Annotated in this window: 59 protein-coding genes, 5 tRNA genes and 1 rRNA gene (1 of these 65 running past the window's edge); 47 read left to right on the top strand and 18 right to left on the bottom strand. The window is 27.5% G+C overall.

Translation table 11 applies throughout. The features are described 5' to 3' along the window. The 12 genes from CHF27_RS07965 to dnaA all read right to left on the bottom strand — a co-directional run. Positions 1-250 (bottom strand): 16S ribosomal RNA (locus tag CHF27_RS07965); the annotation flags it as partial. Positions 251-438: 188 nt separating this feature from the next. Next, positions 439-1,212 carry a SigB/SigF/SigG family RNA polymerase sigma factor gene (locus CHF27_RS07970; protein WP_095405486.1) on the bottom strand — a complete coding sequence of 258 codons (774 nt, stop codon included), beginning with the start codon at positions 1,210-1,212 and terminating at the stop codon, positions 439-441. Beyond that, the gene (locus tag CHF27_RS07975) at positions 1,212-1,598 is read right to left on the bottom strand and encodes an ATP-binding protein (protein WP_199533642.1); all 387 of its coding nucleotides are present in this window, start codon (positions 1,596-1,598) and stop codon (positions 1,212-1,214) included. The genes CHF27_RS07970 and CHF27_RS07975 overlap by 1 nt, the downstream gene beginning before the upstream one ends. Before the next feature lie 24 nt (positions 1,599-1,622). Then, on the bottom strand, positions 1,623-1,940 hold the full coding sequence (locus tag CHF27_RS07980) for an STAS domain-containing protein (protein WP_095405488.1): 318 nt from the start codon (positions 1,938-1,940) through the stop codon (positions 1,623-1,625). 25 nt (positions 1,941-1,965) lie between these two features. Then, positions 1,966-2,223, bottom strand: a complete 258-nt coding sequence (locus CHF27_RS07985) for a hypothetical protein (RefSeq protein ID WP_095405489.1) — start codon at positions 2,221-2,223, stop codon at positions 1,966-1,968. Continuing rightward, a complete protein-coding gene (locus CHF27_RS07990) occupies positions 2,223-2,507 on the bottom strand; it encodes a YtxH domain-containing protein (RefSeq protein ID WP_095405490.1) in 285 nt (94 codons plus the stop codon). The genes CHF27_RS07985 and CHF27_RS07990 overlap by 1 nt, the downstream gene beginning before the upstream one ends. An 81-nt stretch (positions 2,508-2,588) precedes the next feature. After that, a complete protein-coding gene (gene gyrA / locus CHF27_RS07995; protein WP_095405491.1) occupies positions 2,589-5,015 on the bottom strand; it encodes a DNA gyrase subunit A in 2,427 nt (808 codons plus the stop codon). Between the two features lie 19 nt (positions 5,016-5,034). Beyond that, complete coding sequence (gyrB, locus tag CHF27_RS08000; RefSeq protein WP_095405492.1) at positions 5,035-6,936, bottom strand: DNA topoisomerase (ATP-hydrolyzing) subunit B; 1,902 nt, start codon at positions 6,934-6,936, stop codon at positions 5,035-5,037. Then, positions 6,937-8,052, bottom strand: a complete 1,116-nt coding sequence (gene recF / locus CHF27_RS08005; RefSeq protein WP_095405493.1) for a DNA replication/repair protein RecF — start codon at positions 8,050-8,052, stop codon at positions 6,937-6,939. A gap of 15 nt (positions 8,053-8,067) precedes the next feature. Further along, positions 8,068-8,274 carry a S4 domain-containing protein YaaA gene (gene yaaA / locus CHF27_RS08010; protein ID WP_095405494.1) on the bottom strand — a complete coding sequence of 69 codons (207 nt, stop codon included), beginning with the start codon at positions 8,272-8,274 and terminating at the stop codon, positions 8,068-8,070. 119 nt (positions 8,275-8,393) lie between these two features. Beyond that, positions 8,394-9,500, bottom strand: coding sequence for a DNA polymerase III subunit beta (gene dnaN, locus CHF27_RS08015; RefSeq protein ID WP_095405495.1), 1,107 nt, complete (start codon positions 9,498-9,500; stop codon positions 8,394-8,396). Positions 9,501-9,741: 241 nt separating this feature from the next. After that, positions 9,742-11,061, bottom strand: coding sequence for a chromosomal replication initiator protein DnaA (gene dnaA, locus CHF27_RS08020; protein ID WP_095405496.1), 1,320 nt, complete (start codon positions 11,059-11,061; stop codon positions 9,742-9,744). 654 nt (positions 11,062-11,715) lie between these two features. Here dnaA and rpmH point away from each other — a divergent pair. The 33 genes from rpmH (at position 11,716) to CHF27_RS08185 (ending at position 36,286) form a co-directional block, all read left to right on the top strand. After that, positions 11,716-11,850 carry a 50S ribosomal protein L34 gene (gene rpmH, locus CHF27_RS08025; protein WP_042277507.1) on the top strand — a complete coding sequence of 45 codons (135 nt, stop codon included), beginning with the start codon at positions 11,716-11,718 and terminating at the stop codon, positions 11,848-11,850. 79 nt (positions 11,851-11,929) lie between these two features. Continuing rightward, positions 11,930-12,274, top strand: coding sequence for a ribonuclease P protein component (gene rnpA / locus CHF27_RS08030; protein WP_095405497.1), 345 nt, complete (start codon positions 11,930-11,932; stop codon positions 12,272-12,274). Positions 12,275-12,321: 47 nt separating this feature from the next. Beyond that, on the top strand, positions 12,322-12,573 hold the full coding sequence (gene yidD / locus CHF27_RS08035) for a membrane protein insertion efficiency factor YidD (protein ID WP_095405498.1): 252 nt from the start codon (positions 12,322-12,324) through the stop codon (positions 12,571-12,573). Positions 12,574-12,603: 30 nt separating this feature from the next. Then, positions 12,604-13,308, top strand: coding sequence for a YidC/Oxa1 family membrane protein insertase (locus CHF27_RS08040; protein ID WP_095405499.1), 705 nt, complete (start codon positions 12,604-12,606; stop codon positions 13,306-13,308). Beyond that, positions 13,280-13,906, top strand: coding sequence for an RNA-binding cell elongation regulator Jag/EloR (gene jag, locus CHF27_RS08045; RefSeq protein ID WP_095405500.1), 627 nt, complete (start codon positions 13,280-13,282; stop codon positions 13,904-13,906). The genes CHF27_RS08040 and jag overlap by 29 nt, the downstream gene beginning before the upstream one ends. Before the next feature lie 117 nt (positions 13,907-14,023). Then, positions 14,024-15,403 (top strand): tRNA uridine-5-carboxymethylaminomethyl(34) synthesis GTPase MnmE, encoded by a 1,380-nt coding sequence (mnmE, locus tag CHF27_RS08050; RefSeq protein WP_095405501.1) that lies wholly within the window; start codon positions 14,024-14,026, stop codon positions 15,401-15,403. 115 nt (positions 15,404-15,518) lie between these two features. Continuing rightward, positions 15,519-17,414 (top strand): tRNA uridine-5-carboxymethylaminomethyl(34) synthesis enzyme MnmG, encoded by a 1,896-nt coding sequence (mnmG, locus tag CHF27_RS08055; protein WP_095405502.1) that lies wholly within the window; start codon positions 15,519-15,521, stop codon positions 17,412-17,414. Beyond that, the gene (rsmG, locus tag CHF27_RS08060; protein ID WP_095405503.1) at positions 17,407-18,126 is read left to right on the top strand and encodes a 16S rRNA (guanine(527)-N(7))-methyltransferase RsmG; all 720 of its coding nucleotides are present in this window, start codon (positions 17,407-17,409) and stop codon (positions 18,124-18,126) included. The genes mnmG and rsmG overlap by 8 nt, the downstream gene beginning before the upstream one ends. A gap of 187 nt (positions 18,127-18,313) precedes the next feature. Further along, positions 18,314-19,099 (top strand): nucleoid occlusion protein, encoded by a 786-nt coding sequence (noc, locus tag CHF27_RS08065; RefSeq protein WP_095405504.1) that lies wholly within the window; start codon positions 18,314-18,316, stop codon positions 19,097-19,099. A gap of 56 nt (positions 19,100-19,155) precedes the next feature. Next, the gene (locus CHF27_RS08070) at positions 19,156-19,929 is read left to right on the top strand and encodes a ParA family protein (RefSeq protein WP_095405505.1); all 774 of its coding nucleotides are present in this window, start codon (positions 19,156-19,158) and stop codon (positions 19,927-19,929) included. Between the two features lies 1 nt (position 19,930). Beyond that, positions 19,931-20,806 (top strand): ParB/RepB/Spo0J family partition protein, encoded by an 876-nt coding sequence (locus tag CHF27_RS08075; RefSeq protein WP_095405506.1) that lies wholly within the window; start codon positions 19,931-19,933, stop codon positions 20,804-20,806. Between the two features lie 23 nt (positions 20,807-20,829). Then, complete coding sequence (locus CHF27_RS08080; protein WP_095405507.1) at positions 20,830-21,972, top strand: aminotransferase class V-fold PLP-dependent enzyme; 1,143 nt, start codon at positions 20,830-20,832, stop codon at positions 21,970-21,972. 291 nt (positions 21,973-22,263) lie between these two features. Further along, on the top strand, positions 22,264-23,556 hold the full coding sequence (locus CHF27_RS08085) for a helix-turn-helix domain-containing protein (protein ID WP_095405508.1): 1,293 nt from the start codon (positions 22,264-22,266) through the stop codon (positions 23,554-23,556). Between the two features lie 134 nt (positions 23,557-23,690). Further along, complete coding sequence (locus CHF27_RS08090; protein ID WP_095405509.1) at positions 23,691-24,638, top strand: hypothetical protein; 948 nt, start codon at positions 23,691-23,693, stop codon at positions 24,636-24,638. A 105-nt stretch (positions 24,639-24,743) separates the two neighbouring features. Then, positions 24,744-25,334 (top strand): sulfurtransferase-like selenium metabolism protein YedF, encoded by a 591-nt coding sequence (gene yedF / locus CHF27_RS08095; protein ID WP_095405510.1) that lies wholly within the window; start codon positions 24,744-24,746, stop codon positions 25,332-25,334. 115 nt (positions 25,335-25,449) lie between these two features. Continuing rightward, positions 25,450-25,713 (top strand): DUF3343 domain-containing protein, encoded by a 264-nt coding sequence (locus CHF27_RS08100; protein WP_095405511.1) that lies wholly within the window; start codon positions 25,450-25,452, stop codon positions 25,711-25,713. Positions 25,714-25,728: 15 nt separating this feature from the next. After that, the gene (locus CHF27_RS08105; protein ID WP_095405512.1) at positions 25,729-25,929 is read left to right on the top strand and encodes a DUF951 domain-containing protein; all 201 of its coding nucleotides are present in this window, start codon (positions 25,729-25,731) and stop codon (positions 25,927-25,929) included. A gap of 99 nt (positions 25,930-26,028) precedes the next feature. Further along, positions 26,029-27,231: an aminotransferase-like domain-containing protein gene (locus CHF27_RS08110; protein WP_095405513.1), complete on the top strand. Its 1,203-nt coding sequence runs from the start codon at positions 26,029-26,031 to the stop codon at positions 27,229-27,231. Positions 27,232-27,532: 301 nt separating this feature from the next. Beyond that, complete coding sequence (gene rpsF / locus CHF27_RS08115) at positions 27,533-27,811, top strand: 30S ribosomal protein S6 (RefSeq protein WP_095405514.1); 279 nt, start codon at positions 27,533-27,535, stop codon at positions 27,809-27,811. Between the two features lie 40 nt (positions 27,812-27,851). Continuing rightward, positions 27,852-28,298 carry a single-stranded DNA-binding protein gene (locus tag CHF27_RS08120; RefSeq protein WP_095405515.1) on the top strand — a complete coding sequence of 149 codons (447 nt, stop codon included), beginning with the start codon at positions 27,852-27,854 and terminating at the stop codon, positions 28,296-28,298. 18 nt (positions 28,299-28,316) lie between these two features. Beyond that, a complete protein-coding gene (gene rpsR / locus CHF27_RS08125) occupies positions 28,317-28,544 on the top strand; it encodes a 30S ribosomal protein S18 (protein ID WP_095405516.1) in 228 nt (75 codons plus the stop codon). Positions 28,545-28,640: 96 nt separating this feature from the next. Continuing rightward, entirely contained in the window at positions 28,641-28,961 is a 321-nt protein-coding gene (locus CHF27_RS08130; protein ID WP_095405517.1) for a MazG-like family protein, read from the top strand. 7 nt (positions 28,962-28,968) lie between these two features. After that, on the top strand, positions 28,969-29,925 hold the full coding sequence (locus CHF27_RS08135; RefSeq protein WP_095405518.1) for a DUF2232 domain-containing protein: 957 nt from the start codon (positions 28,969-28,971) through the stop codon (positions 29,923-29,925). 10 nt (positions 29,926-29,935) lie between these two features. Beyond that, on the top strand, positions 29,936-31,930 hold the full coding sequence (locus CHF27_RS08140) for a DHH family phosphoesterase (protein WP_095405519.1): 1,995 nt from the start codon (positions 29,936-29,938) through the stop codon (positions 31,928-31,930). A gap of 1 nt (position 31,931) precedes the next feature. Next, positions 31,932-32,381 (top strand): 50S ribosomal protein L9, encoded by a 450-nt coding sequence (gene rplI, locus CHF27_RS08145; RefSeq protein ID WP_095405520.1) that lies wholly within the window; start codon positions 31,932-31,934, stop codon positions 32,379-32,381. Positions 32,382-32,405: 24 nt separating this feature from the next. Further along, on the top strand, positions 32,406-33,734 hold the full coding sequence (dnaB, locus tag CHF27_RS08150) for a replicative DNA helicase (protein WP_095405521.1): 1,329 nt from the start codon (positions 32,406-32,408) through the stop codon (positions 33,732-33,734). A gap of 210 nt (positions 33,735-33,944) precedes the next feature. Further along, positions 33,945-34,250: a hypothetical protein gene (locus CHF27_RS08155; RefSeq protein WP_095405522.1), complete on the top strand. Its 306-nt coding sequence runs from the start codon at positions 33,945-33,947 to the stop codon at positions 34,248-34,250. A gap of 80 nt (positions 34,251-34,330) precedes the next feature. After that, positions 34,331-35,620: an adenylosuccinate synthase gene (locus CHF27_RS08160; protein ID WP_115976058.1), complete on the top strand. Its 1,290-nt coding sequence runs from the start codon at positions 34,331-34,333 to the stop codon at positions 35,618-35,620. Between the two features lie 256 nt (positions 35,621-35,876). After that, positions 35,877-35,952 (top strand) — tRNA-Lys (locus CHF27_RS08165). 4 nt (positions 35,953-35,956) lie between these two features. Continuing rightward, positions 35,957-36,031 (top strand) — tRNA-Glu (locus CHF27_RS08170). Positions 36,032-36,035: 4 nt separating this feature from the next. Then, positions 36,036-36,111 (top strand) — tRNA-Val (locus CHF27_RS08175). 8 nt (positions 36,112-36,119) lie between these two features. After that, a tRNA-Asp gene (locus tag CHF27_RS08180) sits at positions 36,120-36,196 on the top strand. 15 nt (positions 36,197-36,211) lie between these two features. Next, positions 36,212-36,286: transfer RNA gene (locus tag CHF27_RS08185), tRNA-Thr, on the top strand. A 132-nt stretch (positions 36,287-36,418) separates the two neighbouring features. On the opposite strand, the gene CHF27_RS08190 is transcribed toward CHF27_RS08185, so the two are convergent. After that, entirely contained in the window at positions 36,419-37,408 is a 990-nt protein-coding gene (locus CHF27_RS08190) for an ATP-binding protein (protein WP_095404446.1), read from the bottom strand. Between the two features lie 8 nt (positions 37,409-37,416). Then, on the bottom strand, positions 37,417-38,487 hold the full coding sequence (locus CHF27_RS08195) for a DnaD domain protein (protein WP_095404445.1): 1,071 nt from the start codon (positions 38,485-38,487) through the stop codon (positions 37,417-37,419). A gap of 96 nt (positions 38,488-38,583) precedes the next feature. On the opposite strand from CHF27_RS08195, the gene CHF27_RS08200 reads away from it, so the two are divergent. The 5 genes from CHF27_RS08200 (at position 38,584) to CHF27_RS08220 (ending at position 44,757) form a co-directional block, all read left to right on the top strand. Next, positions 38,584-40,053, top strand: coding sequence for a M1 family metallopeptidase (locus CHF27_RS08200; protein ID WP_095404444.1), 1,470 nt, complete (start codon positions 38,584-38,586; stop codon positions 40,051-40,053). 87 nt (positions 40,054-40,140) lie between these two features. After that, positions 40,141-40,938, top strand: a complete 798-nt coding sequence (locus CHF27_RS08205; RefSeq protein WP_095404443.1) for an MBL fold metallo-hydrolase — start codon at positions 40,141-40,143, stop codon at positions 40,936-40,938. A 12-nt stretch (positions 40,939-40,950) separates the two neighbouring features. Beyond that, complete coding sequence (gene rlmH, locus CHF27_RS08210) at positions 40,951-41,430, top strand: 23S rRNA (pseudouridine(1915)-N(3))-methyltransferase RlmH (protein ID WP_095404442.1); 480 nt, start codon at positions 40,951-40,953, stop codon at positions 41,428-41,430. 195 nt (positions 41,431-41,625) lie between these two features. Beyond that, a complete protein-coding gene (locus CHF27_RS08215; RefSeq protein WP_115976060.1) occupies positions 41,626-42,138 on the top strand; it encodes a YcxB family protein in 513 nt (170 codons plus the stop codon). A gap of 261 nt (positions 42,139-42,399) precedes the next feature. Then, the gene (locus CHF27_RS08220) at positions 42,400-44,757 is read left to right on the top strand and encodes an EAL domain-containing protein (protein ID WP_095404440.1); all 2,358 of its coding nucleotides are present in this window, start codon (positions 42,400-42,402) and stop codon (positions 44,755-44,757) included. Between the two features lie 188 nt (positions 44,758-44,945). On the opposite strand, the gene CHF27_RS14215 is transcribed toward CHF27_RS08220, so the two are convergent. Beyond that, complete coding sequence (locus CHF27_RS14215; protein ID WP_158534737.1) at positions 44,946-45,092, bottom strand: hypothetical protein; 147 nt, start codon at positions 45,090-45,092, stop codon at positions 44,946-44,948. A gap of 184 nt (positions 45,093-45,276) precedes the next feature. On the opposite strand from CHF27_RS14215, the gene CHF27_RS14220 reads away from it, so the two are divergent. After that, complete coding sequence (locus tag CHF27_RS14220) at positions 45,277-45,444, top strand: hypothetical protein (protein WP_158534738.1); 168 nt, start codon at positions 45,277-45,279, stop codon at positions 45,442-45,444. A gap of 44 nt (positions 45,445-45,488) precedes the next feature. Here the strand turns inward: CHF27_RS14220 and CHF27_RS08225 are convergent, their stop codons facing one another. After that, positions 45,489-46,409: a permease prefix domain 1-containing protein gene (locus CHF27_RS08225; RefSeq protein WP_095404439.1), complete on the bottom strand. Its 921-nt coding sequence runs from the start codon at positions 46,407-46,409 to the stop codon at positions 45,489-45,491. A 5-nt stretch (positions 46,410-46,414) separates the two neighbouring features. Beyond that, the gene (locus tag CHF27_RS08230) at positions 46,415-46,741 is read right to left on the bottom strand and encodes a PadR family transcriptional regulator (protein WP_095404438.1); all 327 of its coding nucleotides are present in this window, start codon (positions 46,739-46,741) and stop codon (positions 46,415-46,417) included. Positions 46,742-47,051: 310 nt separating this feature from the next. Between CHF27_RS08230 and CHF27_RS08235 the strand changes: the two genes are divergently transcribed. The 7 genes from CHF27_RS08235 (at position 47,052) to CHF27_RS08265 (ending at position 55,683) form a co-directional block, all read left to right on the top strand. Further along, a complete protein-coding gene (locus CHF27_RS08235) occupies positions 47,052-48,038 on the top strand; it encodes a helix-turn-helix domain-containing protein (protein WP_095404437.1) in 987 nt (328 codons plus the stop codon). Positions 48,039-48,107: 69 nt separating this feature from the next. Beyond that, complete coding sequence (locus CHF27_RS08240) at positions 48,108-48,704, top strand: MptD family putative ECF transporter S component (RefSeq protein ID WP_095404436.1); 597 nt, start codon at positions 48,108-48,110, stop codon at positions 48,702-48,704. Positions 48,705-48,708: 4 nt separating this feature from the next. Next, positions 48,709-49,386, top strand: a complete 678-nt coding sequence (locus CHF27_RS08245) for an energy-coupling factor transporter transmembrane component T family protein (protein WP_243444977.1) — start codon at positions 48,709-48,711, stop codon at positions 49,384-49,386. A 2-nt stretch (positions 49,387-49,388) separates the two neighbouring features. After that, entirely contained in the window at positions 49,389-50,861 is a 1,473-nt protein-coding gene (locus CHF27_RS08250) for an ABC transporter ATP-binding protein (RefSeq protein ID WP_095404435.1), read from the top strand. After that, positions 50,854-52,605: an ABC transporter ATP-binding protein gene (locus CHF27_RS08255; RefSeq protein ID WP_095404434.1), complete on the top strand. Its 1,752-nt coding sequence runs from the start codon at positions 50,854-50,856 to the stop codon at positions 52,603-52,605. The genes CHF27_RS08250 and CHF27_RS08255 overlap by 8 nt, the downstream gene beginning before the upstream one ends. Before the next feature lie 14 nt (positions 52,606-52,619). Further along, positions 52,620-54,365 carry an ABC transporter ATP-binding protein gene (locus tag CHF27_RS08260; protein WP_095404433.1) on the top strand — a complete coding sequence of 582 codons (1,746 nt, stop codon included), beginning with the start codon at positions 52,620-52,622 and terminating at the stop codon, positions 54,363-54,365. 454 nt (positions 54,366-54,819) lie between these two features. Continuing rightward, positions 54,820-55,683, top strand: a complete 864-nt coding sequence (locus tag CHF27_RS08265) for a pentapeptide repeat-containing protein (RefSeq protein WP_095404432.1) — start codon at positions 54,820-54,822, stop codon at positions 55,681-55,683. A gap of 105 nt (positions 55,684-55,788) precedes the next feature. Here CHF27_RS08265 and CHF27_RS08270 read toward each other — a convergent pair whose 3' ends face one another. Then, a complete protein-coding gene (locus CHF27_RS08270) occupies positions 55,789-56,439 on the bottom strand; it encodes a glycosyltransferase (protein WP_095404431.1) in 651 nt (216 codons plus the stop codon). 284 nt (positions 56,440-56,723) lie between these two features. Between CHF27_RS08270 and CHF27_RS08275 the strand changes: the two genes are divergently transcribed. Continuing rightward, on the top strand, positions 56,724-57,671 hold the 5' portion of the coding sequence (locus CHF27_RS08275; RefSeq protein ID WP_095404430.1) for a hypothetical protein. Its footprint extends 90 nt past the window's final position; the window shows 948 of its 1,038 coding nt (coding positions 1-948); the start codon lies at positions 56,724-56,726; its stop codon lies beyond the right edge, outside the window.

A 57,671-nucleotide genomic window follows, 5' to 3' on the forward strand; every position in this document is an offset into this window, starting at 1 on the left:
TTACCTTACCAACTAGCTAATCAGACGCGGGTCCATCCTGTACCGCTAAAGCTTTGGTGCTTCGAAGATGTCTTCATAGCACTTTATCTCGTATTAGCATACCTTTCGGTATGTTATCCGTGTGTACAGGGCAGGTTACCCACGCGTTACTCACCCGTCCGCCGCTCTTTCCCGAAGGAAATCGCTCGACTTGCATGTGTTAGGCACGCCGCCAGCGTTCATCCTGAGCCAGGATCAAACTCTCAAATAAAAGTTTTGATGGGCTCAGATACTGTTATATATCTGGCTTTGTTTGGTTGTTTCAAATTCTATAAATTAACCTACTGTTTAATTTTCAAAGTTCATTTTTTCTTGCTGTCCCTTTTCTTAAGGACAAGTAATAATATACTATACATTTAACAGTAGGTCAATAGTTTTTATAAAGTTTTTTCATTTTTTTTAAACATTTTTTTCATATTCTTTTTTTAGCTTTTCTATTATCTTTCTTTCTATTCTAGAAACAGTCATTTGAGATATTTCTAATTCATTTGCTATAGCTGATTGAGTTTTGTCTAAGAAGAATCTTTCTTTAAATATCTTTAATTCTAATTCATTTAAATTTTCCATGAATTTATTTATAAAATCTTTTTGTTCTATATTTCCAAAACTACTTTCTTCTTTTCCTATTTTATCAATTAGAGTTATATCCTTATCTTCAGAATCATCATTACTTGATGCATCCAAAGATATTGGTTGATATCCATATGAAGCTTCCATTGCTTCTAAAACATCTTCTTCTCTACACCCTATATACTCTGCTATCTCTTTAACTTTAGGGTGTTTTTTATTTTTCTGTTCAAGAAATACTCTAGCTTCACTTATTTTCTTACTTAATTCCTGAACTCTTCTAGGAACTCTTAAGGTCCAAACTTTATCTCTAAAATACTTTTTTATTTCTCCCATTATTGTTGGAGTTGCAAAACTAGAAAATTCAAAACCTTTATCTATGTCATATCTGTCAATTGCATATATTAATCCTAATGATGCAACTTGATAAATATCTTCAAATTCAACACCCTTATTCATATATTTCTTAGCTAATATATTTACTAAGTATAAATTTTTCTCAATTAAAATATTTCTAATTTCTCTATCCTTATCCTTGTTATACATCTTGAACAGTTCTTTTGTATCCATATCTAGGTAAGTCGTAGCATTAGCTACTTTTTTCATTAAATATCAACTCCTAAATACTTAGTCATTTTTATTATTGTGCCATCTTTGTCATTAGATTCAATACTTACATCATCCATTAATGATTGTATTATAAATAATCCTAATCCATTTTCTTTAGGATTTTCTAAATCAGGTGCTTTTATCTTACTAATATCGTAGCCTTGTCCATTATCTTGTATTTCAATATTTAATCCATTATCTAATATCTTAAATGTTATATTAAATATATCATCATTACTATGCTTTATGGCATTTGTGCATGCTTCTGATACAGCTACTTTTATATCTTCTATATCATCTATCGGAAATCCAATCTTATTTGCTATACCTGATGTAGTTAATCTTATTATTCCTACATACTGTGGATTGGAAGTTATTTCCATTCTTATAGTTTCACAAGTCAAATTTTATCCCTCCACCTTAAATATTTTATCTAGACCTGTTATAGTAAAAATCTTTCTAACATTATTTCTAGGATTTATTATGTATATTTCTTTATTTACCACTTTTAGCTTTTTTAAAACACCTATCATAACACCTAACCCTGTTGAATCTATATACTCTAAATCTTTAAAATCCATTTTTATGTCTATCATGTCTTGGTCAGCTAATCCATGTAAATATTCTTTCAACTTATCTGCTGTTGAAACATCCAATTCTCCCTTTAAAGCTACTTCCCATAGACACTCTTGATCATTTAATTTAGAATCTATATTTATTGACATAGATATACCTCCTCATCATACACGCTTATCTTTTTATAATCTTAAAAATTTTTGTTAAACTAGCTACTTTACTAAATAAACCTATAATATCATCTGTACTTTTCGTTATTGCTGCAACATTTTCTATCGTTTCGTGTATATATCTTTCATCATAGTCAACTATTTTATATACCTTTTCAACAACTTTATTTGCGCTATTCAATAACTTGCTTATGTATATAGCTATAATTAATGCAGATGCGCCAAATAATACCGCTCCAATTTGCCAACCTAATGCATTCATTATTTATTCTCTCCCTCATCATTAAAGCTCTTACTTATTACTATTTCATCTTCAGAAATTTTTATATTATCATCTTCAGAATTTTCATCTATTATATTTGTTATTTTATCTTTTACTTCTTCAAACGTTCCACGTAGAACTCCTTTTGGATTCTCTTTTACTTCCTCAAATTTATCTTTTGTTTGCTTTCTTAATTCAGAACCTTTTTTAGGGGCAAAAAATAACCCAGCTATAAATCCAAATAAAGCTCCTAAAAATAAATACTTTCCACTTCTTCCTTTCATACTAGCTATTCCTCTCCAATCTTGATATTATTTTTTATTTATATTATATATAAGTATACAGAAGAAGAATAGGATAATATCCTATTCTTCTTCTATATTTATTTTGGCAATAGAAACTACATTAACTTCGCTCTCAGTCTTCATTAGTTTTACTCCGCTTGTTACTCTTCCGAATAATGAAATCTCACCAACTCTAATTCTTATTAATACTCCATCAGAATTTATAATCATAATTTCATCATCTTCATTTACTAACTCAGCTCCAACAATTTCACCTGTTTTTTCTGATATATTGTAAGTTTTTATACCTTTTCCAGCTCTTATTTGACTTCTATACTCTTCAATATCTGTTCTCTTTCCAAATCCATTTTCACTAACTACGAGTACATCTGTACCTTCATCACAAAGTCCCATAGATACTACTTTATCTCCTTTAGATAAAGTTATACCTTTAACACCCATAGCTGTTCTACCCATATGTCTTATATCATTTTCATCAAATCTGATAGACATTCCTTTTCTAGTAACTAAAAGAACTTCTTTTTCTCCATCAGTAATTTTAACATCAATAAGTTCATCATCTTCTCTAAGTCCTATAGCTATAAGACCTGATTTATTTATATTTTTAAATTCTTCTCTCTTAGTCTTTTTCACTATACCCTTTTTAGTAGCTAATAATAAATAACTATTTTCACTTGTTCCATCTATAGGTATTAATGTTGCTATTTTTTCGTCAGGACCTAACTGTAGTAAGTTAACTATAGCAGTTCCTTTTGCTTGTCTCTTTCCTTCAGGTATTTCGTATGCATCTAATCTGAATACTCTACCTTTATTTGTAAAGAATAACAATCTACTGTGTGTTGTAGTTGTAACAAGGTGTTTTACAAAGTCATCTTCTCTTGTTGTAAGAGCTGCAATTCCTTTTCCACCTCTTTTTTGACTTCTATAAGTATCTGATGGTAATCTTTTAATATAACCAAAATGAGTAAGAGTTATCGCTATCTCTTCATCACTTATAAGGTCTCTCATATCTATTTCACCTTCAGCATGTCTTATTTCTGTTCTTCTTTCATCTGCATGATTTTCTTTTATAACAAGCATTTCTTGTTTGATTACATTTAAAAGAATTCTCTTATCTGCTAATATTTCTTTTAATCTATTTATTTTTTTGATTAATTCTTCATATTCAGCATCAATCTTATCTCTTTCTAATCCTGTAAGCCTTTGAAGTTTCATATCAAGTATAGCTTGAGCTTGAAGTTCTGATAAACTAAACTTCTCTATTAATCCAGCCTTAGCTTCTTGAGCATTTTTTGAACTTCTTATTAAACTTATTACTGCATCTATATTATCTAAAGCTATTTTTAATCCCTCTAATATATGAGCTCTAGCTTCAGCTTTATTTAAATCAAATTGTGTTCTTCTAGTAACAACATCTTCTTGATGTTTAACATAATGATATAAAATTTGTTTAAGATTTAATATTTTGGGCTGACCATTAACTAATGCTAGCATTATTATGCTAAAAGTATCTTCCATTTGAGAATGTTTATAAAGATTATTTAATACTATATTAGCATTTGCATCTCTCTTAAGCTCTATAACTATTCTCATACCATTTCTATTACTTTCATCTCTTAAATCAGAGATACCTTCTAACTTTTTATCTTTAACTAATTCAGCTATTCTTTCAACCAATCTAGCTTTATTTACTTGATATGGTATTTCTGTAACAATTATTTGTTGTCTTCCTTTAGCTAGTTCTTCAATGTATGCCTTTGCTCTAACCTTTACTTTACCTCTACCAGTTCTGTATGCGTCAGCTATATTTTCTTTTCCCATTATGATAGCTGATGTTGGGAAATCTGGCCCTTTTACATATTCACTTAATTCTTCAATACTACACTCAGGATTGTCTATTAAGTGTACAGTAGCATCTATTACCTCACCTAAGTTATGAGGAGGTATTGAGGTTGCCATACCAACAGCGATACCATTTGATCCATTTACCAAAAGATTTGGATATCTACATGGTAATACAGACGGTTCTTTTAACGATTCATCAAAGTTTGGTATATAATCTACAGTTTCTTTATCTATATCTCTTAATAGCTCAAGAGATAATTTACTCATTCTAGCTTCTGTATAACGCATTGCGGCAGGTGAATCTCCATCTACAGAACCAAAGTTACCATGACCATCAACTAATAGTCCTCTAGTTGAGAAATCTTGAGCCATTCTGACCATTGCAAGGTATACTGCAGTATCTCCATGTGGGTGATACTTACCTAAAACGTCCCCGACAATACGAGCAGACTTTCTATAAGGTTTATCTGGAGTTAAATTTAATTCACTCATTGAATATAATATTCTTCTATGAACTGGCTTTAATCCATCTCTTACATCTGGAAGAGCACGACCAGCTATAACACTCATCGCATAATCTATATACGATTTTTTCATTTCATCGGCTATTTCAATAGGGAGTATTCTGTTATTTTCTTCCATGGATACTCATCCCCTTTCTCTATATATCTAAATTTCTAACAAATTTTGCATTTTCTTGTATAAATTCTTTTCTTGGAGCAACTTTATCCCCCATAAGCATAGAGAATACTTCATCTGCTATAGCAGCGTCATCTATAGAAACTTGTAATAAAGTTCTAGTTTCTGGATTCATTGTAGTGTCCCATAATTGTTCTGCATTCATCTCTCCAAGACCTTTATATCTTTGAAGCTCTACTCCATTTCTTCCAATCTCTTCTAATAAAATATTTAACTCTTCATCTGAGTAAACATAATGTTCTTTCTTTTGCTTTTTCACTTTATATAAAGGTGGTTGAGCTACATAAACGTAACCATTCTCTATAAGTGGTCTCATATATCTGAAGAAGAATGTTAAAAGTAATGTTCTTATATGAGCTCCATCTACATCGGCATCGGTCATTATAACTATTTTATGGTATCTCGCCTTTTCTAAGTCAAAATCATTTCCTATACCGCAACCATATGCAGTTATCATATTTTTTATCTCTTCTGAAGATAATATTTTATCTAATCTAGATTTTTCAACATTAAGTATTTTACCCCTTAAAGGTAAAATTGCTTGAGAATGTCTATCTCTACCTTGCTTTGCTGAACCTCCAGCAGAATCCCCTTCGACTAAGAATATTTCACTTTTTGAAGGATCTTTTTCAGCACAATCAGCTAGCTTACCTGGTAAAGAAGTACTCTCTAATACACTTTTTCTTCTTGTTAATTCTCTAGCTCTTTTTGCCGCTTCTCTTGCTCTTTGAGCTCTAAGACCTTTTTCAACTATTATTTTAGCTGTTACTGGATTTTCTTCTAAGAATGATCCTAACTCTTCTACTGTTACACTATCAACAATACCTCTCATATCTGTATTTCCTAATTTTGTCTTAGTTTGACCTTCAAATTGAGGTTCTGGTAACTTAACAGAAACTACAGCTGTAAGACCTTCTCTTATATCTTCACCTAATAAATTAGGCTCGCTCTCTTTTAATAATTTATTTCTTTTTGCATAATCATTTATTGTTTTAGTAAGTGCAGCCTTAAATCCACTTAAATGTGACCCACCTTCATGAGTACTTATATTATTAGCAAAAGAATATATGTTCTCTGTATAACCATCAGTATACTGCATTGCTAATTCTACAACACAATCCTTAATTTTCTTATCTATATAAACAGGATCTTCATGTATTGCTGTTTTTGTTTTATTTAAGTATTTAACATACTCTATTAGTCCACCCATGTAATGGAATTCTTTCTTTTTTTCAATATCATGTCTTTTGTCTTCAAATACTATTTTTATCCCTTTGTTTAAGAAAGATAACTCTCTAAGTCTATGCTCTAGAGTTTCGTATTTGAAATCAACTTCATCAAATATAGTAGCATCTGGCATGAATTTTACTACTGTTCCAGTATGAGAAGCTTCTCCAACAACTTCAAGATTTGATGTTGCTACTCCTCTTTCATATGTCTGTCTGTATATTTTTCCATTTCTATATACCTCTGCAACTAACCACTCCGATAAAGCATTAACTACAGAAACACCAACTCCATGAAGACCTCCAGATACCTTGTATCCTCCGCCTCCAAATTTTCCTCCTGCATGAAGAACGGTTAAAACTGTTTCTAAAGTTGACCTTCCTGTTTTTGGGTGAACTTCAACTGGTATACCTCTTCCGTTATCAGTTACTAAAATACTCCCATCTTCGTTTATAGACACGTATATTTCTGAGCAATAACCTTGTAATGCCTCATCTATACTGTTATCTACTACTTCATAAACTAAATGGTGTAAACCTCTAGGTCCTGTTGAACCTATGTACATCCCAGGTCTTTTTCTAACGGCTTCTAATCCTTCTAATACTTGTATCTGACTTGCACCGTATTCTTGTTTCATTTAGTTCCCTCCATTCTCTATGTTTATAACTTGTCCTTGCTCGATATTAAAGATAGTTGTATTGCTCTTATCAAATATATTTTTATGTGAAACTTCAGCAGTTGTTATAAACATCTGAACTTTACTTAAATTATTTACTAACAATTTTTGTCTAGTTTCATCTAATTCACTAAATACGTCATCTAGTATCAAAATAGGAAATTCTCCTACTTCTTTTTTTATTAATTCTATTTCTGACAATTTTAAAGAAATTGAAGCTGTTCTTTGTTGTCCTTGAGAACCATAAAGTCTTACATCCAAATCATTTATAAATATATTTAAATCATCTTTGTGTATTCCATATCTAGTTGTTCTAGTTTCAATATCATGTTCCCTGCTATTTGTAAGCTTATCTAAAAATTTGTCATATACACTTGAAACTGTATCTTCCTCGCAAATACCAAGCTGATTTTTATAAGATATTGATAATTTTTCAATTCCATTTGTTAAATTTTCATGCATTTTCATAGCTATATCTGATATTTTTTTTATAAAATCTCTTCTTAAAATATAGATGTAACTTCCGTATTTTGCTAAATTTTCATCATATACATCTAACAAATTTTTATCAATATAATTAGTTTTTAATAATTTATTTTTTTGAAATAAAATTTTATTATAACTAGTCAAATAATTATAATATTTAGGTATGATTTGGCTAATCTCTTTGTCTATAAACAATCTTCGCTCTTTAGGTCCTTCTTTTACTAATTTTAAATCTTCTGGCGAAAATATTACAACATTTAAATTTCCAAGTAATTCATGTATTTTTTGTATGTGAATTTTATTAACTTTTATGCCTTTTTTATTTTTTCCAATAGCTACTTCTATTAGACGCATACTACCATATTTGAAAAAATTTCCTCCAACATATAAATTTTCACTATTAAATTTTATAATTTCTTTGTCTTTGTTCGTTCTAAATGATTTTCCAAAAGATAGCATATATATAGATTCTACTATATTTGTCTTTCCTTGGCCATTTTTCCCAACTAAAAGATTTATTTTTTCATTGAATTCTATGTGTAAATCATTATAATTTCTAAAATTGACTAATTGTAAATTCTTTAGTCGCATAAAAGGCGCTCCTTTTTATACTACTTTTATTTTATTTCCTTCTACTTCAACTATATCTCCTGATCTTAATTTCTTACCTCTTCTAGTTTCTACTTCTCCATTAACTTTAACGACACCTTCTTGTATTAAGAATTTTGCATGTCCTCCAGTAGAAGCAAGATCAACTAGTTTAAGAAATTGATCTAATTTTATATATTCTGAGTCTATATATTTTTCAATCATGTTGACTCCTCCTATTCAATATTTTTATAATATTTTCTAAATAACGGTTTAAAAGTATATTATATCACAAAATCAGTAACAAAAACCCAACTAATAAAAAGTTGGGTTTTTTGTCTATTCTATAAATTTGATGATATTCTTACTGGTAATAGTAAATATGTATAATTAATTCCATCTACTGGCTTTATAATACAAGGATTAACATTTGTAGTGAATTCAATAAAAATTTCTTCACTATCAATATTTTTTAGTCCCTCTAATAAATATCTTGAATTAAAAGCTATATCTAAATAATCTCCATCTAATTCTAATGAAACTTCTTCATAAACATTTCCCTTGTCAGTATTAGAAGTTATAGCCATTACATTATCTCTTATAGATAATTTTATAAGGTTATTTTTTTCAGATTGAGATAGTAAAGATGCTCTTTCTATACTGTTTAAAAGATCTTTAGTATTCAATTTAATTCTTGAGTTATGTTCTCTTGGAAGTAATTTTTTATAATCTATAAATTCTCCTTCAAGAAGCCTTGTTATTATTTTTGTTTCATTGATGATAAATATAGCATTTTTATCATCAAAACCAAGTTTTACATCTTCTTCTGATGAAAGTAAACTATTAACATCAGTAAGTGTTTTTCCTGGAATTATAACTTTGGCGTTGTTATCTATATTATCTACAAAACAAGTTCTAACCGCAAGTCTATATCCGTCAATTGCAACAAGGCTGATGTTTCCCTCAACAATTTCTAAAAGTTCACCCATTAAAATTGGTTTTGTTTGATCTTGAGATATTGCAAATACAGTTTGTTTGATCATATTTTTTAATAAGTCTTGAGGAATACTATATAAATCATTTTCATTCACTTCTGGTAATCTAGGATATTCTTTTGCAGATTCTCCTTTTATTTTAAATCTAGAGTTTACACAATTTATATATATATTATTTTCAGAATCAACTTCTATTTCTACAAATGAATCTGGTAATTTTCTAATTATATCTCCAAAAAGTCTGGCATTTACTACAATTTCACCTTCTTCTACTACTTCTGCTTGGACATGTGTTTCTATTCCTATTTCTAAATCATATCCAGTCAACGTCAATTGATCTCCTTTAGCAGATAATAAAATCCCTTTTAAAAGTTCTAAAGTAGTTTTTCCATTGATAGCTTTTTGAGCGATACCTATCTTATGAGCTAAGAGTTTTTGATTGCAAATTATTTTCAATGTGGATAACCTCCTTGCGAATTTTATATAAAAAAATAAATAAAAATAATAGTAGTAATAGTAGTAGGTGTTGTTGATAATGTGAATAAGTATATACACCGTAATAAGCGCAAAGATATCAACATGTGTATAAAATGTTAATATCTTTGTTGATTTTCTTATAATATTATGTGTATAAAATATTGACAAAAAAACAATGCACATTCTATTAACAGACTATTAACAGACAAATGTTAATAAATTATCCTTTTAAATCAGATATTATTTTGTCTATTTTGATTTTTATATCTTCATTCTCTAGTATATCTCTAGCTACTTTATCATGAGCATGAATAACAGTTGTATGATCTCTTCCTCCGAACTCTTCACCTATTTTTGGTAGAGATAAATCTGTAAGTTCACGAGATAAATACATAGCTATTTGTCTTGGATACGCTATAGATCGTGTTCTCTTTTTTGAATTGAAATCTTCCATTTTTAAGTTAAAAGCAGAAGATATTTTTTCTTTTATTCTATTTACAGTAATTTCCTCATTTTTAGAGGATGTAATAATATCTTTTAAAGCTTCTGTTGCAAGATCAAATGAAATCATTCTATTAGTAAGAGAAGAATATGCAACAACTCTAGTAAGAGCACCTTCTAATTCTCTAATATTTGATTTTATGTTTTTAGCAATATAAGTCATAACCTCATTTGACACTTCTATATCTTCCATTTGAGCTTTTTTGCGCAAAATAGCAATTCTAGTTTCAAAATCAGGAGCTTGTATATCTGTTATAAGTCCCATCTCAAAACGAGATCTAAGTCTATCTTCTAGTGTAGGAATGTCTTTTGGTGGTCTATCACTAGAAATAATTATTTGTTTATTAGCTTCATGTAAAGTATTAAATGTATGGAAAAACTCTTCTTGAGTTCCTTCTTTACCTGCTATAAATTGAATATCATCAATTAGTAATACATCTACATTTCTATATTTGTTTCTAAATTCTTCATTTCGATCATTTTTTATAGAATTTATAAGTTCATTTGTAAATTTTTCAGATGAAACGTAAACAACTTTAGGATCTTTTTTTTGAGTCATTATATGATGCCCGATAGCATGCATTAAATGTGTTTTTCCTAATCCAACACCTCCATATAAGAAAAGAGGATTGTAAGCTTTAGCTGGAGATTCGGCTACTGCAACACATGCAGCATGAGCAAATCTATTACTACTTCCTATAACAAAAGTATCGAAAGTATATTTAGGATTTAAATTAGGATAATTTTTTTTCACATTAGAAATTTTATTTTCTTCATCTAATCCCTCAACTTCTTTTTCGCTTAATACGAATTTTATATTGTATTTTTTTAGAGATAATTGATTTACTGAACTTTCGATAAGGTTCAAGTATCTATCTTCTAATATACTTTTTGTAAATTCATTTGGAACTAAAAGTATTAAATCATTTAAATATATCTTTAAAGGTATAATTTGCTTAAAAAAAGCATTAAAACTAGGGGGAGATAGTTCTCCTTTTATAAGTTGCAGTGTTTTGTTCCATAAAGAAACTATATCCATAATATAAACCTCCGAACAAAATAATTAACATTTTCCACAAAGTTATTAACAAAAAAAGAAAAAATCTATATAAATTTGACAAAATAACTAAACTAATGGATAAGGATGTGGATAAAGTTATAATAAAAAAATTTATTACATAAATTGAGAAAGATATAAACAATATGTATATAAAGTTATAAATAGTCTAAACATAGAATAAAGGTACTTTATAACTAAAGTATTGTCTTGAAATTTATAAGTTATACACATTTATATCCACAGCTTGTGAATAAACTTGATAAGTTGATAACTTTTATAAACATTATCAACAAGTATATTAATAATATCAGAATATATGTCAAACTTCAATACGATATAGGGAATTTATCCACAATATCAAGAGGCTGTTGATAAGAATCAAATATTATAATAAAATAGTATAAATTAGATTAAATATGTGGATTATATAGAAAAAAATATTATATCCCCTATATACTAATTTTAATAAACGCGTATACTATATATAATAGATAGTAATTTGTGGTTTTGAGAGGTCAAAAACACGTTGACAATGAATATAAAAGCATTTATAATTGTATGTGTTATGTTTACTTTGAGGGTAAAGTTATTATTTTTATAAACGGAAAAACAATCTGAAAGGCGGTGCAATAAATGAAAAGAACTTATCAGCCAAAGAAAAGACAAAGAAAGAAAGAACATGGTTTCAGAAAGAGAATGAAGACGTCTAACGGAAGAAACGTGTTAAGAAGAAGAAGAGCTAAAGGAAGAAATAGATTAACTCATTAATAATTAAAAAAGGCCGCTGTGAAAGTGGCCTTTTTGTGTAGAAAAATAATTATTAGCTGTGTTTATGGAGGAATAGTATATGGACTTTAATAGGACACAAGGGTTAAAGAAGGACTCTGATTTTAGAAAAGTATATAAACACGGTAAATCTTTTGCAAATAAATATTTAGTAATGTATATACTTAAAAATAAATCAGATTGTAGTCGAGTTGGAATATCTGTATCTAAAAAGGTAGGAAAAGCGATTACTCGAAACAAAGTTAGAAGATTAATAAGAGAATCTTATAGATTATATATTGATGAAAAAGTAAAAACTGGATATGACATAGTTTTTATAGCAAGAGTATCTAGTAAAGATGCTAGCTTTAATGATATACAAAAATCATTAAAACATTTAGTGAAAAAATCAGATATGTTTGTTTAGAATAGATAAGACAATTAGGATATATAATAAGCATGGAGGTCTTTACTTTGAATAAAATAAAATATATATTGAAGGAAATTAATATGTATTTATCGAAAATATGTATTTGCTTAGTAAGATTTTATCAAAAATATATATCTCCTTTAAAAGGTCCAACTTGCAGATTTTATCCTACATGTTCACAATATTCAATCGAGGCATTTAAAAAATATGGATTATTTAAAGGTATGTATCTGACAATAAGAAGAATATTGAAATGTCATCCTTTCCACCCAGGGGGTTATGACCCTTTGAAATAAATTGATAAGATACTTTAGGAGGTATAAAAATTGAATATAATAAGCAATGTATTAGGACATGCTTTAAGAATAATATTTGAATTTGTTAATAATTATGGACTATCAATAGTGTTATTTACAATTTTCGTAAAAGTATTATTGTTACCGCTTACAATTAAGCAAACAAAATCTACAAAAGCAATGCAGGACATGCAACCTAGATTAAAAGAAATACAAGAAAAATATAAAGATAAGCCAGAAAAGCAACAACAAGAAATTATGAGTCTTTACAAAGAAACTAATTTCAATCCATTATCAGGATGTTTACCTTTATTAATACAAATGCCTATATTATTTGGATTATTTAGTGTTTTAAGAGATCCTGTAAAATATAGTGTTTTCGCAGATCAAGCAGCTTTTGTAGCATCAGATAACGGATTTTTATGGCTAGCAAGTTTAACAGGAACGAATAATCTGAGTATGGGGATACTTTCAGGGGTGAGTGCATATGTAATGCAATCTGTAATGACGCCAGGTGATCAGCAACAAGCTTCAATGAAGACTATGTCATATGTTATGGCAGCTATGTCTTTTTGGTGGGGATATACTTTTCCAGCAGGGTTAGCAGTATATTGGACAGTAAGTAACTTATTCTCAATAGCTCAATACTACTTAATAATGAATCCTTTAAAAGCTAAGCTAGCTAACTCTAAGGAGGTAGTAATAGATGAGAAGAAGCCTAGAATTAAAAAGTAAAACAAAAGAAGAGGCAATAAATAAAGCTTTACAACAACTAAATGTAAAGTTAGAAGACTTAGAAGTCGAAATTATAGAAAATCCTACAAAAGGATTTCTTGGATTTATAGGTTCAAAAGATGGAACTTATAAATTTACAGTTATAGAAAGAGAAACAGATATAGCTAAAAAATTCATAGAAAATATACTTAAAAATGCTAATATTACAGCTAAGGTTAATGTAACCCAAGAAAACAATTTAATTAAAGTAAACATTGAAGGCAATGATGCTGCAAGTTTAATTGGTAGAAGAGGCGAAACACTAGATTCTATTCAATTTTTAACAGGTCTAGCACTTAACAAAGTAAATAAAGATTCTCATATGAGAGTTCTTGTGGATATCGAGAATTATAGATCTAAAAGAGAAGAATCTTTAGTAAGATATGCAAGTAAAGTAGCTAGAGAAGTAGCTAAAACTAAAAAAACTAAAAAATTAGATTGTATGAATCCTTATGAAAGAAGAATTGTTCATTCAGCTCTTCAAAACGACAAATATGTTATTACGTATAGTGAAGGAACAGACCCTTACAGAAGATTAGTTATAGAGTATAAAAGATAAAACTTAACCTCCTAGATTATAGGGGGTTTTATTTTTGAAATTTATTTTATATAATATTAGGATTAAGGAAAGAATTAAGATAACATAGATAAATTAAGATAACGAGAGGTGAAAAATTTGTTTATAGATGATACAATAGCAGCAATTGCAACAGCTCCTGGCGAAGGAGGAATAGGAATAATAAGAATAAGTGGAGATAGATCACTTTCTGTTGCTCAACAAATATTCAGATCAATGTCAGGAAAATCTATTGAAGATTATAACACAAGAACATTAATATATGGAAAAGTAGTAGATAATGAAAATGTAATAGATGAAGTACTATTAGCATATATGAAAGGCCCTAATTCATACACGTCAGAAGATGTTATTGAGATAAATTGCCATGGTGGATTTATTTCAGTAAAGAAAATATTAGAATTAATATTATCTAAAGATGTAAGGTTAGCTGATAGAGGAGAATTTACAAAAAGAGCATTTTTAAATGGAAGAATAGACTTATCTCAGGCAGAAGCTATTATAGACGTAATAACAGCAAAAACAGATATGGCTCATGAGGTAGCTCAAAATCAATTAGAAGGTTCGCTATCAAACAAAATAAAAGAACTAAGATTTAAAGTAACAGAAGTACTAGCTCATTTAGAAGTTTCAATAGATTTTTCAGAAGAAGATGTTGAAGAAATAACTTATAAGACACTTAGACAAAAATCTGAAGAAATTAGAAATGAAATCAAAAAATTATATGATACAGCTGAAAGCGGAAAAATCCTTAGAGAAGGATTAAAAACAGTAATAGTAGGAAAACCAAATGTAGGTAAATCATCATTATTAAATTCTATTTTAGGAGAAAATAGAGCAATAGTTACGGATATACCGGGTACTACTAGAGATGTAATAGAAGAATTTGTAAATATAAAAGGGATTCCTCTTAAGATAGTAGATACTGCTGGTATAAGAGAAACTGAGGATGTTGTTGAAAAAATTGGAGTAGAGAAATCTAGAGAATCATTTAATACTGCAGATTTAATTATCATGGTTCTAGATGCATCTAATAAATTAAGTGATGATGATATAGAGATATTACAACAAATAGAAAATAAGAGAACTATAGTTTTATTAAATAAAACAGATTTAAATAAACAAATAGAAGAAGACATGCTAAAGCAATATGTTGACAGTAATAGTATAATAAAAATATCAGCATTACAAAATGAAGGAATAGAAGAATTATATGATAAAATAGAATCTATGGTTTATAAAGGAAGTGTCAAAAATACTTCGAATTTAATGATTACAAATTCAAGACATAAAGATGCATTATCTAAAGCATATGAATCTATAAATGATGCAATAATTGCTATTGAGCAAAACATGCCGTATGATTTTATAGAAGTAGATTTTAAAAACATATGGGATTATTTAGGATATATAAATGGAGATACAATAAAAGAGGATTTATTAGATACTATATTTAGTAATTTCTGTATAGGTAAGTAATTTAATATTATAACCGGTCGGTCTTAATACTTAAATATATATAAATTATAATGATAAATTTAAATTATTATTGTGATTTTCGTGAAACATTAAGGTTTAATAGAAAGGAGATATAATGAAAAAGTTTAATGCAGGAGAATATGATGTAGTCGTTGTTGGAGCTGGACATGCTGGATGTGAAGCTGCCTTAGCAACAGCAAGGATGGGACAAAAGACACTAGTTGTAACATTGTCTTTAGATTCTATAGGAATGATGCCATGTAATCCATCTATAGGTGGTACAGGTAAAGGACAATTAGTAAAAGAAATAGATGCTTTAGGTGGACAAATGGGTATAAATGCAGATAAAACATTTATACAAAGTAGAATGTTAAATACAGCAAAAGGACCAGCTGTACATTCATTAAGAGCGCAAGCAGATAAGTTTAAGTATCACACAGAAATGAAAAGAACCTTAGAAGATGAACCTAACATAGATATAGTTATGGATGAGGTTGTTGATATATTACATGAAGGAAATGTAGTTAAAGGAGTAGTCACAAAACTAGGTTGTATATATGAAGCTAAAGCTGTAGTTTTAGCAACAGGAGTTTACTTAAACTCTAAGATATATATGGGAGAAGTTTCATTTCATGAAGGACCTAATGCATTAGGATATGCAAAGCATTTAACAGAAGGATTAGTAAATTTAGGCTTAAATATGAGAAGATTTAAAACTGGTACACCAGCTAGAATTCATAGAGATAGCATAGATTTTTCGGTTATGGATAGACAAGAAGGAGATAAAAAGATTACACCATTCTCTTTCTTAAGTGAAAATTTAAATATCAATCAAGAACCATGTTATTTAACTAGAACCAATTTAGATACACATGCAGTAATTTTAAATAACTTAAGCAGATCTGCTATGTATGGTGGAAAAGTAGAAAGCACAGGTGCTAGATATTGTCCATCTATAGAAGATAAAGTTGTAAGATTTAATGATAAAGAATCACACCAAATATTTATTGAGCCAGAAGGAATAGATACAAAGGAAATGTATATTCAAGGTATTTCGACAAGTTTACCTTATGAAGTGCAAATACAAATGTATAAGACTGTAAAAGGTTTAGAAAATGCTCAAATAATGAGACCTGCTTATGCTATAGAATATGATTGTATTGATCCTACTCAATTAAAAATATCTCTTGAAATTAAAGGTGTTGAAAATTTATTTAGTGCAGGACAATTTAATGGAACTTCAGGATATGAAGAAGCAGCATCTCAAGGTCTTATAGCTGGTATAAACGCAGCATTAAAAATACAAGGAAAAGAACCTTTTGTACTTGATAGAGCAGAAGCATATATTGGAGTATTAATAGATGATTTAGTAACAAAAGGAACTAATGAACCTTATAGAATGATGACATCTAGATCAGAATATAGATTATATTTAAGACAAGATAATGCGGATATGAGACTTACTCAAAGAGGATATGATATAGGGTTAGTTAAAGAAGATAGATATCAAAGATTTTTAAATAAAAAAGATGAAGTTGAAAAAGAATTAGAGAGATTAAAAACTGAAAGAGTAACACCAAAAGAAGTGAACCACCTTCTTTTAGAAAAGGGTGCATCTGAAATAAAAGTAGGATTATCTTTATATGAATTTTTAAAACGCCCTGAAGTAACTTATGAATTAATCGAGTTAGTAGGAAAAGGTGCAGGAGAAGAAGTTTCGGATGAAGTTAAAGAACAATGTGTAATAATGACTAAATACGAAGGATATATAGATAAACAATTAAAACAAATAGATCAGTTTAAAAAACTAGAAAATAGAAAGCTTCCAGAAAATATAAATTATTCATCAATAGATGGCCTTAGAATAGAAGCTAGACAAAAGCTTGATGCTATAAAACCTATATCTATAGGACAAGCTTCTCGTATATCAGGGGTTTCGCCTGCAGATATCTCAGTACTTCTTATATATTTAGAACAAATGAGAAGAGGTAGGGGAGGAAATAATGAATAATAAAGAAATTCTAAGAAATGGACTAGAAGAACTTGGTTTAAAATCAGATGATAAAGTATTAGAAAGTTTTAGAATTTATAGAGAAATATTAGTTGAGTGGAATCAAAAAATGAACCTTACTGGTATAGAAGACGAAAAAGAAGTGTATATAAAACACTTCTTAGATTCTATATCTGCTGTAAAAAATGGATATATAACAGATGGAATGTCTATCATTGATGTAGGAACAGGAGCTGGATTTCCTGGTTTACCCCTAAAGATTTGTTTACCAAATTTAAAAACCACTTTATTAGATTCTTTAAATAAAAGAATAAATTTCTTACAAGAAGTTAGCAACCAACTACAACTTGATGATATAGAATTTATACATGGTAGAGCTGAAGATTTTGGTAAGGATGAAATATATAGAGAAAAATATGACATAGCGACAGCAAGAGCTGTAGCAGGGTTACCTATTTTAATGGAGTTTTGTGTTCCATTTGTAAAAGTAGGAGGGCACTTTATATGTCTAAAAGGACCTAATGCAAATCTTGAATTAGAAGAGTCTAAAGCTGCTATGGATGCTTTAGGTTTAGAATTTATAGAAAAGATTGATGTTGAATTGCCTGATTCTGAATTAAATCACAATATATTGGTATTTAAAAAAGTAAAAAATACACCAGATAAATACCCTAGAAAAGCAGGTAAACCAGCAAAAGCACCTATAAAATAGCTATAAAAACATTAAGAAAAGTAATTATTTCCTAAGAAATAACTTAACTTACATTAAAAATTAAACAAAATAGAAGGATTATGTAAGTACATGAAGAAATATTAACTCATATATAACTAATGTATGATTAATTTGTAGATAGTTACTGAAATTCAAATATATTTATATCTAATGAGAGAGGGATGTTATGGAAGATAAAAGAGTTATGGAGATACCTATAGAAAATATAGTTCCAAATCCATATCAGCCAAGAAAGATATTTTCACAAGCAGCACTAGAAGAGTTAAGCAACTCTATAAAAGTTTATGGAGTACTTCAGCCTATAACAGTTAGAGAAAAAGATGATAAATATGAGTTAATTGCGGGGGAAAGAAGATTTAGAGCAGCTAAACTTGCTGATTTTAAAACTATTCCAGCTATTATAAATAATATGTCAGATGAATCTTCAGCAGTACTTGCTTTGTTAGAAAATTTACAAAGAGAAGATTTAAACTTTATTGAAGAGGCTATGGGATATGAGAATTTAATAAAGGAGCATAGCTTTACCCAACAACAGTTAGCTGAAAAATTAGGAAAAAATCAATCGACTATAGCGAATAAGCTTAGAATATTGAGACTTCCTGGCGATGTAAAAATAAAGCTTGTAGAAAATGGTTTGACTGAAAGACATGCAAGATCGCTTCTTAAATTACCAAATGAAGAGTTAATGAAAGAAGTTTTAGACAAGGTAATAAAAAATGAAATGACTGTAAAGAAAACTGAAAAATTAATAAAAGATATATTAGAAGATTTGCAATCTCAAGAAGAACCTGATAAAAAACAAAATATAAAAGGTGCCATGGGTATTAGAATATACTTAAACACTATAAAACAGGCATTTGATGCAATATTAGGCACAGGAATTGAGGCTAAGTATAATGAAATAGATAAGGGAGATTACATGGAAGTTGTTGTAAAGATTCCTAAAAAATAAAAAGGTTACTGCTTAGCAGTAATTTTTTTTTAAAAGATTTAGGGGGGGAAAATCTTATGAGTAAGGTAATAGCAGTATTTAATCAAAAGGGTGGAGTTGGAAAGACTACTACTAATGTAAATTTAAGTGCAAGTATTGGTAAAATGGGTAAAAAGACATTGGTTTTAGATTTAGATCCTCAAGGCAATACAACTAGTGGATATGGAATAGATAAAAATACTGTTGAAAGTACAATATACGAAGTTATATTAGATAACTTGAGTATTAGAGAAGCTATAATAAGTACAGAATTTGAGAATATAGATATAATTCCATCCGCAACAGAGCTAGCAGGCGCAGAAATAGAGCTTACATCAATGAAGGATAGAGAATATATTTTAAAAAATGCTTTAGCAGAAATCCGAAATGAGTATGATTATATATTTATAGACTGTCCTCCTTCATTAGGAATGCTTACTATAAATTGTCTAACAGCTGTGGATAGTGTTTTAATACCGATACAATGTGAATATTATGCCTTGGAAGGTGTTAGTCAATTAATGGAGACTATAAAATTAGTTAAATCAAGACTAAATCCTAAAATTGATATACAAGGGGTAGTATTAAGTATGTTTGACGGTAGAGCTAATCTATCTATTCAGGTGGTAGAAGAAGTTAAAAAGTATTTTAAAGGAAGTGTATATACAACTTTAATACCTAGAAATGTTAGATTGGCTGAAGCACCAAGTCATGGTAAACCAGTAATTTATTATGATACTAGATGCAAAGGGTCAGTGGCATATTTAGAGTTAGCAGAAGAGTTTATAGATTTAGAGGAGGATGTAATATAATATGGATAAAAAAGTGCCTAAGAGAACTAATAGATTAGGAAGAGGACTTAGTGCATTAATACCAGACACTAAAGAAGAAATAGATAAAAAAGATATAATTAATTTAGAATTAGATAAAGTGTATCCAAATGAATCACAACCTAGAAAGGTATTTAATGGCGATAAGATAAAAGTTTTATGTGAATCAATTAAAAATTATGGAGTATTACAGCCAATTGTTGTAAAACCTGATGAAGAAGGAAAATATATGATAATAGCAGGAGAAAGAAGATATAGAGCCTCAAAGATGGCAAATCTAAAAGAAATTCCTGCTGTAATTAAAGACATTCCTATGAGAGATATTATGGAAATAGCTCTTATAGAGAATTTACAAAGAGAAGATTTAAATTCTATAGAAGAAGCTATAGCTTATAAAGGTCTTATAGATCATTATCATGTAACTCAAGAAGAACTATCAGAAGCAGTGGGTAAAAGTAGACCACATATAACAAACACCATTAGGCTATTAAATTTACAAAATGAAATTATTGATATGATAGAAGAAGGAAGTTTAACAGCAGGACATGGTAAAGCATTGCTTAGAATAGTAGATAAAGAAAAACAACTAGAGATAGCTAAAAAAGTAGCAGAAGAAGAACTTTCTGTTAGAGAGACAGAGAGATTAGCTAAAAGTATATCTGAGAACAATGAAATAAAAATTCCTAAGAAGATTAAAGAAAAAGATATATTTATAGTAGATGTAGAAGAAAGATTGACAAATGTCTTTGGTACAAAAGTCAATATTTCAAAAGGTAAGAAAAAAGGAAAGATAGAAATAGAATATTATGATGATGACGAATTAAATAATATAGTATCTATGCTTCTGGAAGAACATTAATTAAGCAAGAGAGGAAAGTATATATGATTTATTTAGACAATGCAGCGACTACGTATCCAAAACCAGAAAAGGTATATGAATCTATAATGGATTGTATGAAGAATTATTGCGCAAACCCAGGTAGAGCAGGTCATAAATTAGCAATGAAGGCAGCACGAGGAATATATGATGCACGAGAAAATATATCTAAATTATTTAACATTGAAAATCCTATGAATATAATTTTTACACATAACGCAACTGATTCTCTAAACTTGGCTATAAAAGGATGTGTAAAAAAGGGAGACCATATAATAACTACTAGTATGGAGCATAATTCTGTAATAAGACCTATTAAAGCATTAGAGGAAAAGGGAATAGAAAATACTATCGTTAAGTGTAATGAAGAAGGTTTTTTAGATGTTGAAGACATAAAGAAAGCTATAAAGAAAAACACAAAGCTTATAGTTACTACTCATGCATCTAATGTATGTGGAACGTTAATTAATATAAAGGAAGTTGGAGAAATAGCTAAGGAATATGGAATTTTATATTTGGTAGATGCATCTCAAACGGCAGGTGTATACGATATAGATGTTAAATCAATTAATATAGATATGTTAGCAGCTCCAGGTCATAAGTGCTTATTAGGGCCTCAAGGAACAGGAATATTATATATAAGAGAAGGATTAAATTTAACTATATTAAAAGAAGGTGGAACAGGTAGTAAATCAGAAGAATTATTTCAACCTGAATTATTACCAGATAAATATGAATCAGGAACTCATAATACTCCTGGTATAGTCGGATTAAGTGAAGGTGTAAAATTTATATTAGAAGAAGGAATAGAGAATATAAGAAAACATGAAGAAAATTTATGTAAGTATATGCTTGGAAAGTTAGAAGAGGTACCAAATATAAAGATATATGGTCCTAAAGATAGTACAAAGAGAGCGGCTGTAATTTCTATAAATATAGGAAATATGGATTCTGGAGAAATAACATTTTTGTTAGATAGTGAGTATGATATAGCAACAAGATCAGGAATTCATTGCGCACCATTAGCTCATAAGACGTTAGGAACTTTAGAGCAAGGAGCTGTTAGATTTAGCTTAGGTTACTTTAATACAAAAGAAGAAATAGATAAAGCAGTTAATGCATTAAAAGAAATAGCTAAAAATAATTAAGAATATAAATATTTTATTGAAAAAATTATTTATATAAAATAAAATATTTGGAGATGGTTTCGATTTTACTAGAAATCATCTTTTTTTATTATATAATAAATGTATAACAAATTTTAAAATACCTTTATAGGTTTCTTTAAAATAGAATTTTGACTGTATAAAATTTACAATTTTAAAAATAATCATCAAATTATGGTAAATCGTGTAAATTTAAAGGGTGTTTTTAAGATAAATATAAGTTATAATTATATTATAAGAAATTGCTTTCAAAAGGTGGGGGGGAAAAATACAATGAATATTTTAAGTTTAGGAGAAAAAATAAAAAAGCTAAGAAAAGAAAAAAATATGACATTAAAAGAGTTAGCAGGAGATAGAATAACAGCAGCTCAAATAAGCCATATAGAAAGAGATAAATCTCATACAAGTTATGAATTATTAGAATATTTATCAGAAAAATTAGATGTAAATATAGAATACCTTTTGGAAACAAAAGAAATGCAATCTAAAAAAATAACAGATAATTTGATATTACAAAGTGAAATTTTTATCAAATGTAATGAATTAGATAAAGCTAAAAATCAAATTATGCAGGTAGAAAAAATTTGTAAAGATTATAATTTAACTGAAAATAACGGTAAATGTAATTATTTAGTTGCAACTATAAACTTAAAAAAAGAAAATCACAGTGAAGCTATAAGCAATTTTGAAAAAGCACTATATTTCTTTATAAAAAATAATGATAAAAAAAATATATTTAGATGTTATTTAAATATAGGTAATATATATCAAGAAGAAGCGTTTTATAAAGGTGCTATAAGTCATTTTAACTTTGCAGAAGAAGTTTTAATAGATAGTGGAATTGAAAATGCAGAGATATACAAAGAGTTATATAGTAAAATGGCAAAATGCTATATGAAGATAGATGATCCTCAAAATGCATTAGAATACATAGAAAAGATAAATACTATTGATAAACAAAATGATACAAAGGAAGAAGTAGAATTAATAATACTAAAAGCGAATACTTTATTAAGTGCAGGTAAATATGAAGAATCTAAAGATTGTTTTAAAAGAGCATTAGAAACAATAGAAAAAGAAGAAAATAAAACAGATTTAGCAAATATTTATTTGACTATAAGTGATATATATAGAGATATGGGAGACACTGAAAAAGTATTAGAATACTCACATATGGTTTATGATATCAAAAAAAGTGATGAAGATGAATGTATGATGAATGGATTATTTAAAATAATAGAGGCATACATTGATAGTGAAAAATACGAACTAGCTAGAAAGTATTGTAAATTAGCTTTAGTATCTTCTATCAAATATAAAAATAAATTTAATGAATATAGATCGTTAAAGTTATATTCTGATATGTATAAGAAACAAGAAGAAGTTACACCTGCTATAGAATATCTAAGCAAATGTATAAAAATAATATCAGAATTAGAAGATGGTAAAACTTTAGCAAATTTATACATAGATTTAGGACAATTATATTCAGGAATTTCTAAAGAAAAAGAATTAGAGTACTACCAAAAAGGTGTATTCATGTATAGGAATTTAGAAATAATTTAAAGAGACTCTTTTAAAGGAGTCTCTTTTATTTATATAGAATTATGTATATTAGTTAGGAGATGATAAGTGTGAAAAAATGAATTTTAATAGCGGTTTTAATATTAATTTTGTTTCTAAATCCTAGTAAATTGAATATGTTTAAGGATTCAGATTTCATAGAGAGTGATGCTGAAGCACTAAAAAGTATTAATTTAGATAAAGAAGCTCAATATGTAGATTATAAAGAAAAATTAATTTTATATGACAAAAACGAGGTTAAAAGTATAGATTGCAATGGGAATACTGTTTTCAGTTTAAATATGAAAATAAAAAACTGTAAAATAGACAGCAACTATTATATTGATATATTAGATAAAGAAAAAAACAAGGTATATAGTATAGATGCTAAAGGAAATTTTGTATTTAAAGAAAATGTTCCACCCGAAACTATAATATATAAGAGTATAAATGAACATACTTTTTTTACTGTATATAAAAAAAACAATAAAGAATACATAAAAATACAAGATGAACAAAAAAATGTAAACACAGAATTGGAATATAAAAATAAAATTACAGGAGTATATAATTTGGACGGCAAAATATTAGTTTCAGACATAGAAACAAGAAAAAATATTAGTAGCAACCTAGTTATATATGATGAAAATGGAAATCAGAAAAATAAATTAGCTTTTGATAATGCTATAATTGATATTTGTGTTGGAAAAGAATATTTATATGTAGTTTTTTTAGACAATATAGTAGTATTGGATTTTAATTTAGATAAAAAATCAGATATAAAAATAAAAGAGATAAATAAGATATCTAAGACAGATAATGATTATTTATATATAATTGATAAAGAAAAAAATTTATCGTATGTTGAAAAATTAAGCTATAAAAAAGGAAAAAATACAGAAAAGGCTGATGAAATAGATAGTATAAATGGTTCATATATAAGATATTTAAAAAACTCTGTTTATAATAAAAATGGAGACAAAATAATGGAGTATAAGCAAAATATAAAAGATAGTATTAAAATAGATAGTAAAACAATAGCTATAATTTTCAATAATTACTTAGAAATAGTAAAAATTTGTTAAATTATATTAATTTGAAAATATCAACTTATAGAAATAATCTATGACTATCTAAATAACATCTATGATAGAATAGATTTGAATAAATCTAAGGAGTTGATTTGAACTATGGTTATAGAAATAGATGCAAGAGGATTAGGTTGTCCTAAGCCAGTTATAAATACAAAAAAAGAATTAGATAAAATAGATCAAGGAGTAGTTATAACTACAGTAGATAATGAAATAGCTAAAGAAAATATTCTTAAGCTAGCGAAGTCTTTAAACTTAGAATCAAAGGTTATAAAACAAGAAAAAGATTTGATTTGTATAGAGATAATAAAGGGAGAAAATGTTATAATAGAACAAGATAAAAGTCTAGAATTAGAAGATAAATGTATATTTATATCTTCAGATAAAATGGGAAAAGGAAATGATGAATTAGGAAATGTACTTATAAGAGGATTTATATACACATTGACAGAGTCTAAGCCATATCCAAAAAGTATACTTCTTGTTAATGGAGGAGTAAGATTAAGTACAGAAAATGAAGATACTATAGAAAATCTTAAAATACTAGAAGAAGCCGGTGTAGAAATTCTATCTTGTGGAACTTGTTTAGATTACTATGGAGTAAAAGAAAAATTACAAGTAGGATCTGTTACAAATATGTATACTATAGTGGATACAATGAAAAATTCATCACAAACTATATCTATATAACGATTATAAAGGGGCTGTCTCAAAAATATAAAAATTTTGTGAAATAACCACAAAATTTTATTTTAAGACAATCCCTTTAATTAATTAAAATAAAACGACAGGAGAGGGATCAAAAATGAATCAGATGTTTATAGTATCATTTAACTCAACACATCATGCAATAAGATCAGATAAATTATTTAATGAAAATAATATTAAATCAACTACATTACCAACGCCAAGAGAAATAACTGCTAGTTGTGGTATATCAATTAGATTTTTATATGAAAATATTAACGAAGTCAAATCTATTTTAGAAGAAAATAGTATAGAGTTTAAAGGAATTTTTAAAATATCTAAATTAGATAACGGTAGTAAAAAAGTAGAGAAAATAGGTTAGGAGGTTGTAGAATTTATGCCATTAGATTTAAAAATTGGAGATATAGTAGAGTTAAAAAAACAACATGCTTGTGGCTGCAAAGAATTTGAAATAAAAAGAGTTGGAATGGATGTAAAAATAAGATGTACAAAATGTGATAGATTAATTATGTTAGATAGAGCGACTTTAGAAAAAAGGACTAAAAAAATATTAAAAAATAGTGAAGATAATAGTTAATAAATAAACTATTCAAAAAAGTATGAAAGTTTGTATCGGAATTTTCAAAAACTTGCTATAATTAACTTGAAAGGAATACTTTCAGGGGGGGATTTAATTATGGCTATTAAATTTGCAAGTAGAATGAAAGGTTTAAAAGGATCTGAGATTCGTGAACTTCTAAAACTTACTGAAAAACCGGAAGTAATATCATTTGCCGGTGGTCTACCAGCTCCAGAGTTATTTCCTATAGAGGAAATGAAAAAAATATCAACTTTAGTTCTTGAAGAAGACGGAGCATCAGCACTACAGTATTCGACAACAGAAGGCTTTGAACCTTTAAGAGAGCATATAGCTGATAGAATGAATAGTAAAAGTAAAACAAACATTACAAAGGATGACATTTTAGTAACAAATGGTTCACAACAAGGATTAGACTTTGCGGGGAAAGTCTTCTTAGATGAAGGTGACGTAGTATTATGTGAAAGTCCATCATATTTAGGAGCTTTAAATGCATTTAAAGCATATCTTCCTAAATTCATAGAAGTTCCAACAGATAACAATGGAATGATAATGGAAGAGTTAGAAAAAATACTAAGCACAACTGAAAGAATCAAAATGATTTATGTTATACCAGATTTCCAAAATCCAACAGGAAGAACTTGGCCTTTAGAAAGACGTAAAAAATTCATAGAATTAATAGAAAAATATGAAATACCTGTAATAGAGGATAATCCATATGGTGAATTAAGATTTGAAGGTGATAATTTACCATCTTTAAAATCTATGGATAAAAAAGGTTTAGTTATATATCTAGGTACTTTTTCAAAAATATTCTGTCCAGGATATAGATTAGGATGGACATGTGCATCTCCAGCAATATTGCAAAAATTCGTATTTGTAAAACAAGGATCTGATTTACAAGCATCAACTATATCACAAAGAGAAGTTAGTAAATTTATGGACATCTATGATTTAGATGAGCACGTTGAAAAAATAAAATCAGTTTATAGAGTTCGTAGAGATTTAATGCTTCAAACTATGAAAGAAACATTCCCAGAAGGATTAGAGTATACATATCCAGAAGGTGGTTTATTCACTTGGGTAGAGTTACCAAGTCACTTAGATGCTAAAGAAATAATGGCAAAATGCTTAGAAAATGATGTTGCATATGTTCCAGGTGCATCATTCTTCCCTAATGGAGGAAAGACTAATCACTTTAGATTAAATTATTCAAACATGCCTGATGACAAAATTGTAGAAGGTATAAAAAGATTAGGTGCAGTTTTAAAAGAATTCATGGTAGAAAAATCAAATGCTTAATAAAATGTCAGAATTATTTATTATATAGAATAAAAAAGAGTGGTCAAATGACCACTCTTTTTTTTAGGGGAGATTGGGATGAAATATATTTAAGTTATGGGGGCTATATAATAATATTATTATCTATATAAAGGAAAATTATACGTATTTCAAGGAAAAAATACGTAATAATAAATTAGTAAGAATAAAATCAAATTGACATTTTTGAAAATGGGTGATAAAATGTGTAGGTATGAGATTTTATTCTCTATTCTCTGCTCTACGAAGTAGAGCCGTTAAGTCCAAAGGGAGGTGAAATATAGTGAAAAATTATGAATTAGTTTATGTAGTAAAGCCAAACTCTGAAGAAGAAGTAAGAGAAGCTGTACTAAACAAGATCAAGGAAGTAGTTGCTACTGAAGGTGAAGTAGTTAACGTTGACGTATGGGGAACTAAGAAATTAGCTTATCCAATAGCTAAGTTCACAGAAGGACATTACGTATTAGTTAACTTTAAATCTGGAGCTGACGTTCCTAAAGAGATAGACAGAAACTTAAAGATAAACGAAAACGTAATAAGACACATGATAGTTGTTGCTTAATAACTAGTTTTATTATATAAAAAAAATAGGCGGTGTTATTATGAACCATGTAGTACTAGTGGGTAGATTAACAAGAGACCCTGAGTTAAGATACATCGCAGGAACAGGAACACCAGTAGCTAACTTTGCAGTAGCTGTCGACAGAGAGTTTTCAGGCAAAGATGGTAAAAAGGAAACTGACTTTATAGATATACAAGTTTGGGGCAAATCTGCTGAGAACTGTGCAAATTATATTGGTAAAGGAAGTTTAGTAGCTATCCAAGGGTCTATAAGAATAGATAGTTATCAAAATCAAGCTGGTGAAAATAGAAGATCTTTTAGAGTAAATGCTAATAGAGTTCAATTTTTAGATAGTAAAAACAAATCGGAAAGTTCATATAAATCAAATAATCAAGGCTTTGAACCGAATTTTGAGCCAAGCTTTGAACCTAAAGGATTAGATCCTCAAGGTTTCCAAGCTATAGATGATGATGATATACCATTTTAGAAAAGGAGGGGAAACACTATGATGAACAAAAAGAGACGTAAGAAAAAAAGAGTTTGTCAATTCTGTGCATCTAAAGACGCTAGAATAGATTACAAAAACACTCAAAGATTACAAAAATACGTAACTGAGAGAGGTAAAATATTACCAAGAAGAATCTCTGGAACTTGTGCTAAGCACCAAAGAGAATTAACAGTTGCAATAAAAAGAGCTAGAAATATAGCACTTTTACCATATACATTAGACTAAGAAAAGGACGAGCCATAAGGCTCGTTTTTTTGTTTATCTGGTTAAATATATTATTATTTATGTTATAATATTTATATATTAAGGAGGGGGGCAGCCGTGAGATTAGATAAAAGTTCAGATGTAACTAAAAATATTAGGATTATAGAATGGATGAAGACTGAAATGCTAATGAGCGTAGGCGATTTGTTTAACCTTATTTTTAAAGGTGTAAAACCATTAGATGAAGCACTTCAAGACACTTTAGCAAATATAATAATGATAACTTACCTTTTAGCAAAAAGATTGGGAATTAATTTTAAAGAAATAGATTATAAGGTAAAGGAAAAGATAAAAATAGGAATAGGTGAAAATCATAGCGTTGAAAGATGGTATGGTGATTTAACCAATTTAAAAGAACATTTGGACAATAGGGAGTGATTCTAAATTGAATAATAAAATTAGACTATCTCATGTATCAATGATAGTCTCATTAGCTGTGGTATTGTCTTTAATGACAGCATATGTTCCCATGTTAGGTATACTTAGTTTGGTAATACCAGTGCCGTATGCAATAATAGGTACCCTATCAAATAAGAAGTATTCTATATTATCTATAGTCGTAACGTTTTTAATACTTATGTTCAGCGTTAGCCCTATATACTCTGTAAATATATGTATATTGAGTGTGATACCGGGTATTATTATAGGTAATATAGCAAAAAAAGGAATGGGACAAAAAGAGTACAATAAATTTGAACCTATATATGGAGGTATAATTGCATTTGTAATATCTACAATTGTTTTTTTCTTTGTAGCAAAAATAATATTTAATATAAATTTAATTACTGAATTAATGGGTATTATGGAAAGTAGTATTCAGTTACAATCAGAAATTATAAAAGATACAGGGTCAAAAATGATTGAAGGATTAAGTATAAATGATTTATTAAAATATATAGGTAACATGATTCCGACAATGCTATTTTTTAAGTCAATGATATCGGCATTTATAACATATTACATAGAAGTAATTATATTGAAAAGAATTAAGATAGTAAACTTTCAAACACCTAAGTTTACTGAATTTTATTTACCAGGAAATGCTATAACGGTATCTTTTTCACTATATTTACTTGTTCTATTATTAGAAATCATGAATGTGAATCTACATACTGAGCTAATAATGATTAACTTACAAATGGTATTTAACGCTATGTTTATAATACAAGGAATAGCAGTTTGTATACATTACGTTAAAACTAATAGAAAGAAAGGTTCAAGTAAACTTATTTTCTTTGGCGTAATTTTCTTATGCATAACAGGATTTATGGGAATATCATTTATTGGTATGTTAGACAGTATAATTGATTTTAGAAAGGTAAGAAGCTACAAATCCATTTAGGAGGGTAGAAATGAGGAATAAGTCAACCTTTAAGATAAATATGCCAGAAATAAATCTATATATAATTCTCATAGGAATAGCTAGTATAGCTCTTCTTTTTTATAATTTATATATAGGTTGTTTATTTTTCTTTGGTTTTATATATATAGTCGTTCATAATTGGCGAGTGACTAATATTAGAAAAAAAGAATGGACTAAATATATTCAAAATTTATCTCTAGACATAGATGAAACTACAAAAAAGGCTATAATGAATCTTCCAATACCTCTTTGTATACTTGAATTTGATGGAAGAATATCTTGGTATAATGACAAATTTTACGAAATGACAGCTTCAGCAGAGTTATTAGGTATAAACATTGATAAGGTAGTAGAAAATTTAAATCTTAGGAAAGTTTTAAATGAGAATAAGGAAATGTATACAGAAATAAACTATAAAGGAAGAGATTACAGTATAGTTTATAATGTTATAAAAAATGAACAAGAAAAAAATGCAAAATATTTAATGATGCTTTACTGGATAGATAGAACTGAGTATCTTCAATTGCAACAAGATTATTATGATGAAAAAAATGTAATAATGTTAATACAAGTTGATGGATATGATGAGGTTTTAAAAAGTGCAGATGAAGATAAAAGAGCGTTAATAAGTGTAGAGGTTGAGAGAACACTATCATCATTAGAGTCTACATCTAAGGGAGCATTAAAGAGAACGTCAAAAGATAAATTTATATTAATAATGGATAAAAAAGAATTAAAAAAATTAGAAACTGAAAAATTTGCTATTTTAGATACAATAAGAAAAATTGATTATGGAAATAATCTTCCTGTAACTATAAGTATGGGTATTGGTATAGATGGAGATACAATAAATGAAAATTTAAAACTTGCCAATGGAGCTCTAGACTTAGCATTAGGTAGAGGTGGAGATCAGGCAGTTATAAAAACTACTGATAAATTTGTATTTTATGGTGGTAAATCTAAAGCTGTAGAGAAAAAAACAAAGGTAAAATCTAGATTAATAGGTCATGCTTTAAGAGAAGTAATATTAGAAAGCAATCAAGTATATATAATGGGACATAAATATCCAGATATGGATGCTATGGGAGCAGCAGTCGGTATTTACGACATATGTAAATCTTGTAATAAATCTGCAAATATAGTTCTAAATTCAGCAAATGAATCTATAGAAGAGTTTGTAAAACGCTTGAAAGAAGCTGACTATTATAAAAATATATTTATAGATAAAGATGAAGCAATAAAAAGTTGTGAGAAAAATACACTAATAGTAGTTGTAGATACTCATAGACCTAACTTTACAGAATGTGAAGAATTATTAGGACTATCAGAAAAAATAGTAGTTATAGATCATCATAGAAGAGGTGTGGAATTTATAAATGATACAGTTCTTTTATTCCATGAGATATATGTATCATCTACATGTGAGATGGTTACAGAATTAGTTCAATACATGGAAGAAGATGTGAAAATAAATAAATTAACAGCAGAAGGACTTTTAGCTGGAATAAGTTTAGATACTAAAAATTTTGCTTTTAAAACAGGAGTTAGAACTTTTGAGGCAGCTTCATACCTAAGAAAGGTGGGAGCAGATACTATAGAAGTTAAAAAGTTGTTTAACTCTGATGTAAAAGATTTTTTAACTAAGGCAGAAATTATACAGAGTACTAAAATTATTAATAATAGAATATGTTTAGCGTATTCTAATTCAGAAATGGAAAATATAAATGTTGTTATTGCACAAGCAGCAGATGAATTGTTGAATATAAAAGAAGTGGAAGCATCATTTGTTCTTGGACACAAACATGATAAAGTATTTATAAGTGCTAGGTCACTAGGAAAAATAAATGTACATGTACTTATGGAAAAATTAGGCGGTGGAGGGCATATAGATATAGCTGGCGCACAGTTAAAAGATGTTTCACTAGAAGAAGCTTATAATAAAGTACATGAAATAATAGAACAATACTTGGAGGAGGAAGACTAAGATGAAAGTTATATTATTAAAAGATGTAAAGGGAACTGGGAAAAAAGGAGAAATGAAAGAAGTTAGTGATGGATATGCAAGAAACTTCTTATTACCTAAAAAATTAGCTGTTCCAGCTGATAATACAGCAATAAAAGAACTTAATGAAAAGAAAAAATCTCAAGAGATAAAATCTCAAAAAGAATATGAAGCAGCTGTTGAATTAGGAAAGAAAATGGAAGAAATGAATATAGTTATATATTCAAAAGCTGGAGATGGTGGAAGACTATTTGGATCAATAACTTCTAAAGATATAGCAGAACAAATGAAAAAGCAACACGAAATAGAAGTAGACAAGAGAAAAGTTTTATTAGATGAGCCTATAAGAGTGTTAGGTTCAAGATTTGTTGAAATAAAGATACATCAAAAAGTAGTTACTAAAATAAGAGTAGATGTAAAAGAAAAACAATAGACAGTATACTCGAGGTGATAAAAAATGGAGGACGCAACTAGAATTCCTCCGCATAGTATTGAATCAGAACAGTCTATTTTAGGTTCTATCTTACTTGATAAAGATGCCATAATAACAGTCACAGAAACAATAAAGCCAGAAGACTTTTATAAAGAGGCTCATAAAATAATATATGAATGTATGATTAAGTTAAGTAACAAAGGAGAACCTATAGATTTAATAACATTGACGGAAGAATTAAAAAAACAAGGACATTTAGATGATGTAGGAGGAATTAGTTATATTACAAGTCTTTCTACCATAGTACCAACGACTTCGAATGTAAAGTACTATTCAGATATAGTAAAAGAAAAATCAGTTCTTAGACAACTTATAAGAGCTTCTAATGACATAATAAATTTAGGATATGATGGAGCTACTAAAGTAGAAGATGTTTTAGAAAAGGCTGAAAAGAGAATTTTTGATATATCTCAAGAGAAAGCAAGTGATGATTTTAAATCTATAAATTTAGTTTTAATGGATGCTTACGACATGATAGAAAAGTTATATACTAACAAAAGTGATGTAACAGGTATAACTACTGGGTTTAAAGATTTAAATAAGAAAATTAATGGTTTACAAAGAACAGACTTGATACTAATTGCCGCTCGTCCGGCTATGGGGAAAACAGCATTTTCTCTAAACTTAGTTCAAAATGCTGCTTTAAAAGGTGGCGCTTCTGTAGCTGTATTTAGTTTAGAAATGTCTAAGGAACAATTAGTTCAACGTATGTTGTCATCACAATCGCATGTTGAACTTAAAAAAATAAAAACAGGAACACTTGATGAAAATGATTGGCCTAGAATAATAGATGCAATGGCAGTTTTATCTAATTCAAATATACATATAGATGATACTCCAGGTATAAAAATTTCAGAGCTAAGATCAAAATGTAGAAAATTAAAGATAGAAAAAGGTCTAGATTTAGTTTTAATAGATTATCTTCAACTTATGGAAGGTGAAGGTAACAATGAAAGTAGACAACAAGAAATAGCTAAAATTTCTAGATCATTAAAAATATTAGCTAAAGAATTAAATTGTCCTGTTGTAGCACTATCACAGTTATCACGTGCTCCAGAACAAAGAGCTGACCATAGACCAATGTTATCAGATTTAAGAGAATCTGGTTCTATTGAGCAAGATGCAGATATAGTAATGTTTTTATATAGAGACGAATATTACAATCCTGATTCAGAAAGAAAAAATATAGGAGAAATTATAATTTCTAAGAATAGACATGGCGAAACTGGATCTGTAGAATTAGTATGGTTAGGAGAAGTTCAACAATTTGCAGATAAAGCAAGAGATATGTAAATATCAACAAATATCCACAGAACATGCTTTCTCATAAGAAAAAACATGTGGATATTTGTCCCAAAATATGTATAAACATTGAAATTTAAGTGAATATTTATCCACACTATCCACAGATGACCTGTTGATAAATGTGAATAAATAGTAAAGCAAGCTATTAGCTTGCTTTACTTGTGTATAAATATAAATTTTTATATGGGGGAAAATGTGTTGAATATAAATATAATATATATATATCCAAAAATAATAGAAGTAAACAAAGAGATTAACTTGTTAAGAATAATAGATAAAAAAATCAAAGAAACAATCGTTTTTTATGCTATAAAGAAAAATAGTTTTTATGAAATATACATAATTAATACTATGTTAGGAAATTATATTAATATTTGTAACGTATCTAATGAAAAGGAACTAAATAGCTTAATAAGTAGATTCAAAGGATATGAAAAAGAAATAAAAGAAATAAATGATTTATGTATTATAGAAAAATACATATTAAATCTAATAAAAAAGTAAAAAGGTTTGAAAATATATCGAATGTTTGTTAAAATATATAGGTAAAGTGTTCGAATATATATTAAATAGAGGTGAATTACATGAAGACAGTTGCAGTAGTAGGTTCTCAATGGGGAGACGAAGGTAAAGGTAAAGTAATAGATTATCTTGCGACACAAGCTGATGTAGTAATAAGAGGTCAAGGTGGAAATAATGCAGGACATACTTTAGTAGTAGAAGGGAAGAAGTTCGCATTACGTTTAATACCTTCTGGAGTTCTAAATCCTAGTACAATAAATGTAATAGGAAATGGTATAGTATTTGATCCAAAAGGATTTTTAGAAGAAATAGAAATGCTTAATAAAGATAATATAGATACTAGAAATATAAAAATAAGTGATAGAGCACATGTTGTATTTCCATACCACAAAGAATTAGATGCTTTAGCAGAAGAGTCTAGAGGAGATAACAAGATAGGTACTACTAAAAAAGGTATAGGTCCTTGTTATATGGATAAAACTGAGAGATCAGGATTAAGAATATGTGATTTAATGGATAAAGATATATTTGCAAGAAAATTAAGACCGCAAATAGAAGCTAAAAATAAAATTGTTAAAAATATATATGGTAAAGAAGAAATGTTTGACTTCGAAACTATATATAATGAGTACTTAGAATATGCTCAAAAAATAAGACATTATGTGGCAGATACATCTGTTGTAGTTTATGATGCTATAAAAGCAGGTAAAAAAGTTTTATTTGAAGGAGCTCAAGGTACATTATTAGACTTAGATTTAGGTACGTATCCGTATGTTACATCATCTCATCCTATTTCAGGAGGATTTGCTGTAGGAGCTGGAATAGGGCCTAATATGATAAAAGATGTAGTAGGTATCGTTAAAGCTTATACAACTAGAGTTGGAGAAGGTCCGTTTGTTACAGAATTACTTAATGAAACAGGTGATAGAATAAGAACTCAAGGACATGAGTTTGGAACAGTAACAGGTAGAGCAAGAAGATGTGGTTGGTTTGATGCTGTAATAGTTAAATATGCAGCTAGAGTAAATGGATTAACTAGTATATCTTTCATGTTATTAGATGTTTTAACAGGATTTGAGAAGATAAAAATATGTACAGCTTATAAAATGGGAGATAAAGTAATAAACGACTTCCCTGCATCATTAGATGACTTAGCTAAGTGTGAACCTGTATATGAAGAATTAGATGGATGGAATGAAGATATAACTAATGTAGAAAAATTTGAAGACCTTCCAGAAAATGCAAAAAAATATGTAGCTAGAATAGAAGAATTAGTTGGTGTAAATATTGATATGGTTTCAGTAGGACCAAATAGAACACAAACTATAATAAGAAAAAATATATTCTGCTAATAAAAAATAAAATAAAAAATGGAGTATGGAGATATATTTTATCGTACATACTCTATTTTTTATTGCTTTATTTAATACTATAAAATAGCTAAATATATTTAAAACACTAGCTTTAAATTAAGTATAACTAGATTTTAAATAAAAATATTAAAAAAAAATAAAAAAAACATTAAAAAAGTGTTGACGAAAAATCAATAAGACTATATAATAATATTTGTGAGCGAGAGAAACGACGAAATAAGTCGAAAAAAGACATGATCCATTAGCTCAGTCGGTAGAGCACCTGACTTTTAATCAGGGTGTCCCGCGTTCGAGTCGCGGATGGATCACCATTATGGCCCGTTGGTCAAGCGGTCAAGACACCGCCCTTTCACGGCGGTAACAGGGGTTCGATTCCCCTACGGGTCACCAATATGGGATTATAGCTCAGCTGGGAGAGCACCTGCCTTACAAGCAGGGGGTCACAGGTTCGAGCCCTGTTAATCCCACCATATAATGCGGCCTGGTAGTTCAGCTGGTTAGAATGCCAGCCTGTCACGCTGGAGGTCGAGGGTTCGAGTCCCTTCCAGGTCGCCAATTAAATACACTTTTGCTGGTGTGGCTCAACGGTAGAGCAGCTGACTTGTAATCAGCAGGTTGTAGGTTCGATTCCTATCACCAGCTCCAATAAACTCTTAGATGTGTTCTAAGAGTTTTTTATTTTAAATTTGAGCACTAGGCATTAACATGAGTAAATCCACTGAGAACATATATCTTAGATTAAATAAAAAGTAGAAGAAAATATAAATATATTTTCTTCTACTTTTTATTTTCCCATCTTAAATCATTTCCAATAAACTTAACCATTTTAAACCTATCAAAAACTCTAGAAAAAATCCTTTGAGCATAATCAGATCCTAATTGCATAGGAGATAGGTTTGTAGATATAATAGTTTTTTTACCTGATAGTAATCTTGTATTTAATATATTAAATAATTCACTGTTAGTAAAAGAGTTTGTAAGTTCTGTACCTAAATCATCTAATATTAATAAATCACAGTCAAATAAATTTTCATAGTTATCTTTAGTAATATGATGGTCTATATTTTTAAATTTATAGTCCTCTATTATTTCAAACATTTTAAATGCTGTTTGATATATAACTAAATAACCTTTATCTAAAAGAGATTTAGCTATACAGTTACACATAAAAGTTTTTCCTAATCCAGTATCTCCATAGAATAATAAATTTTCTCCATTATCTTTATCAAAGTCTAAAATAAATGATTCGCATATAGATACTATTTCTAATATATTTTGTCTAGGCGACATATTTGAATCATCAATTTTTTCATCAGAGAATATAGAAGTATCTAAGGTAGAAAAATTTTGAGTGTTAAGCATTCTTGATAAATTAGACATTTTATAAGCTTCATTTATGATTGTTTGTTTTAAACAATTACATTTATGGCCATTTTTTAAAAAACCTCTATCATTACAGAAATCGCAGCTATATTGGATATCTAAATATCCTTTTGGTACACGATATTGGTCTAAAAGTTCTATTTTTTGAGCTTTTAGTTTAGTCATTTTATCTTTTGATTCAATAATTATTTTATCTTTATTTTCTGGATTTAAAAGAACCAGTTTAGCTAATTTTAATCCAAGCTGAGTAATTTCATTATCTATATTTTTTATTTCTGGAATTTGAGAATATACATCCTTCTTACGCTGATCAAAATCTGATTCAGCTTTATCTCTTTTTCTTTCATAAGATGTAAGTATATCTCTTAAAATTGATTCTTTCATTTAATCACCTACTTAAATTTGTCTTTTTGACTTTCGCGAAGAAGCTTTTCAAGTTCTTCTGGTGTATATTTGGTAAAAGTTTGATTTATGTTATGGAATCTAGTTTTAACTTTAGGAATAGAATTTTTACTATTACTACTATTGTTATTAGAAGTATTTTTTTTGGATTCCATTTTCTGTTTAAATTCATCATCTAATAATTGTACATCATCTAAAGTTTTTACATTTTTTTCTTTCCAATTTTCAATAATACCATTTATATATGAAATAGATGGTTTTGAAATATTTTTAGATTTAGAACAAGCAGAAAGTATAACTTCTATATCCATATTATATTTATCTAACCAAGTATTCATAATTTTTTCCTCTGATTTAGATGGTGGTCTATAAAAACCTAATTCGTTGAATATAGTTTTATATAGAACATAGCGTTCACTTTTTACAGCAAAACTATCCTTAACATCTTGAGGTGTATATAAATTAGAATCATACCAACTTCTAAGAATAGATTCAATATATTTAACAGGTCTAGCTGAACCATGTTTATCTCTTACATATTCATAGGCATAAAGTATCATATCTGGGTCCATGTTATATTTATTCATTATGTCCAAAATACTAATTTTTTCACCTGGATCAAGATATCTACCAATTATCTGATTTATAGAATTAAACATTTTTCTAATACTTGGATTTTCTGATACAGAAACAATACTATCTGTATTTGATTTTATAGAAGAAGTATTAATATGCATATTATCCATATAAAATCTTTTTAAATCTAAAAATTCTATTGAATAATCAAAATCATTAAGACCTTCATTTTTGTGCATTTTAATTATATTTTTTCTCTCCCAAAATTTCCAAGCATCTATTACATCAGATAGAGGTACATTTAAATTTTTTGCAATTGAATTATTATTAAATTTAGGATTATAACTAGGATCACAAGCCTGTCGATATCCTAAAAGATAAACTTTTACGTATAATCCATTTGCCATAGGCATAAATATATCTATGAAGATATTGGCAATAGTAGTTTCACCTAAATCTATTTCGTTGACTTCCTTAAAAAACATTTTATCACCTCAGATTAAATTATATCATAAAAGATATTATAAATTTATCTTGTAAATATTTTTTTAAATTATTCATGAAAAGTGGGAGGGGATGAGTTGGTTATAAATTTTAACCAAAAGACAAGAAAAATATTATCAATAATAGTAGCTTTAATTATATTAGTGGGAGGTGGTATATATACATTTAAACCAAAAAACAGTTTAGAAACATCAAAACTGGAAGCTGTTAAAAATATAGACAGATATACAATTGAAGCAATATTTGATGATGAAAGTAAAAGATTAATGTGTAATCAAAATGTAGAGTATGTAAATAATACCGATAAGGACCTGGATAAGGTATATTTTCATATTTATCCAAATGCTTTTTCAAAAAAAGAATTTGCTCCTTTTGAGAAAGAAGAGATGAAGAAGGCATATCCAAATGGATTTAATGAAGGGTACATAGATATAAAGAATATATTAAATAATGGAAATAAATTATCATATGAAATTAAAGGAGATAAGAATGATTTATTAGAAATTAAATTAGGAAAAAATATAAAGCCTAATGAAAAAATCTCTATAGATATGAAGTATAATGTTAAGCTTCCTAATTCGTTAGGTAGATTTGGATATGGAGACAATACTATAAATGTAACTAACTGGTTTCCTATAGCTTGTGTAAATGATGATAGAGGATGGAGTTTAAAAAGTTATGAGTCATTAGGAGATCCATTTTATAGCGATACTAGTGATTTTTATGTAAAGTTATTAGCTCCTAGAAAATATAAAATAGGATCTACTGGAAAAGTTACAAATGAAAAATTTGATAGTAATAGAGGTTTTTATGAAATTGAAGCAAAAAAAGTCAGAGATTTTGCATTTATACTGAGTGAGAAATTTAATATAGATAAAGATTCTTTTAAGGGAATTACTATTAATACATATAATTTAAATGAGAAACTTTCAAAAGCCTCTACTAAAATTGCCAAGGATTCAATAGAAATATTTAGTGATTTATTTGGAGATTACCCATACGATACATATTCTGTTATAGCAAGTGACTTTTTTATAGGCGGAATGGAATATCCTATGTTAGTGATGATAGACCAAAGTTTATATAATGAAAAGAATCAATTTTTATTAGAGTATGTTATAGCTCATGAAACAGCTCATCAATGGTGGTATTCTGTAATAGGTAACGATGAAATTAATGAACCTTGGTTAGACGAGGCTCTTACAGAATATTCAACTGTATTATATTTTGAAAAAAAATATGGAAAAGATGTTGGAGATAAGCTTATTAAAACTATGGAAATTCAGACAAAGCATCATTTAAGTGAAAATATTTTTAAACCTAGTACTCAATATAAAAATTCTACAGATTATAGCTTGAATGTATATACAAAGGGAGCAGTTGTATTTAATGAAATAAGAAATAAAGTAGGAGATGAAGTATTTTTTAATACATTAAAAGAATATTATACTAAATATAAATATCAAAATGTGAATGGAGCTAAATTTGTTGAGTTGTGGAATGACAAAGGAGTAGATATAGATAAAATTATAAGAGAATATAAGTAAATTTTGACCAGAGCATTGAATTTTTATTTAATGCTCTGTTTTTTTGGTATAATATAAGTTATGAGTATAAGGAAAAGAGGTGGCATGATGCTAAAATATTGTTCAGTAGGAAGTGGAAGTAGTGGAAATTGTCATTATGTAGGCTATAAAGATACTAATATATTAGTTGATGCAGGCCTTAGCGGAAAAAGAATAACTACAGGACTTAAAGATATAGATATAGATATAAAGACTATAAAAGGAATATTCATAACTCATGAACATTCAGATCATATAAAAGGTGCAGGAATTATATCAAGAAAGTTTAATATACCTATATTTGCCAATATAAAAACATGGTGCTCAATGAAAGATAAATTAGGCGATATTAAAGATCATAATATGAAAGTATTCGAAAATGATAAGACATATTCATTAGGTGATGTAATAATAAAACCATTTTCAATAGAGCATGATGCAGCGGATGCAGTTGGGTATAATTTATATTCAGAAAACGATGAAAAAATTTCAATAGCAACAGATATAGGGTGTGTTACAGATAACATTAGAAAGCATTTATATAAATCAAAATTAGTAGTATTAGAGTCAAATTATGATCCTAATATGTTAATGATGGGGTCTTATCCGTATTCATTAAAGCGAAGAGTAATGTCTGATACAGGGCATTTATCTAATGAAGATGCAGCAAAGTTTTGTGTGGAACTTATAAATAAAGGAACAGAATCTATATTATTGGCTCATTTAAGCAAAGAAAATAATTTTCCTGAGTTAGCTTATGAAACGTCTAAGGGAATATTAACAGAAAATGATATAATAGTAGGACAAGATGTGAAGCTTGATGTTTTATCAAGGGATGAAGTTTCAAACGTGTATATTGCAAAATAAGGAGAATTTTTTATGAATATAAATATAGTTTGTGTTGGAAAGATAAAAGAAAAATATTTAAAGTTAGGAATAGATGAATTTAAAAAAAGATTGTCTAAATACTGTAAATTAGAAATTATAGAATTGGATGATGAAAAAGCTCCTGAGAATTTAAGTTCTAAGGAACTTGATATGATAAAAGATAAAGAAGGTAAAAAGATACTTAGCAAGGTAAAGGGGAACAGTTATGTTATAGCCTTAGCTATAGATGGTAAAAATTTATCTTCAGAAGAGTTTGCTTCTACTATGAGTAATTTAGGTGTTAGAGGAAAAAGTCATATAACATTTATTATAGGTGGATCGTTGGGGCTTTCTGATGAGGTTTTAGCAAGGGCAGATTATAAGTTATCTTTTTCTAAGATGACTTTCCCTCATCAGTTAATGAGATTGATATTATTAGAGCAGGTTTATAGAGCTTATAGAATAAATAATGGAGAACCGTATCACAAGTAAGGGATACGGTTTTTTATAAACTATTATAAACAGCAAAAACTATAACTAAGCTAGAATTTAATAAGATATTTAGTAAAGGAAGTTTAAATAAGATGAAGATCCTTCCTTTTTTCATATTCCTACACTTAATTGTACTTGTTTTAAATTTGTAATATAATTAAGAAAAAATTTTAAATAGGAAGATGGGGAGCATTAATGAAAATGAATTTTGAAATAACAAAAGATGACTATATAAATTTTAATTTACATCATTTAGAAAATTCTAAATCACAGAAAAATACATTTAACATTCTTAGATATGTTATACCTATAATATTTTCTATACTAATATACTTTATAGGAACAGGTATACTTAATCAGCAAAGTATATATTGGATTATAGTAGCTATAATTTTTTCGATTATTTGGATTTTGACATACCCCAAACAATATAAAAAATTGATAGCTAAACAAACTGATAAAATTTTAAGTGAAGGCGATAATTCCTCTATATTTGGAAGTAAGAGTTTAGAAATTGTTGATGGAACAATAGTAGTAAAAGGAGACTTTACATCAGAAACAGTATCATTAGAAAGTATCAAAGATATAAAAGTTTACGAAGATATGATTCTTATATATATAAGTGGATTTGTAGCTCATATAATTCCAAGAAGGTACTTAGACAAAGAGACGGAGAAAGAGTTTATAAAAGAGCTTAAAAATAGTTGATATTTTTCAACAAAAAAATACGCGCTCCGTTGGAGGAGTAACGGAGAATGGCTAAAAAATATATTATATGAATTGACAGTATCTATTATTAAAAGATACTGTTTTTAATTTGATAGATAAAATTTATTATGATGAACTAATTAAATTTTGATATTATAGATATTATTACTATTAAAAAAATAATTATCATAAATGTTTTTGTTATTAAGACGGATATATATATTATTGGAAAATTATATATCAGGAGGTAAAAAACAACAGATGAATAAAAGACGAATATCTATAATTTCTAATGATACAAAATTTTTTTTAAAGATAGCCAATGAATTTAATAATAAATATTATAAATTAATGATATGTGAAAATATAAATAACGTTATCAACATAGATTTAGATTTACTATTGATAGATACTAATATAGGATATGAGGAATCTATATATGCTATAAAGAAAATAAGAAATAAATTTTTACAAGGACAAGTAGGTATAATATTATGTATAGATAAAATTGACATTGGAAATTTAAACGAATATATAGAAGTAGGCGCAGATGATTACTTATTAAATCCATTCACAACAGAAGAACTCTATATAAGAGTTACTAATCAAATCAGATTAATGAATGCTGAAAAAAAATCTAATATGAAAGATATACAATTTAATGCATTATTAAATAATACTCCATATATGTCTTGGTTTAAAGATAAAGATAGTAATTATATTAAAGTAAATAATGACCTCATGGTACATAGTGGGAAAACAATGGAGCAGATAAAAGGCAGAGGTGATCAATATGTATGGAATGGAAATATAGGGGATAAATGTAGAGAATATGATTTAGAAGTTATGAATAAAAGAAAACAAGTAGTTTTTGATGAAGTTATTATAGGAAAAAAGGGATACAGAGAATTTAATATATATAAAGCACCTGTGATAGATGAGCGTGATGAAGTCATAGGTACTATTGGAGTTGCTAGAGATATTACTGAATTAAAAAATAAAGATGCAAAACTGCAAATCTTTATGGATAATTTACCTTTTCCAGTATGGCTAAGTGATATAAATGGAGTACATATAAATGGAAATAAACAGTTTACACAATATTTTAATATAAATATTGATGAACCAATAAATCAAACCTCTAAAAAATTCTTTTTAGAAAAGTATGTAAAAGGAATTTATAAAAAAAATGAAGAAGTAATTAAAAGAAGAGAACCTATGAAGTTTGAGGAATATTTAGAAACTAATAAAGGTAGAAGAGCAGTAGAAATTTATAAGACACCTGTATTTGATATAGGCAAGGAAGTCATAGGTATTACAAGTGCTCTTATAGATGTTACAGAGATTAAAGAAGCAGAAAGAGAAATAAAAAAGCAAGCTTTTACAGATTCACTTACTCAAATATCAAATAGAAGAGCCTTATATAATTATATGGAGAAAGAAACTGATTATAGTAAGATAGGTATGATGTATGTAGACATTGATAATTTTAAAGATATTAATGATTATTATGGACATGATTTTGGAGATGAAGTTATTATATCTCTATCAAATAGGCTTAGAGAAATTTGCAAGGATAATTTTTTATGTCGTTTAGGTGGAGATGAATTTTTAATTGTTTTTAAAAACATAGAAAATGTAGATATCATATGTGATAAAGCGAAAGAAATATTAGAAAAAGCATATGTACAAAAAAATAATAACAATTATGAATTTTCTCTTAGTATAGGAATTGCAATGGGAGATTGTACAGTTAATATTGATAGGTTACTTATGAAAGTAGATATAGCAATGTATAAAGCTAAAGAATTGGGCAAAAACAAATTTATGATATACACTAAAGAGTTGGAAGATGAAAAGAATTTAAAATTAAGTATAGAAAAAGACTTAGGAAATGCTATAGAAAAAAATGAAGTAAAATTATTTTATCAGCCACAATATACAGTAGATAAGAAACTAAAAGGTTTTGAAGCTTTATTTAGATGGAAAAATGATAAATATAAAAATATTCCAGTTATTAAAATAATAGAGATAATGGAAAATAGTAATTTAATAATAGATATGGGATATTATATAATACGTGAAGCATGTAAATTTGCTGAAAAAATAAATGAAAATGCAAAAGAGAAAATTATAGTTTCTGTTAATATATCACCAGTTCAAATAATGGACAAGGATTTTGTGGCAAAGATAAAATCAATATTAAAGGAAACGGGTGTATGTATAGATTGTCTTGGAATAGAAATAACAGAAACAGTATTACTTAAAAATATAGAGGAAAATATAAAAAAAATTAAAGAGCTAAAAGATATCGGAATAATAATTAGCTTAGATGATTTTGGAACAGGTTATTCATCACTTAATTATATTGTAAAACTTCCTTTATCTATAATAAAAATAGATAGAAGTTTTATTAATGGTATGGATTTACAAGATGAATATACAAAAATTTTAAGACTAATCATTGAATCAGCACATTCATTAAATTTACCAATAGTGGCTGAAGGCGTTGAAACTGAAGAACAATTAGATAAATTAAAGCATATGAATGTGGATTACATTCAAGGATATTTATTCTCTAAGCCATTAGAAGAAGAAGATGCATTGAAGTTGTTGTAGGGCTATCGGATTAAGTAAATAAAAATTAAATTTGAGAAATTAGCACTAATATTTGTAAGATGGAGTTCTTTTTTCTTTGAATTTAGTGAAAAGTTCACAAATAATCCAGAGAGAGATATTAGCACAATAAGTAACGGAGTGTAGTTTTATATATTAAAATTGACTTTGGTGGAATATGATGGTTATGTTTATAAAATACTTTGATGGGGATACACTTTAGGAGGACAAAAAATGGCATCCACACAATCCATAGGTACATCTGTTAAATAGCTTGGGATTGCTTCAAAATCACCTAAAGTAAATGTAATCCAGCCACAATCTGGTTTTGAAAACATAAATTTATCCTCCAATAAATAGTAATTATAAAAATTATTTTAGACGGAAGGTTGAATTAGTAACGTTGCCAAAACTATAAGAATAGAAAATAATATATTTATAGCTGAGAATACGATTAATGGCCAATTAATAATTTTTTTCCTCAAGAACTTCTTCTTCTATAACATCATCTTTATTATAGGATTGTTCTTTTCTAATTGTTTTAACAAAAATACAGTATATTCTCAAGAACAACTAAATGAGATTGCATCTAAATGGAATTCTATTCCTAGAAGATCATTAGATTATCAAACATCAAATGAGGTTATGAAAAAAGCAACTGGATTTAAAAGTCTACTTCCAGTTGCTTAGTTAATCATAAGTAATTTGTCTGATTTAAATTGACAATTCAGGTATTAAAAAAATTGACGATGTTCTATATCATTAAGCTTAAAAATTTCATCTACTAAATTCATTTGATAAGAACTTACCTTAATAAATTGGCTATAGGATGAAACTTTAAAAGAATTAGATGAAGAATTTTTCTTAAATTTCAATTCGATAGAGTAAACAACTTTGTTTTTAGAATGTTGTTTAACCCATCTATATCCAGCTATATTATTCCAAGGAATAAAAGATTGAAAAGTAAGAATACCATCAGGATATACAATATTATTTTGAACTTTAGGGCTTAAACAAGAAAATATAATAATCATAATTAAGTACATTGTTAAAAGAGGCACAGTCTCTAAAGTTTCGTATAATATTTTATTTTTTGGTATAGTATTAAGTTCTGTAAAATATACTATTATATTTAGTAAAAATGAAATTATAAATAGCCACTTAAAAGGCTTTAATATATTTTCATACCAAGCAGATTCTTTATATGATTGAATATAAAAAATAGGATTTTCTTTGGCTAGTTTTATATCTTTCCTATATGTTTTGATAAGAGTAATAAGAAATGGAATATAACAAATAAGAAAAATCATACATATAAAAATATCTGAAAAAGCATAAATATTATTCATATAACCATAAATATTAATTGATAAAAATATAACCATACATGAAACAATTAAACCAACTACAAATAATCTTTTATTACCAGAAATATTGTCTTTAAAATTTGAACTTAAAGTATCAGGATCTCCCATTTGCCTTAATGCATTTGATGTTGCATCTTCAATAGTCATACCATCAGTTGTATACTCATCAATATAACTATCAATATGATCTTTAAGCTCATCTCGTATATCTTTTGCTCGTTCTTCAGTTGAAACAAATCTGCATACAGATTGTAAAAAATTCTCTATAGGATTTCTTTTTTTAGTCATTATAATCATTCCCCCAATACAAAGTCCATTGTTTTACTAAACAGTTTCCACTCATTTTCTCTAACTTCCAGTTCTTTAAGACCTTTTGTTGTAATTTTATAGTATTTCCTACGTCTACCGTTTTCTACATCCCAAAAAGATTCGATAAACTTGTTTTTTTCAAGGTCATGTAAAATAGGATATAAAGTTCCTTCCTTGAAAAAAAACACCCCATTTGATTTATTTTCGATTTTTTTTATCATACCATATCCATAAAGAGGTTCTTCTTTTAGTGTATTTAAGATAATGGTAACAGTACTTCCTTTTATAAGTTCTTTATTTATAACTAACACCTCGGATTCCTATGTATTATGAATAAAGTATATTATTTATTGTTAAAAAAATCAAGTGCAAACTTAAAATTAGTATGTGATAAAAATTCACTGACTTCTTCATAAAATAATATTTACAACTAATAAATTAAAATATAAAAAATAATAGAAATACTTCAAAAATCTTATGAAAAAAATATAAATTAATAAAACTTCTTGAAAAGAGTATAAAAAATATATATTGTGCTAATTCTGAACTTGTGTTATGCATAAAATGTGTGGGTAATATAAAATAATTACAGGGGTTATATTTGCAATATGGAGGAAAATAATGATAGAAAAATTATATGGTGAAATAATTGAAACAGTAATAGATAATGAGAATGAGAAAATACTAAATATAGAAAATGATAGTGGCAGTGGGAAAATAGTAGTGTATAAGTTATTTGAAGGTATAAAGTTATTATATAATAACCTAAATCTTGAATACTGTAGTGGAAGCTCTATTAAATTTCCAAATATTATAGAAATAAATCATTGTAAGTATGGAAGATATGAATGCGAATTGAAAAAAAATAAATTTGAATACATATCTGAAGGAGATTTGGGAATTTATTTACTAGATAATAAAAAATATTCTAAAGCATTTTTTCCAAATAGACAATATTGTGGAATTAGCATATTAATAGATATAGATAAAATAAAAAACTTTGATTTATTTAAAAGTTTTGGAGTAGATATAATTAGCATTTACGAAAAAGTAAAGAAAAATGATTTATGTAAAATAATAAGGGCTAATGAGCAATTAGATCATATCTTTTATGAAGTATACACATCGAATGAAGAAAATAAATTTTACTATATGAGAATAAAAATAATAGAGTTATTACTTTTTTTAGGGGAAATAGATTATAGTATTAAAAAAAATAAAAAGTATTTAACAAAATATCAAGTGCAAAAAACCAAGGATATAAAAGAGTTTATAATAAGCGATATAACAAAACATTATAAAATAGAAGAATTAGCACAATTATTTAACTTATCACAGACTACTATAAAAAATTGGTTTAAGGAAGTTTATGGAATAGGTATTTATACATATTTAAAAAATTACAGATTACAAGAATCTGTTAGGTATTTAAAGGAAAGTGACTACTCAATACTTGAAATATCTAATATTATAGGTTATTCAAATCCTTCAAAATTTTCATCTGCATTTAAACAAGAATATGGATACTCTCCAAAAGAATTTAAAAAACATATCCAAATGGATAAGTTGTGTCCTTTAAGAGTGGATAATGATTATCAAATGGATTAGTATTTTAAGTGAAAGTTGGTATTAATTAACTAATGTTATTTAAAACTTAAAATATTAAGGGGGATTAAAATGGAGGAATCTAGCAAGAAACTAACAGTAAAAGACTTAGCAACAATAGGAATATTTTGCGCTATCATGGTTGTAGTTTTTATTGCATTTTCAATGATTACAGGAGCATCACTTTTCTTTAACATGATATTAAATGCTGTATTTACAGCACTTATATTATCACCATTTTTCGTATATCTATGCATGAAGGTTGCAAAGCCTGGTATATGCTTTATATACAATGCAATACATGCAATTATGGCAGGATTACTTATGGGACCTTTTTTGATACCTTGGTTTATTGGAGGAGGAATAATAGCAGAAGCTTTTATGATAGGTAATAAAACATACAAAAACATAAAAAGAGTTACTATAGCTTGGGTTATAACTTCTTTAGTTAGAGCAATGCATGGTATGAGTGAGATATGGTTTTTCAAAGATGCATTTATAAAAAGTGGAGTATCACCTGAACAGGTAGCTGTACAAGCTCAGTATTATACTTCACCTAAATGGGTTTTAATAAGTTGTGGATTGACAGTTATGGCAGCTGTTTGTGGATGTATGCTAAGTAATAAGATAATGGAAAAATATTTTAAAAAGAGTGGAGCAATAAGATAAACTTATGAAACCAATGGAATTTGATTTTAGAACAAAATTATTAGTTCTTATTTTAAATATATATCTTGTATCAATAATTTCACGAGAGAGTCTTTTTAGATCTCTCATACTTTTTTTATCGATTTACTTAATTATACAAGGTAAAACAAAGCCACTTATAAAATGTTTAGTTTTATATGCCATATTAATTATACTAAGGTTAATTTCTAATGGAGAAGGAATAACTATTTTGCTTCCAGAGATGTTTTTATTTTTAGTAATAAGAATGATAGCTATTATAATGTCAGCTATACCTATTTTAGGTATGCCACCTGGCGAAATAGTATCAGTATTAAAAAAACTTAAAGTTCCAAATTGTATAGGTCTACCTTTTATTTTTATGATTAGGTTTTTTCCTACTGTTAAGATGGAATTTAAAGAGGTTTTTGAATCCATTAGGTTAAGGAATATTGTAAGTATAAAAGAACCTGTAAAAGCATTAGAGTATACTTTTGTTCCTGTTATGATAAGGTCTACAAGAATAGCTGAAGAGCTAGCAGCAGCATCTGAAAGTAGAGGAATATCAAGACCAGGAATTCACACATCGAGGAGAAAAATTAAATTATGCATTAAAGATTATATTTTAATGCTAATAGCTATAATTGCTTTTATAGTTTTGTTTATTTTAGAAAAGGGGTACTAAATATGATTAGCTTAAAAAATGTAACTTACTTTTATCAAAATCACAAAAACCCTGCAATAAAAAATATTAATATTGATATAAAAAAGGGAGAACTTGTAGTTTTAACAGGAAATAGTGGATGTGGTAAAACTACTGTAACTAGAGTAGTAAATGGACTAGCACAAAAGTTTTATGAAGGAAAATTAAGTGGACAAGTAATTGTAAATAACTTTGATATAGGTAAAAAAAAATTATGGGAATTAGGAAAAGATATAGGGTCTGTATTCCAAGATCCCAAAAGCCAATTTTTTGCTACCCTAGTAGAAGATGAAGTAGCTTTTGGATGTGAAAACTATGGAGTAGATGAAAATGAAATATATGATAGAGTATATAAGGCTTTAGAAATGGTAAATGGACTTAACTTAAGTGGTAAAGAATTATTTAATTTATCAAGTGGAGAAAAGCAAAAGATAGCTATAGCATCTATAAGTGCCTTAAATCCAGATATTTATGTATTTGATGAGCCATCTGCAAATTTGGATATGTATTCTGTAGAACAATTAAAACAAATGATTGAATACTTAAAAGGACTAGGGAAAACTATACTTATCTCAGAACATAGATTGTATTATTTAAAGGATTTAGCAGATAGATATATATATATGAAAGATGGAGAAATAAAGTATATATGGGGCAAAGAAGAAGTAGATAATATAACTACTAAAAGATGGGAGAGTTTAGGTCTTAGACATTTAGATTTAAAAAATATAGATGATTTAAAGTTAAATAACAATAATATCAAAAGCAAAGTTTTTTTAGAAATCAAAAACTTAGATTTTAATTATAAAAAGGATAGGATTTTTAGTAAATTAAATTTAGCTTTTAAAAGTGGAGAAATTACTTGTATAACAGGAGAAAATGGAGCAGGAAAAACTACTTTAGCTAAGATATTATGTGGGTTATTAAAAGAAAATGGAGGAAGTTTAGAATATAACAATAAACCTTTAAAAAATAAAGACAGAAGAAAAATTTCATATTTTGTATCTCAAAATACAGATTGTCAACTGTTTAGCGAAAGTGTAACAGAGGAATTACTTTTGAGCAATGAAGTTATAGATGCTAAAGATGTTTTAAAAAATTATGGATTAGAAAAGCTTATAAAATGTAACCCATCTACTTTATCAGGAGGTGAAAGGCAAAGATTAACACTTGCTGTAGCAGACGTTATAAATAGAGATATATTAATATTTGATGAGCCTACAAGTGGAGTGGATAAAAATAATATGAATTTAATTTCAAAAAGATTTAAAGAACTAGCTAGTAAAGGAAAAATAATAATAGTTATTACCCATGATTATGAATTTATAAAAGAATCTTGTGAAAAGGTTGTTTTAATAAATAGTAAAGAAAAAATAGAAAAGATTAATGTATGTAAAGATAGCAAGCGTTTGTTAGTAGCTATGACGAGAAACATGGGAGTGAGTGTAAATGTATGATGATAATGAAAACAAAAAAGTTTTTGAATTTGCAGGAAACTATAAATACTTAACTATAATATCTTGTATACTATCAGGAATTAGTACCATATTAGGTGTAGTTCCTTTTATATGTGTATATAAAGTTATAGAGGTTTTTATAAATAATACAGAAAATGTAAGTAACTCTAGTAACTATGCACTTATTGCTTTGTTATTTGCAGTATTTAGTATATTGATTTATTATATTTCTCTTTCTTTTTCACATATTGCTGCATTTAGAATTGCTAAGAATATGAAAAAGAAAACTCTACATCATTTAATGACACTACCTATGGGATACTTCATGTTAAATAGTAGTGGAAAAATAAGAAAAATAATAGATGATAATGCAGGACTTACAGAAGATTTTTTAGCACACCAATTACCAGACTTTATAGCAGCATTAATTATGCCAATCATATTTATTGTATGTTTATTTATTTTTAATCCTATATTAGGTGTAGTTTGCTTAATACCACTTATTCTTTCAGTCTTATTTATGAAACAAATGATGGGTGGAGAAAACGCAAAATTTATGAGTAAATATATGAATTCTCTAGAGAATATGAACAAAGAAGCTGTTGAGTATATTAGAGGAATACCAATCATAAAAGTATTTAATCAAAGTATATTTTCTTTTAAAAGTTTCTACAAATCAATAACTGATTATAATGAATTTGCAAGTGGTTATGCACTTAGTTGTAGAATTCCTATGACTAATTTTAAAGTATCATTAAATAGCTTTTTCATATTTTTAATACCTATTAGTGTTTTGGTATTTAAAAATACAAATGAGCCTAAAAAAATATTTTTAGATATGTTTTTTTATATCCTTTTTACACCATTGTGTACAAATATGATTATGAAGTTGATATTTACGCAAGAAAATTTACTTCAAACTAAAGAAGCTGTAAGACGTATTTCAAATTTATTAAATGAACAACCACTAAAGAAAAGTGATAATACAAAAAACGTAGAGAATTTTAGTATTGATATTAAAGATGTTTCTTTTTCTTATTCAAAAGGTAAAACTGTATTAGATAATATTAATTTAAAAATAAATGAAGGAGAAACTGTTGCAATAGTAGGGTCTAGTGGTAGTGGTAAAACAACACTTGCAAGTTTAATCCCTAGATTCTTTGATGTAAGTAAAGGAAGTATAAGTATTGGGGGCGTTAATGTAGTTGATATAAAACAAGAGGATTTAATGAACTATATAACTTTTGTGTTTCAAGAAAGTAAATTATTTAAATCTAGTATAGTTGAAAATGTGAAAATAGGTAAAAAAGATGCAACGGATGAAGAAATAAAAAAATCACTACAAATGGCACAATGTAATGATATTATAGAAAAAATGAAAGATGGTATAAATACTAAAATAGGAAGTAAAGGGGTATATCTTTCAGGAGGAGAAAAACAAAGAATAGCTTTAGCTAGAGCAATACTAAAAAATTCTCCTATAGTTATATTAGATGAAGCTACTTCTTCAGCTGATGCAGAAAATGAATATTTAATCCAAAAGGCTTTTGAAAAACTATCAAAAGATAAGACTGTTTTATTAATAGCACATAGATTATCTACAGTTGTAAATGCAAATAAGATAGTAGTAATGGATAAAGGTAAAATAGTAGAAGTAGGGTCTCATAGAAGTCTTTTAGATAAAAATGGAATATATGCTAATATGTTAAGACAATATGAATCCTCTGTAAGTTGGGAAATATAGAAAGGAGCATAAAGATGTTTAACTATTTACAAGCTAAATACGACTTAAGTAATGAGGGATTAAAATCACTAAAAAAAGGAATTTTATTTAGTGTATTATCTAATTTATCTATTATGATACCTATATTTTTACTAACTAAAGTTTTAAGTAAAATGCTAGATGTTGTAACTATGAACTCAAGTGACACAAGTGTAAATGTAATAGGTTATACAATTATAGGAGTTTTTGTACTATTTATTATGTTTGTATTTTCATATTATCAGTATACGATTACTTATGTTAATACCTATGAGGAAAGTTCAAAGAGAAGAATACAAATAGCAGAGCATTTGAGAAAGCTTCCATTATCATTTTTTGCAAAAAAAGATTTATCGGATTTGACAAGTACAATTATGTCAGACTGTGCAGGGTTTGAACATGCATTTTCTCATGCCATACCTCAGTTTTATGGTTCTATTATTTCAACTGTAATTATAATTTTAGCACTTTGTGTTTTGAACTTTAAAATGGCTATTGCAGTTTTTTGGGTAGCACCATTTGCATTTTTTATAATATTTATATCAAGAAAGTTACAAGCTAAGTTTGGTAAAAAGCATATGGAAAAAAAGCTAAGTGTTTCAGATACTATACAGGAAACTTTAGAATTAATTCAAGAAATACAAGCTTATAATATACAAAATGAACATGGAAATTTAATAGATTATAGGTTGGAAGAAGCAGAAAAATCACAAAACAAATCAGAACTATTAACAGCTACATTATTAACAGTGGCTCAAATGTTTTTAAGACTAGGATTAGCAACAGTTATTGTAGTTGGGAATAATATGATTATAAATCAAGATACAGATTTATTTACTTATATATTATTTCTAATAGTTGCAAGTATGATTTATGATCCGCTTTCTCAGACAATGAATAATTTAGCTCAAATATTTAACACAGATATAATCGTAGAAAGATTGAAAACGGTTTATAATGAACCTATTTTAGAAGGAGATAAAAATATTAAGTTTGAAAATTTTGATATTGAATTTAAGAACGTAGGATTTGCTTATGATAAAAATAAAAATACTATAAATAATCTTGATTTTAAAGCTAAGCAAGGAGAAAAGATTGCTTTAGTAGGATTTTCAGGAAGTGGTAAAAGTACGGTTTTAAAACTTGCTGCAAGATTTCACCATATAAATAAAGGCAAGATTTTTGTAGGAGGAAAAGATATTTCAAATATAGATGAAACGAGTTTACTTAACTATTACTCTATAGTATTTCAAAATGTTTTATTGTTTGATAACACTATAATGGAAAATATTAGGCTAGGAAAAAAAGAAGCAACAGATGATGAGGTTATTAAAGCTGCTAAACTTGCAAATTGTCATGAATTTATCATAGGATTAAAAGATGGATACAATACTAAAATAGGTGAAAATGGCAGGTTGTTATCAGGTGGTGAAAAACAAAGAATTTCTATTGCTAGAGCTATTTTAAAAGATGCTCCTATAATTTTATTAGATGAAATTACTTCTTCTTTAGATGTTGAAAATGAGATTTTAATTCAAGAAGCTATATCTAGAATTATAAAAGGCAAAACTGTTATAATTGTGGCTCACAAAATGAAAACTATTCAAAATTGTGATAATATAATTGTTATGAAAGATGGAAGTAAGGTTGAAGAAGGGGTTCATGAGGAATTGATGGATAAAAAAGGGGTATACTACAAGTTATGGAATATTCAAAATAAATCAAGTGATTGGGCTTTATAATGTGCTTATTAGTTAAGTATCTCTTTTTTAAATGGTAAGAATATACTAGAAAATAATAATAAGTCAAGTTAAGAATCTACCCAAAACTATGGTTATAGTTCTCAAGAAAAACCGTTATATTCTAACGATAACATGTAAGATAAAGTTTTTCCAGAATATAATATTACCGAAAAAGTTGTTAAATTAGAATATTTGAAATATGATTTATATCAAGTATATATTGTAAGTTACAAACAAATGAAAATATAATAATACCTTTAATAGAAGGAAGGGTTTTCTAAATATGAAGAAGACCCTTCCTTTTGTATTTGATAGGAATTAATTGTATAAAGTTAAAAATAGTAATATAATAATGTAAAATAAAGGGGATTTAACCTAGCTATTTAGTATATTTTGTTTACAAAAACTTAATACATAGATAGATAGTTAGTTAGATAAAAAATAGGAGAATAAAATGATAAATTTACGTGAATCTAAATATGACGAAGAAATATTTAAAGATTTAAAAATAGACTGTAAAAAATGCTTTGGATTTTGCTGTGTTGCATTATATTTTTCAGCATCGGAAGGTTTTCCAATGGATAAAGAAGCCGGGGAAACATGTATAAATTTAAACTCAGACTTTAGTTGTGCTGTTCATAACAATCTTAGAAAAAATGGTCTTAAAGGTTGTACTGCATACGACTGCTTTGGTGCAGGTCAAAAAGTTGCTCAAGTTACATATGGAGGTTATGATTGGAAACAAACACCTGAATTAAAAAATCAAATGTTTGATGTTTTTTTAGTGATGAGACAACTTAATGAAATGTTATGGTATCTAACAGATGCATTAACATTTATACAATTAAGTACTACTAAAGATGAATTGAATTTAATGATTAAAGAAACTAAGGAACTTACAAATCTTGATGCAAAATCAATCATGGAAATAGATATTGAAAAACATAGGGTTAAAGTTAATTCTATTTTAAGACAAGTAAATGAACTTGTAGAGAAGAGAGTTACTTCTGATAAGAAAGTTAATTTAAAAAATAAAAAAAGCTTAATATCTGGCTATGACTTTATTGGAGCAAATCTTACAAAAACAAATTTAATTGGAGAAGATTTAGCAGGAGCATTACTAATAGCAACAAACTTAAGTAATACAAATTTAGCAGGAACAAATCTTATAGGAGCAGACTTAAGGGATGCAGATATTAGAGGAGCTAATCTTGCAGATTCTATGTTCATTACTCAATCACAAGTTAATACTGCGAAGGGTGATTCTAATACAAAATTACCAAGAGCATTAGTTAGACCATTTTATTGGGATAAATAGAATGGTCTAAAAAAGACCTTCTTTGGAGGTGTAAAGGAGAACCGTATCCTAAATAAGGGATATGATTCTCCTTTATGAATTTAAAAACAAGTTTATATATGTTAACTACTTAAATTTTTGAGGAAACTGTTTGATTATACCATCAGTAAGTACATCTGCAAACATAATCATGTGGCTTTCACCTTTGTCATATGCCTCAATATCTGCTTTGTAATCGTTATTTAATCTATCAACAACTTGATCTGTAACAAATTGTAAATGTTTATATAGCATACTTTTTAGAGTTTTGTCTGAAAAGTTAGGGTTAGCGGAACTTAAAAAATTAGCTATTTTATCAGCATTTTCATACCATAGTTTATTATATTTTTCTAAATCCTCTTTATTTCCACTTTTAGCAGCGTTAGTAACTTGTCCTGCAAGTTCTATATGTTCTCTTAATAGAGTAGCAAGTTTATTTCCAGCTTCTTCTCCATAATAAGGTTTAATTGAATTTCCAATATCATCTTGATTTTTAAGAAGTCTTTCTAACACAAGACCTTTATCTTTAAGTGAAGATAAATCACTTATAATAAAACTTCTAGTCCATGAAACATGATCCATCCAAAGTCTTCTCTCTGCCATTTTTAAATCACAGGCAGCTTTGTTGCAAGGGATATCTTTAGAATGAGTGATTTCTAAAGCTTGAGTTTTGAATGGTATTAAAATTAAAGCTAATAAAAAAAATGATAATAATAAATTTTTAAAAATTTTACTCATCGTTATATACTCCTTTTATCATTGAATTTCGATTTTAGTTTGTCCAAAGCTACATATGTATACTCTTAATAGATAGGTTTATTAAAAAATAATATAAAATAAATATATTTTTAATTGTATAAATAAGATTTTTATTTTTTTAAGAAAGTATATAAATGAAAATTCAATTTTATATAAAGAACGTGAAAATTTGAATTGAAAATACAATTCATGATATAATTGTATTTAGTTTTAATAGTAATAAGTACTAGAATAAGTAAAATGACGGAAAGGTTAAAACTACAATGGAAAAAATGGAATTAAACTTGTATGTTAAGGAAAATGATATTTATATAAATATGCCTAAAGAAATACTAAACCAAGGAACTAAAATGATTACAGATTATATTCGAATTTATAATAATATAGAAAATTTAAAAGAGAATATAAATGAATATTTATTTGATAAAAACAGTGAAGTTACTCATATCAGTATAACGAGTCAACTTATGAGAATAAAAAGTGAAGAATGTATAAATGAAATATTACCGTTTCTAGATGTGGATATATATAATATAGAAAAAAAATTAATAAATATTTGTGCAGCTTTTGGAGTAGAATTAGAAAAAATCAATGAAATTAAAGCCGAATTAGCACAAAATTATGTGAACAATACACATAGTTTAAATGATATAGTTGATAAAAATTATGTAAATGAAATAATAGAATATATAAAAAGTAATGAGATGTATTCATTAAAATCAAAGTCTAAATATGGATGTATGTCTAAAGACTATGAACTTAAAAATAAACAAGATATACTTGATTTTAATAATGAAGAAATTAATGGGCACTATAGTCCAATACTTGTAATTCATACACCAGCTAAATACCATAGGGGAGCATATGTACTTGAAGATACATCTTATGTATATATAAAAAGACAACCATTAGAAGCACTTATAAAGCAAGAAAAATTAGAAGAAAAAGGTATAGACGCTATGGGAGCTATATTATACAAAAAGCTTAATCATAATCTTTCAAATGAAAATTTGCAAGAGTTATTAGCGGAAATTTACGTATATTCTCAGAAGAATAATGTTAAATTTGAAAATATTAGGTTAGCAGATATAGGATCAAATAAGGTTTGGATGACTGCAGATAAATTGAAAAAAGAATTTAAAGAACTTAGATATTATCATAAAAATTTAACTCAAAAAGTAAAAGAAATATATGATTCAAGGGGAACGTAT

Origin of the sequence: Romboutsia maritimum (genome assembly GCF_002251085.2) — a bacterium.
Classification (GTDB): domain Bacteria; phylum Bacillota; class Clostridia; order Peptostreptococcales; family Peptostreptococcaceae; genus Romboutsia_B; species Romboutsia_B maritimum.

What these genes read in the sequence shown, in the direction of transcription:
- CHF27_RS07975 (WP_199533642.1), bottom strand. Translation starts at nt 1,598, where the DNA reads ATGGAAATAACTTCCAATCCACAGTATGTAGGAATAATAAGATTAACT.
- CHF27_RS07985 (WP_095405489.1), bottom strand. Translation starts at nt 2,223, where the DNA reads ATGAATGCATTAGGTTGGCAAATTGGAGCGGTATTATTTGGCGCATCT.
- CHF27_RS14215 (WP_158534737.1), bottom strand. Translation starts at nt 45,092, where the DNA reads ATGTTTTCAAAACCAGATTGTGGCTGGATTACATTTACTTTAGGTGAT.
- CHF27_RS08265 (WP_095404432.1), top strand. Translation starts at nt 54,820, where the DNA reads ATGATAAATTTACGTGAATCTAAATATGACGAAGAAATATTTAAAGAT.
- CHF27_RS08220 (WP_095404440.1), top strand. Translation starts at nt 42,400, where the DNA reads ATGAATAAAAGACGAATATCTATAATTTCTAATGATACAAAATTTTTT.
- CHF27_RS08075 (WP_095405506.1), top strand. Translation starts at nt 19,931, where the DNA reads ATGGATAAAAAAGTGCCTAAGAGAACTAATAGATTAGGAAGAGGACTT.
- CHF27_RS07980 (WP_095405488.1), bottom strand. Translation starts at nt 1,940, where the DNA reads ATGTCAATAAATATAGATTCTAAATTAAATGATCAAGAGTGTCTATGG.
- CHF27_RS08160 (WP_115976058.1), top strand. Translation starts at nt 34,331, where the DNA reads ATGAAGACAGTTGCAGTAGTAGGTTCTCAATGGGGAGACGAAGGTAAA.
- yaaA (WP_095405494.1), bottom strand. Translation starts at nt 8,274, where the DNA reads ATGATTGAAAAATATATAGACTCAGAATATATAAAATTAGATCAATTT.
- CHF27_RS07970 (WP_095405486.1), bottom strand. Translation starts at nt 1,212, where the DNA reads ATGAAAAAAGTAGCTAATGCTACGACTTACCTAGATATGGATACAAAA.
- mnmG (WP_095405502.1), top strand. Translation starts at nt 15,519, where the DNA reads ATGAAAAAGTTTAATGCAGGAGAATATGATGTAGTCGTTGTTGGAGCT.
- gyrB (WP_095405492.1), bottom strand. Translation starts at nt 6,936, where the DNA reads ATGAAACAAGAATACGGTGCAAGTCAGATACAAGTATTAGAAGGATTA.
- CHF27_RS08080 (WP_095405507.1), top strand. Translation starts at nt 20,830, where the DNA reads ATGATTTATTTAGACAATGCAGCGACTACGTATCCAAAACCAGAAAAG.
- yedF (WP_095405510.1), top strand. Translation starts at nt 24,744, where the DNA reads ATGGTTATAGAAATAGATGCAAGAGGATTAGGTTGTCCTAAGCCAGTT.
- dnaB (WP_095405521.1), top strand. Translation starts at nt 32,406, where the DNA reads ATGGAGGACGCAACTAGAATTCCTCCGCATAGTATTGAATCAGAACAG.
- CHF27_RS08090 (WP_095405509.1), top strand. Translation starts at nt 23,691, where the DNA reads ATGTTTAAGGATTCAGATTTCATAGAGAGTGATGCTGAAGCACTAAAA.
- CHF27_RS08120 (WP_095405515.1), top strand. Translation starts at nt 27,852, where the DNA reads ATGAACCATGTAGTACTAGTGGGTAGATTAACAAGAGACCCTGAGTTA.
- CHF27_RS08105 (WP_095405512.1), top strand. Translation starts at nt 25,729, where the DNA reads ATGCCATTAGATTTAAAAATTGGAGATATAGTAGAGTTAAAAAAACAA.
- CHF27_RS08215 (WP_115976060.1), top strand. Translation starts at nt 41,626, where the DNA reads ATGAAAATGAATTTTGAAATAACAAAAGATGACTATATAAATTTTAAT.
- recF (WP_095405493.1), bottom strand. Translation starts at nt 8,052, where the DNA reads ATGCGACTAAAGAATTTACAATTAGTCAATTTTAGAAATTATAATGAT.
- jag (WP_095405500.1), top strand. Translation starts at nt 13,280, where the DNA reads ATGAGAAGAAGCCTAGAATTAAAAAGTAAAACAAAAGAAGAGGCAATA.
- rpsR (WP_095405516.1), top strand. Translation starts at nt 28,317, where the DNA reads ATGATGAACAAAAAGAGACGTAAGAAAAAAAGAGTTTGTCAATTCTGT.
- CHF27_RS08110 (WP_095405513.1), top strand. Translation starts at nt 26,029, where the DNA reads ATGGCTATTAAATTTGCAAGTAGAATGAAAGGTTTAAAAGGATCTGAG.
- rnpA (WP_095405497.1), top strand. Translation starts at nt 11,930, where the DNA reads ATGGACTTTAATAGGACACAAGGGTTAAAGAAGGACTCTGATTTTAGA.
- rsmG (WP_095405503.1), top strand. Translation starts at nt 17,407, where the DNA reads ATGAATAATAAAGAAATTCTAAGAAATGGACTAGAAGAACTTGGTTTA.
- rplI (WP_095405520.1), top strand. Translation starts at nt 31,932, where the DNA reads ATGAAAGTTATATTATTAAAAGATGTAAAGGGAACTGGGAAAAAAGGA.
- CHF27_RS08205 (WP_095404443.1), top strand. Translation starts at nt 40,141, where the DNA reads ATGCTAAAATATTGTTCAGTAGGAAGTGGAAGTAGTGGAAATTGTCAT.
- CHF27_RS08190 (WP_095404446.1), bottom strand. Translation starts at nt 37,408, where the DNA reads ATGAAAGAATCAATTTTAAGAGATATACTTACATCTTATGAAAGAAAA.
- rlmH (WP_095404442.1), top strand. Translation starts at nt 40,951, where the DNA reads ATGAATATAAATATAGTTTGTGTTGGAAAGATAAAAGAAAAATATTTA.
- CHF27_RS08070 (WP_095405505.1), top strand. Translation starts at nt 19,156, where the DNA reads ATGAGTAAGGTAATAGCAGTATTTAATCAAAAGGGTGGAGTTGGAAAG.
- CHF27_RS08260 (WP_095404433.1), top strand. Translation starts at nt 52,620, where the DNA reads ATGTTTAACTATTTACAAGCTAAATACGACTTAAGTAATGAGGGATTA.
- CHF27_RS08235 (WP_095404437.1), top strand. Translation starts at nt 47,052, where the DNA reads ATGATAGAAAAATTATATGGTGAAATAATTGAAACAGTAATAGATAAT.
- dnaA (WP_095405496.1), bottom strand. Translation starts at nt 11,061, where the DNA reads ATGGATATAGTTTCTTTATGGAACAAAACACTGCAACTTATAAAAGGA.
- CHF27_RS08085 (WP_095405508.1), top strand. Translation starts at nt 22,264, where the DNA reads ATGAATATTTTAAGTTTAGGAGAAAAAATAAAAAAGCTAAGAAAAGAA.
- CHF27_RS08240 (WP_095404436.1), top strand. Translation starts at nt 48,108, where the DNA reads ATGGAGGAATCTAGCAAGAAACTAACAGTAAAAGACTTAGCAACAATA.
- CHF27_RS08225 (WP_095404439.1), bottom strand. Translation starts at nt 46,409, where the DNA reads ATGACTAAAAAAAGAAATCCTATAGAGAATTTTTTACAATCTGTATGC.
- CHF27_RS08270 (WP_095404431.1), bottom strand. Translation starts at nt 56,439, where the DNA reads ATGAGTAAAATTTTTAAAAATTTATTATTATCATTTTTTTTATTAGCT.
- CHF27_RS08250 (WP_095404435.1), top strand. Translation starts at nt 49,389, where the DNA reads ATGATTAGCTTAAAAAATGTAACTTACTTTTATCAAAATCACAAAAAC.
- CHF27_RS07990 (WP_095405490.1), bottom strand. Translation starts at nt 2,507, where the DNA reads ATGAAAGGAAGAAGTGGAAAGTATTTATTTTTAGGAGCTTTATTTGGA.
- rpmH (WP_042277507.1), top strand. Translation starts at nt 11,716, where the DNA reads ATGAAAAGAACTTATCAGCCAAAGAAAAGACAAAGAAAGAAAGAACAT.
- noc (WP_095405504.1), top strand. Translation starts at nt 18,314, where the DNA reads ATGGAAGATAAAAGAGTTATGGAGATACCTATAGAAAATATAGTTCCA.
- CHF27_RS08140 (WP_095405519.1), top strand. Translation starts at nt 29,936, where the DNA reads ATGAGGAATAAGTCAACCTTTAAGATAAATATGCCAGAAATAAATCTA.
- CHF27_RS08245 (WP_243444977.1), top strand. Translation starts at nt 48,709, where the DNA reads ATGAAACCAATGGAATTTGATTTTAGAACAAAATTATTAGTTCTTATT.
- CHF27_RS08195 (WP_095404445.1), bottom strand. Translation starts at nt 38,487, where the DNA reads ATGTTTTTTAAGGAAGTCAACGAAATAGATTTAGGTGAAACTACTATT.
- gyrA (WP_095405491.1), bottom strand. Translation starts at nt 5,015, where the DNA reads ATGGAAGAAAATAACAGAATACTCCCTATTGAAATAGCCGATGAAATG.
- CHF27_RS08255 (WP_095404434.1), top strand. Translation starts at nt 50,854, where the DNA reads ATGTATGATGATAATGAAAACAAAAAAGTTTTTGAATTTGCAGGAAAC.
- CHF27_RS08100 (WP_095405511.1), top strand. Translation starts at nt 25,450, where the DNA reads ATGAATCAGATGTTTATAGTATCATTTAACTCAACACATCATGCAATA.